General features: G+C 58.0%; 52 protein-coding genes. 13 read left to right on the top strand and 39 right to left on the bottom strand.

The window, feature by feature from the left end; genetic code table 11:
* Positions 1-253 precede the first annotated feature (253 nt).
* From argH to argC, 8 genes are all read right to left on the bottom strand, one after another.
* A complete protein-coding gene (gene argH, locus QMG40_RS10810; RefSeq protein WP_283531060.1) occupies positions 254-1,678 on the bottom strand; it encodes an argininosuccinate lyase in 1,425 nt (474 codons plus the stop codon).
* A gap of 3 nt (positions 1,679-1,681) precedes the next feature.
* Positions 1,682-2,887: an argininosuccinate synthase gene (locus QMG40_RS10815; protein WP_283531061.1), complete on the bottom strand. Its 1,206-nt coding sequence runs from the start codon at positions 2,885-2,887 to the stop codon at positions 1,682-1,684.
* A gap of 176 nt (positions 2,888-3,063) precedes the next feature.
* Positions 3,064-3,615, bottom strand: a complete 552-nt coding sequence (locus QMG40_RS10820; RefSeq protein ID WP_283531062.1) for an arginine repressor — start codon at positions 3,613-3,615, stop codon at positions 3,064-3,066.
* On the bottom strand, positions 3,615-4,592 hold the full coding sequence (gene argF, locus QMG40_RS10825) for an ornithine carbamoyltransferase (RefSeq protein WP_283531063.1): 978 nt from the start codon (positions 4,590-4,592) through the stop codon (positions 3,615-3,617). Before argF ends, QMG40_RS10820 begins: the two co-directional genes overlap by 1 nt.
* A complete protein-coding gene (locus QMG40_RS10830) occupies positions 4,592-5,902 on the bottom strand; it encodes an acetylornithine transaminase (protein ID WP_283531064.1) in 1,311 nt (436 codons plus the stop codon). Before QMG40_RS10830 ends, argF begins: the two co-directional genes overlap by 1 nt.
* Positions 5,902-6,798, bottom strand: a complete 897-nt coding sequence (argB, locus tag QMG40_RS10835) for an acetylglutamate kinase (protein WP_283531198.1) — start codon at positions 6,796-6,798, stop codon at positions 5,902-5,904. The genes QMG40_RS10830 and argB overlap by 1 nt, the downstream gene beginning before the upstream one ends.
* Before the next feature lie 94 nt (positions 6,799-6,892).
* A complete protein-coding gene (argJ, locus tag QMG40_RS10840) occupies positions 6,893-8,062 on the bottom strand; it encodes a bifunctional glutamate N-acetyltransferase/amino-acid acetyltransferase ArgJ (protein WP_283531065.1) in 1,170 nt (389 codons plus the stop codon).
* Complete coding sequence (gene argC / locus QMG40_RS10845) at positions 8,059-9,105, bottom strand: N-acetyl-gamma-glutamyl-phosphate reductase (protein WP_283531066.1); 1,047 nt, start codon at positions 9,103-9,105, stop codon at positions 8,059-8,061. Before argC ends, argJ begins: the two co-directional genes overlap by 4 nt.
* A gap of 139 nt (positions 9,106-9,244) precedes the next feature.
* Here argC and QMG40_RS10850 point away from each other — a divergent pair, with 139 nt between their 5' ends.
* From QMG40_RS10850 to QMG40_RS10860, 3 genes are all read left to right on the top strand, one after another.
* Complete coding sequence (locus tag QMG40_RS10850) at positions 9,245-10,219, top strand: quinone oxidoreductase family protein (protein WP_283531067.1); 975 nt, start codon at positions 9,245-9,247, stop codon at positions 10,217-10,219.
* Positions 10,220-10,581: 362 nt separating this feature from the next.
* Complete coding sequence (locus tag QMG40_RS10855; protein ID WP_283531199.1) at positions 10,582-14,469, top strand: Pls/PosA family non-ribosomal peptide synthetase; 3,888 nt, start codon at positions 10,582-10,584, stop codon at positions 14,467-14,469.
* A gap of 32 nt (positions 14,470-14,501) precedes the next feature.
* Positions 14,502-15,962: a M1 family metallopeptidase gene (locus QMG40_RS10860; protein ID WP_283531068.1), complete on the top strand. Its 1,461-nt coding sequence runs from the start codon at positions 14,502-14,504 to the stop codon at positions 15,960-15,962.
* Between the two features lie 9 nt (positions 15,963-15,971).
* Here the strand turns inward: QMG40_RS10860 and QMG40_RS10865 are convergent, their stop codons facing one another.
* Positions 15,972-16,748: a 4'-phosphopantetheinyl transferase family protein gene (locus QMG40_RS10865; RefSeq protein WP_283531069.1), complete on the bottom strand. Its 777-nt coding sequence runs from the start codon at positions 16,746-16,748 to the stop codon at positions 15,972-15,974.
* 55 nt (positions 16,749-16,803) lie between these two features.
* Between QMG40_RS10865 and ppk2 the strand changes: the two genes are divergently transcribed.
* Entirely contained in the window at positions 16,804-17,688 is an 885-nt protein-coding gene (ppk2, locus tag QMG40_RS10870) for a polyphosphate kinase 2 (protein WP_283531070.1), read from the top strand.
* Positions 17,689-17,937: 249 nt separating this feature from the next.
* On the opposite strand, the gene QMG40_RS10875 is transcribed toward ppk2, so the two are convergent.
* The 4 genes from QMG40_RS10875 to pheS all read right to left on the bottom strand — a co-directional run bounded on the left by QMG40_RS10875 (position 17,938) and on the right by pheS (position 23,452).
* Positions 17,938-18,885 (bottom strand): alpha/beta fold hydrolase, encoded by a 948-nt coding sequence (locus QMG40_RS10875; protein ID WP_283531071.1) that lies wholly within the window; start codon positions 18,883-18,885, stop codon positions 17,938-17,940.
* A gap of 67 nt (positions 18,886-18,952) precedes the next feature.
* Complete coding sequence (locus tag QMG40_RS10880; protein WP_283531072.1) at positions 18,953-19,315, bottom strand: hypothetical protein; 363 nt, start codon at positions 19,313-19,315, stop codon at positions 18,953-18,955.
* 495 nt (positions 19,316-19,810) lie between these two features.
* Positions 19,811-22,354, bottom strand: a complete 2,544-nt coding sequence (pheT, locus tag QMG40_RS10885) for a phenylalanine--tRNA ligase subunit beta (protein ID WP_283531073.1) — start codon at positions 22,352-22,354, stop codon at positions 19,811-19,813.
* Positions 22,355-22,357: 3 nt separating this feature from the next.
* A complete protein-coding gene (gene pheS, locus QMG40_RS10890) occupies positions 22,358-23,452 on the bottom strand; it encodes a phenylalanine--tRNA ligase subunit alpha (protein WP_459252989.1) in 1,095 nt (364 codons plus the stop codon).
* Positions 23,453-23,633: 181 nt separating this feature from the next.
* Here pheS and QMG40_RS10895 point away from each other — a divergent pair, with 181 nt between their 5' ends.
* Genes QMG40_RS10895 through QMG40_RS10910 form a run of 4 tightly spaced genes read left to right on the top strand, consistent with a single transcriptional unit; the run spans position 23,634 to position 26,020 of the window.
* Entirely contained in the window at positions 23,634-24,239 is a 606-nt protein-coding gene (locus QMG40_RS10895) for a hypothetical protein (protein ID WP_283531074.1), read from the top strand.
* Between the two features lie 13 nt (positions 24,240-24,252).
* Positions 24,253-24,828 (top strand): hypothetical protein, encoded by a 576-nt coding sequence (locus QMG40_RS10900; RefSeq protein ID WP_283531075.1) that lies wholly within the window; start codon positions 24,253-24,255, stop codon positions 24,826-24,828.
* Positions 24,825-25,325, top strand: a complete 501-nt coding sequence (locus QMG40_RS10905) for a hypothetical protein (protein ID WP_283531076.1) — start codon at positions 24,825-24,827, stop codon at positions 25,323-25,325. The genes QMG40_RS10900 and QMG40_RS10905 overlap by 4 nt, the downstream gene beginning before the upstream one ends.
* Positions 25,322-26,020 carry an SIMPL domain-containing protein gene (locus QMG40_RS10910; protein ID WP_283531077.1) on the top strand — a complete coding sequence of 233 codons (699 nt, stop codon included), beginning with the start codon at positions 25,322-25,324 and terminating at the stop codon, positions 26,018-26,020. The genes QMG40_RS10905 and QMG40_RS10910 overlap by 4 nt, the downstream gene beginning before the upstream one ends.
* 165 nt (positions 26,021-26,185) lie before the next feature.
* On the opposite strand, the gene QMG40_RS10915 is transcribed toward QMG40_RS10910, so the two are convergent.
* Positions 26,186-27,685, bottom strand: coding sequence for a long-chain-fatty-acid--CoA ligase (locus QMG40_RS10915; RefSeq protein ID WP_283531078.1), 1,500 nt, complete (start codon positions 27,683-27,685; stop codon positions 26,186-26,188).
* Between the two features lie 205 nt (positions 27,686-27,890).
* Here QMG40_RS10915 and QMG40_RS10920 point away from each other — a divergent pair, with 205 nt between their 5' ends.
* Positions 27,891-29,072: an Rv2578c family radical SAM protein gene (locus tag QMG40_RS10920; RefSeq protein ID WP_283531079.1), complete on the top strand. Its 1,182-nt coding sequence runs from the start codon at positions 27,891-27,893 to the stop codon at positions 29,070-29,072.
* Positions 29,073-29,139: 67 nt separating this feature from the next.
* Here the strand turns inward: QMG40_RS10920 and QMG40_RS10925 are convergent, their stop codons facing one another.
* Together QMG40_RS10925 and QMG40_RS10930 are read right to left on the bottom strand one after the other, a co-directional pair.
* The gene (locus QMG40_RS10925) at positions 29,140-29,331 is read right to left on the bottom strand and encodes a DUF5302 domain-containing protein (RefSeq protein ID WP_283531080.1); all 192 of its coding nucleotides are present in this window, start codon (positions 29,329-29,331) and stop codon (positions 29,140-29,142) included.
* A 184-nt stretch (positions 29,332-29,515) separates the two neighbouring features.
* Positions 29,516-29,956 carry a (deoxy)nucleoside triphosphate pyrophosphohydrolase gene (locus QMG40_RS10930; protein ID WP_283531081.1) on the bottom strand — a complete coding sequence of 147 codons (441 nt, stop codon included), beginning with the start codon at positions 29,954-29,956 and terminating at the stop codon, positions 29,516-29,518.
* A gap of 138 nt (positions 29,957-30,094) precedes the next feature.
* On the opposite strand from QMG40_RS10930, the gene QMG40_RS10935 reads away from it, so the two are divergent.
* On the top strand, positions 30,095-31,327 hold the full coding sequence (locus QMG40_RS10935) for an MFS transporter (RefSeq protein ID WP_283531082.1): 1,233 nt from the start codon (positions 30,095-30,097) through the stop codon (positions 31,325-31,327).
* An 85-nt stretch (positions 31,328-31,412) separates the two neighbouring features.
* Here the strand turns inward: QMG40_RS10935 and QMG40_RS10940 are convergent, their stop codons facing one another.
* The 5 genes from QMG40_RS10940 to infC all read right to left on the bottom strand — a co-directional run bounded on the left by QMG40_RS10940 (position 31,413) and on the right by infC (position 35,543).
* The gene (locus tag QMG40_RS10940) at positions 31,413-32,351 is read right to left on the bottom strand and encodes a cation diffusion facilitator family transporter (RefSeq protein WP_283531083.1); all 939 of its coding nucleotides are present in this window, start codon (positions 32,349-32,351) and stop codon (positions 31,413-31,415) included.
* A gap of 228 nt (positions 32,352-32,579) precedes the next feature.
* Positions 32,580-33,491 (bottom strand): TrmH family RNA methyltransferase, encoded by a 912-nt coding sequence (locus tag QMG40_RS10945; protein WP_283531084.1) that lies wholly within the window; start codon positions 33,489-33,491, stop codon positions 32,580-32,582.
* A gap of 66 nt (positions 33,492-33,557) precedes the next feature.
* Complete coding sequence (rplT, locus tag QMG40_RS10950) at positions 33,558-33,941, bottom strand: 50S ribosomal protein L20 (protein ID WP_283531085.1); 384 nt, start codon at positions 33,939-33,941, stop codon at positions 33,558-33,560.
* Between the two features lie 109 nt (positions 33,942-34,050).
* Positions 34,051-34,245, bottom strand: coding sequence for a 50S ribosomal protein L35 (gene rpmI / locus QMG40_RS10955; protein ID WP_038467906.1), 195 nt, complete (start codon positions 34,243-34,245; stop codon positions 34,051-34,053).
* Positions 34,246-34,349: 104 nt separating this feature from the next.
* Positions 34,350-35,543, bottom strand: coding sequence for a translation initiation factor IF-3 (infC, locus tag QMG40_RS10960; protein WP_283531086.1), 1,194 nt, complete (start codon positions 35,541-35,543; stop codon positions 34,350-34,352).
* Between the two features lie 279 nt (positions 35,544-35,822).
* Between infC and QMG40_RS10965 the strand changes: the two genes are divergently transcribed.
* Positions 35,823-36,230 (top strand): DUF1844 domain-containing protein, encoded by a 408-nt coding sequence (locus QMG40_RS10965; RefSeq protein ID WP_283531087.1) that lies wholly within the window; start codon positions 35,823-35,825, stop codon positions 36,228-36,230.
* Positions 36,231-36,341: 111 nt separating this feature from the next.
* On the opposite strand, the gene QMG40_RS10970 is transcribed toward QMG40_RS10965, so the two are convergent.
* The 8 genes from QMG40_RS10970 to QMG40_RS11005 all read right to left on the bottom strand — a co-directional run bounded on the left by QMG40_RS10970 (position 36,342) and on the right by QMG40_RS11005 (position 43,222).
* Positions 36,342-37,856, bottom strand: a complete 1,515-nt coding sequence (locus QMG40_RS10970) for an MFS transporter (protein WP_349361618.1) — start codon at positions 37,854-37,856, stop codon at positions 36,342-36,344.
* Between the two features lie 61 nt (positions 37,857-37,917).
* Positions 37,918-38,808 (bottom strand): SseB family protein, encoded by an 891-nt coding sequence (locus QMG40_RS10975; protein ID WP_283531088.1) that lies wholly within the window; start codon positions 38,806-38,808, stop codon positions 37,918-37,920.
* Between the two features lie 3 nt (positions 38,809-38,811).
* Positions 38,812-39,546 carry a bifunctional 1-(5-phosphoribosyl)-5-((5-phosphoribosylamino)methylideneamino)imidazole-4-carboxamide isomerase/phosphoribosylanthranilate isomerase PriA gene (gene priA / locus QMG40_RS10980; RefSeq protein ID WP_283531089.1) on the bottom strand — a complete coding sequence of 245 codons (735 nt, stop codon included), beginning with the start codon at positions 39,544-39,546 and terminating at the stop codon, positions 38,812-38,814.
* A 78-nt stretch (positions 39,547-39,624) separates the two neighbouring features.
* Positions 39,625-39,774: a hypothetical protein gene (locus QMG40_RS10985; protein ID WP_283531090.1), complete on the bottom strand. Its 150-nt coding sequence runs from the start codon at positions 39,772-39,774 to the stop codon at positions 39,625-39,627.
* Positions 39,774-40,454 carry an imidazole glycerol phosphate synthase subunit HisH gene (gene hisH, locus QMG40_RS10990; protein ID WP_283531091.1) on the bottom strand — a complete coding sequence of 227 codons (681 nt, stop codon included), beginning with the start codon at positions 40,452-40,454 and terminating at the stop codon, positions 39,774-39,776. The genes QMG40_RS10985 and hisH overlap by 1 nt, the downstream gene beginning before the upstream one ends.
* Complete coding sequence (gene hisB / locus QMG40_RS10995) at positions 40,451-41,071, bottom strand: imidazoleglycerol-phosphate dehydratase HisB (RefSeq protein WP_283531092.1); 621 nt, start codon at positions 41,069-41,071, stop codon at positions 40,451-40,453. Before hisB ends, hisH begins: the two co-directional genes overlap by 4 nt.
* 158 nt (positions 41,072-41,229) lie before the next feature.
* The gene (locus QMG40_RS11000; protein ID WP_283531093.1) at positions 41,230-42,327 is read right to left on the bottom strand and encodes a histidinol-phosphate transaminase; all 1,098 of its coding nucleotides are present in this window, start codon (positions 42,325-42,327) and stop codon (positions 41,230-41,232) included.
* Between the two features lie 343 nt (positions 42,328-42,670).
* On the bottom strand, positions 42,671-43,222 hold the full coding sequence (locus QMG40_RS11005) for a LysM peptidoglycan-binding domain-containing protein (protein WP_283531094.1): 552 nt from the start codon (positions 43,220-43,222) through the stop codon (positions 42,671-42,673).
* Positions 43,223-43,498: 276 nt separating this feature from the next.
* Here QMG40_RS11005 and lexA point away from each other — a divergent pair, with 276 nt between their 5' ends.
* A complete protein-coding gene (gene lexA, locus QMG40_RS11010; protein WP_459252990.1) occupies positions 43,499-44,242 on the top strand; it encodes a transcriptional repressor LexA in 744 nt (247 codons plus the stop codon).
* Between the two features lie 443 nt (positions 44,243-44,685).
* Here lexA and QMG40_RS11015 read toward each other — a convergent pair whose 3' ends face one another.
* Both QMG40_RS11015 and hflX read right to left on the bottom strand, forming a co-directional pair.
* Positions 44,686-46,713: an ATP-dependent DNA helicase gene (locus tag QMG40_RS11015; protein WP_283531095.1), complete on the bottom strand. Its 2,028-nt coding sequence runs from the start codon at positions 46,711-46,713 to the stop codon at positions 44,686-44,688.
* Positions 46,706-48,364: a GTPase HflX gene (gene hflX, locus QMG40_RS11020; protein WP_283531096.1), complete on the bottom strand. Its 1,659-nt coding sequence runs from the start codon at positions 48,362-48,364 to the stop codon at positions 46,706-46,708. Before hflX ends, QMG40_RS11015 begins: the two co-directional genes overlap by 8 nt.
* A 155-nt stretch (positions 48,365-48,519) precedes the next feature.
* Between hflX and QMG40_RS11025 the strand changes: the two genes are divergently transcribed.
* The gene (locus QMG40_RS11025; protein WP_283531097.1) at positions 48,520-49,158 is read left to right on the top strand and encodes a class I SAM-dependent methyltransferase; all 639 of its coding nucleotides are present in this window, start codon (positions 48,520-48,522) and stop codon (positions 49,156-49,158) included.
* Positions 49,159-49,202: 44 nt separating this feature from the next.
* Here the strand turns inward: QMG40_RS11025 and dapF are convergent, their stop codons facing one another.
* The 8 genes from dapF to QMG40_RS11065 form a co-directional block, all read right to left on the bottom strand.
* Positions 49,203-50,135, bottom strand: coding sequence for a diaminopimelate epimerase (gene dapF, locus QMG40_RS11030; RefSeq protein WP_283531098.1), 933 nt, complete (start codon positions 50,133-50,135; stop codon positions 49,203-49,205).
* A 57-nt stretch (positions 50,136-50,192) separates the two neighbouring features.
* Positions 50,193-51,125: a tRNA (adenosine(37)-N6)-dimethylallyltransferase MiaA gene (gene miaA / locus QMG40_RS11035; protein ID WP_283531099.1), complete on the bottom strand. Its 933-nt coding sequence runs from the start codon at positions 51,123-51,125 to the stop codon at positions 50,193-50,195.
* Between the two features lie 11 nt (positions 51,126-51,136).
* Complete coding sequence (gene miaB, locus QMG40_RS11040; protein ID WP_459252991.1) at positions 51,137-52,732, bottom strand: tRNA (N6-isopentenyl adenosine(37)-C2)-methylthiotransferase MiaB; 1,596 nt, start codon at positions 52,730-52,732, stop codon at positions 51,137-51,139.
* A 157-nt stretch (positions 52,733-52,889) separates the two neighbouring features.
* Complete coding sequence (locus tag QMG40_RS11045; protein ID WP_283531100.1) at positions 52,890-54,215, bottom strand: aggregation-promoting factor C-terminal-like domain-containing protein; 1,326 nt, start codon at positions 54,213-54,215, stop codon at positions 52,890-52,892.
* A 60-nt stretch (positions 54,216-54,275) separates the two neighbouring features.
* A complete protein-coding gene (locus tag QMG40_RS11050; RefSeq protein ID WP_283531101.1) occupies positions 54,276-54,803 on the bottom strand; it encodes a regulatory protein RecX in 528 nt (175 codons plus the stop codon).
* Between the two features lie 8 nt (positions 54,804-54,811).
* Entirely contained in the window at positions 54,812-55,864 is a 1,053-nt protein-coding gene (gene recA / locus QMG40_RS11055) for a recombinase RecA (protein ID WP_283531102.1), read from the bottom strand.
* 363 nt (positions 55,865-56,227) lie between these two features.
* Positions 56,228-56,449, bottom strand: a complete 222-nt coding sequence (locus tag QMG40_RS11060; RefSeq protein ID WP_283531103.1) for a DUF3046 domain-containing protein — start codon at positions 56,447-56,449, stop codon at positions 56,228-56,230.
* 493 nt (positions 56,450-56,942) lie between these two features.
* On the bottom strand, positions 56,943-57,383 hold the full coding sequence (locus QMG40_RS11065; RefSeq protein WP_283531104.1) for a helix-turn-helix domain-containing protein: 441 nt from the start codon (positions 57,381-57,383) through the stop codon (positions 56,943-56,945).
* Positions 57,384-57,499: the final 116 nt, after the last annotated feature.

The raw sequence follows: 57,499 nt of genomic DNA on the forward strand, positions 1-57,499 counted from the left end.
GTGGCCGCTAGGCGCTAGACGGCCGAGGGGCCCGGCGCGAGCCTGCCAGTGGTGGGAGGCCGCTAGGCGCTAGACGGCCGAGGGGCCCGGCGCGAGCCTGCCAGTGGTGGGAGGCCGCTAGGCGCTAGACGGCCGAGGGGCCCGGCGCGAGCCTGCCAGTGGTGGGAGGCCGCTAGGCGCTAGAGCAGGAAATGCCCGCATCCACTATGGATACGGGCATTTTCGCTTTGTTACTGGGGAAGTGCGACGCCGGTCAGGCCAGGAAGGCGCGAACCTCCCCGAGCGCCCGCTCAAGGGCCTCGAGCTGTGCCAACACCGCCGACGGTGCCGTGCCACCCTGAGCGTTGCGACTCTCAAGCGAGCCATTCGTGCTTAAAACAGTCCGGACTTCGGGAGTCAGATGAGCCGAAATTCCGGCGTACTCCTCGTCCGTGAGATCCCACAGTTCTACGCCGCGAGCCTCGGCAATTTTTACGGCAGCACCGGATAGTTCGTGGGCGTCGCGGAAGGGTACCCCCTGGCGGACAAGCCATTCGGCAATATCGGTTGCCAACGCAAATCCTTGCGGGGCGAGGGCTTCCATACGTTCGGTGTTGAAAACCAGTGTGGCCATCATCCCGGAAACGGCTGGCAGCAGCAGCTCAAGGGTGTCAGCGGCGTCGAACACCGGCTCCTTGTCCTCCTGCAGATCCCTGTTGTAAGCCAACGGTAGGCCCTTAAGCGTTGCCAGCAGGCCTGTCAAATCACCAATCAGGCGGCCCGCTTTTCCACGAGCAAGCTCAGCCACATCGGGGTTTTTCTTCTGTGGCATGATCGAGGACCCAGTGGAGTAAGAGTCATGCAGCTTCACAAAGGAGAACTCTTTGGTGGCCCACAGGATGACTTCCTCGGAGATCCTGGAGAGATCAACGCCGATCATGGCACCAACCCAGGCGAACTCTGCGAAAACATCACGCGAGGCCGTGCCGTCGATCGAATTCCACACAGCTGAATTAAACCCGAGCTCCGCCGCAACAGCATTGGGATCCAAGCCCAAGGACGAGCCAGCTAAAGCTCCCGAGCCATAGGGCGAAACAGCCGCACGTTTGTCCCAGTCCACCAAACGCTGAACATCACGCAACAGTGCCCACGCGTGGGCCAGAAGGTGATGGCTGAGGAGGACAGGCTGGGCATGCTGCAAGTGGGTACGTCCCGGCATGGCAACACCATGATGCGCCTTAGACTGCGCCACCAAAGCGTCAACAACCGAGAGAACCCCTGCGGCAATGATCTTTGCGTGATCGCGCAAATACATCCGCCCCAACGTGGCGACCTGGTCATTGCGCGAACGGCCAGCACGAAGCTTTCCGCCCAACGCCGTGCCAGCTCGCTCAATGAGCCCACGCTCAAGAGAACCATGCACATCTTCATCCGACTCGGATGGGGCGTAAGCCCCGGACTTTACATCGGCTTCCAACTGGTCCAAAGCCTTTAACATGCCTTCGAGCTCGGCTGAATCAAGGAGGCCCGCCGTGTTCAAAACGCGGGCATGCGCCTTAGAACCGGCAATGTCATAGAGTGCCAGCCGCCAGTCAAAGTGAGTTGATTTGCTCAGTGCCGCGAGAGCATCTGCGGGGCCGCCCTGAAAACGGCCACCCCACAGTGCACCTTCGTTGGTTCCGTGAACCACATCTGCCATGGTTTACAGACCCAGAGCGCGCTGGTCACGAGTCGAGGCAACCTTCGAGGACATCCCCCAGAGCTCGATGAAGCCCTTCGCCTGCGACTGATCGAAGGTATCTCCGGTGTCGTAAGTGGCAAGGTCAAAGTCGTAGAGGGAGGTTTCTGAACGACGACCGTTGACGATTGCCTGGCCGCCGTGCATGGTCATGCGGATATCACCGTTGACGTGCTGCTGAGTGTCTTGGATGAAGGCGTCCAAGGAGCGCTTCAGCGGGGAGAACCACTGGCCATCATAGACAAGCTCTGCCCAGCGCTGGCTAACAGTGGCCTTGAAGCGAGCCTGCTCGCGCTCAATCGTGATGTCTTCAAGGTGCTTGTGGGCAGTCATCAGGGCCATGGCGCCGGGTGCTTCATAGATCTCACGGCTCTTGATGCCAACAAGTCGATCCTCAACAACGTCGATACGGCCCACTCCTTGAGCGCCCGCACGGCGATTCAATTCCTGGATCGCTTGCAGGGGTGAGACTTTCACCCCGTCAATGGCGACAGGGATGCCGCGGCTGAAGGAAATAATAACTTCATCAGGTGCCGGAGGGAATTCCGGGGTGGCCGTGTAGTCGTAAATGTCCTTTGTAGGTGCATTCCAGATGTCTTCGAGGTAGCCGGTTTCAACAGCGCGACCCCAGACGTTCTGGTCAATCGAGTACGGGTTTTTCTTCGTTGTCTCGATGGGCAGGTTGTGGGACTCGGCGTAAATAATCGCTTTATCGCGGGTCAGGGCCAAGTCGCGAACTGGTGCAATGCACTTCAGGTCCGGGCCGAGGGTCTGGATGCCAACTTCAAAACGAACCTGGTCGTTACCTTTTCCTGTGCATCCGTGGGCAACAGTGGTAGCCCCAAATTCCCTGGCAGCTTTGACCAAGTGCTTGACGATCACGGGCCGCGAGATGGCCGAAACCAGCGGGTAGTGGCCCTGGTACAGCGCATTGGCCTGCAGCGTGGGCATGGCGTACTCGTTAGCGAACTCGTCACGTGCATCCGCAACGTAAGCCTCCACCGCCCCACAGCCAAGGGCGCGCTGGCGGATGTCTTCAAGTGATTCCCCACCCTGTCCTACATCAACAGCCACTGCGATAACTTCGGCACCGGTAGCTTCACCGATCCAGCCAATGGCAACCGAGGTGTCCAGGCCACCGGAGTAAGCCAATACAATGCGTTCAGTCACGTTCGCTCTCCCTAATTCATTAAAAAGTTCTTGAGAATTTGTTGCTACTCGTTGAGGTTTTTACAAAAACGACTCCGAGCGTCCTTCGCGTTACTAACAAGCATAATGCATGGTTATGCATTCTTACTAAAATATATTCAATATAGTTTAGGAGGTCAGGTGCAATGCTTCCCCGGCTAGGCTCCAGCGCTTGATTCGGCCGCAAATTGCAGGAACCGCTCGGCAACATCCGCACCGCCCAATGGGTCCCGAGTGATAACCATGACAGTGTCATCTCCGGCAAGCGTGCCCAGAATGGAGGGCATCACCGAGTGGTCAATAGCCAAGGCCAGAAAGTTTGCAGCACCCGGAGGCGTTCGCAAAACTGCAATGTTTGCCGAGGCCTCGGCCGTCACCAGCAACTCACCGCACAGGCGGACCAAACGCGTGTCAAGAAGCTCTTGGGAGGAAACGGAATGCACGCTGCGGTCCCCTCCTTCACGCGGTAACGCATAGATTAACCCACCGTCCTTGCCCCGCACCCGCACCGCTCGCAGTTCCACCAGATCTCGCGATAACGTCGCCTGACCAACCACTAACCCGTCGTCGGCCAATAACGTGGCCAGCTCAGCCTGAGATCTAACAGCACGGCTGGTGAGCAGCGCGGAGACGCGTGCCTGCCGTGCAGTTTTAGTTGCCGGCATTGCGCCCCCGACACCGCTGGCAGTACCGAGTTTGGTCACTGTCATCACCCAACCGCCGGGGTGTTGCGAGCCAGCGCAGCATCAGAGGCAGTTTTTTCAACAAGCCACACCATGAGGGCCTTCTGGGCGTGCAAACGGTTTTCTGCCTCATCCCACACCACCGACTGCGGGCCATCAATCACGGAAGCGGAAATCTCATAGCCGCGGTAGGCCGGGAGGCAGTGCAGCACTATTGCATCTGGCGCAGCCTGGGCCAGAGCCGCGTCGTCCAGCGCGTATTCCGTGAAGAGCTCCAGGCGCTGCGCCTTCTCTTCCTCCTGCCCCATGGAAACCCATGTGTCTGTCACTAGGACGTCAGCTCCGGCCACGGCTTCACAAACGTCAGTGGTTATCAGCACCGATCCGCCCGTTTGTGCAGCTCGTTCTTTGGCTGCAAGTACGACGGCGTCTGGCGGGAGATGCCCTGCCGGTCCGGTAATGCGGACGTGCATGCCGGCTGTGACTCCGGCCAACAGATAGGAATTAGCCATATTGTTAGCGGAATCCCCCATGTAGGTCATTGTTAGCCCGGACAGCTCACCCTTGTGCTCCTTGATGGTGAGCAGGTCTGCAAGCAGCTGGCAGGGGTGGTAATCGTCTGAAAGCGCGTTAATGACAGGAACTTTGGAATGGGTGGCCATTTCTTCCAGGCCTGCTTGAGCGTAGGTGCGCCACACGATGGTGGAGACCATCCGCTCGAGGACCCTGGCGGTGTCGGCAACGGATTCCTTGTGGCCAATCTGGGCCTCACCCGGATTGATGATCAGCGGGTTTCCACCCAAGGCCGCAATCCCGGTAGCAAAGGAAACACGTGTACGCGTTGAAGTCTTATCAAAGATCACTGCCACAGTTTGAGCACCGGAGCCTTGACCTGCGAAGGTCTGCATCGAGTAGGGCTTTGCCTTTAGTGCTGCGGCAAGCTCCAGCACCTCGGCTTGTTCAGCAGGACTAAGATCTGTGTCTACGAGAAAGTGGCGTGTCATCAAGAGCTCTTTTCCAACTTGTGGGCAGCCACAGCGGTGGCGATCAATGCGGGCAATGCAGAAATAAAGGAACCAGCCTGCTCGGGCGTCAGGTTCAGCGGTGGGGCCAGGCGGACAGTGTTGGGGCCGGGGGCGTTGACGATGAAGCCTGCCTCAAGTCCCGCCTGGACCACCCCTGCCGCCACCGGTTCCGCCAGATCAAAACCAATCAACAGGCCATAGGCACGTACCTCGGTTACTTCCTTGATATTTGTCAGACCTTGGCGAAACACTTCACTGACCGCCCGTACGTTGGCGAGGATGTTCTGGGATTCCAGCACGTGCAAAGTGGCAAGGGCTGCCGCCGTGGCAACGGGATTCCCGCCAAAGGTGGTGCCGTGTTGACCGGCACTGAGAAGTTCTGATGGGCCCGGACCAAAAGTGACAATGGCTCCGATCGGAAAACCGCCACCTAAGCCCTTGGCTAAGGTCATGGCGTCCGGGGTGATCCCCGCGTTCAAACCAACAAACCAGCACCCTGTTCGGCCAACGCCTGTCTGAACCTCATCCAGGATCAGCAGGACGCCGTGTTCGCGGGTCAGCTCTCTGGCAGCCTGCAGGTACTCAACCGAAAGTGGGCGCACCCCAGCCTCACCCTGAATGGGTTCAATGACGAGCGCTGCAACTGTGTTGTCCACGGCTTCCCGGAGAGCGGCAATGTCATTGAAGGGAATGTGGCGTACACCCGCGGGCATGGGCTCAAACGGTTCGCGGTAGGCCGCCTTGGCTGTCATGGCCAAAGCACCCATGGTGCGTCCGTGGAAGCCGCCTTCGAGGGCGAGGATAGTGGGCCGTTGCATCCCACCATGGGCGCGGGCCAGCTTGAAAGCCGCTTCATTAGCTTCCGTGCCTGAGTTGGCGAAGAAGACCTTGGAGCCCTCTGGCGCGTGGCTCAAGTCAAGTAGTCTCTCCGCCAAAGCGATCTGTGTGGGACTGGTAAAGAAGTTCGAAACATGCCCCAACGTTGAGAGCTGGCTGGCCACCACTGAGGAGACGAAGGGGTGCGCGTGGCCTAGGGCGTTGACCGCAATACCGCCAAGCAGGTCAAGATACTCTTTCCCGTCTGCGTCCCACACAACAGCGCCGGCACCCCGAACCAGCACACGTTGCGGACTGCCAAAGACTCCCATGAGGGAATCCTGGTAACGGGCCAGCCATTGGGCGCTGGTGCCGGTACCAGAGACGGCTGCGGCGTTTGCGCTACCCAGCCCAGTCACAGCGCCCAGCCCAGTCACAGCGCCCTCTTTTTCTGGGGTGTTTTCTTCAGTCATCAGTGGCCGTCCTTGTCCGGGAAAATTTGCGTTCCGTTGCCCTCAAAAGTCATCAATTCCAACAACATTGAATGGGCGCTGCGCCCGTCGACAACAGCGGCACGGGCCACACCGCCGTCGACCGCGGCCAAAGCCGCCCCCATCTTGGGGATCATGCCAGATTCCAGTGACGGCAACATTGCACGCAATGCCTCCGATCCAATCTCGCTAAGCAGTGAGGACTTATCGGGCCAATTCGAATAGAGGCCCTCGACGTCGGTCAGGATCACCAACCGCGAGGCCTGCAGAGCCACCGCCAACGCTGCGGCTGCGGTATCAGCATTGACATTCAACACCGTTGAGGCATCCCCAACTTCGGGAGCCACGGTGGAGATCACCGGGATCCGGCCGGCCTCCAAGAGGTCAAGAATGGCCCCGGGATTCACACCCACCACCTCGCCAACAAGCCCCAGATCTACGGCAAGGCCATCAACAATGGTCCCCGTGCGTTCGGCCTGCAGTAGGGCGCCATCCTCACCAGAAAGTCCGACGGCATAGGGTCCGTGCTCGTTGATCAGGCCCACCAGCTCGCGGCCAACCTGACCGGTAAGGACCATCCTGACAACATCCATTGCCTCGGGTGTGGTGACGCGCAGGCCTCCCTTGAATTCGCTTTGGATGTCCAAGCGCTTGAGCATGGCATTGATTTGCGGCCCACCGCCATGCACAACTACCGCCTTGATGCCGACGTGGTGCATAAAGACAATATCCTGCGCAAACGCACGGCGCAGTTCATCATTGACCATGGCGTTGCCACCGTACTTGACCACCACCACGGTGCCGGCAAATTGCTGAATCCAAGGCAGCGCCTCAATCAGCGTGCCAGCCTTATCCTGCGCGGTTTCCACCGAAGTCATCATGAAAGTCCTTCTTCTGTGTTCGTATACATCAAGGCGGGCCCCGTCCTGGAGTTGGACAGCCACCAAAGCCAACCACAATCAACCGGCGGCGTTACGAGGAGTAAGCGCTGTTTTCTTCGACGTAGGCGTGCGTTAAGTCGTTGGTCCAGATGGTGGCTTCGGCGATGCCGGCGTTGAGATCGATTTCAACGCTGACTTCGCGCGGAGCCAGATCAACCAGGTCCCGGGAGTCCCCAATGCAACCGTTGCGGGCGATCTGAACACCATTGATGCTGACGTTGATCTTATCGGGATCAAAAACGGCGTCAGTGGTGCCAACGGCGGCAAGCACGCGACCCCAGTTGGGGTCGTTGCCAAAGATCGCGGCCTTAAACAGGTTGGATCGGGCCACGGAACGGGAAACGGTTTCGGCGTCGCGCTCGCTGTCCGCGTGCCTGGTGGTGATGGCAATGTCGTGGCTGGCACCTTCGGCATCGGCAATCAGTGCTCTGGCCAGGGATGCGCAAACATGGGTTAGTCCGGCCGTGAATTCCTCCATGTCAGGGAAAGCAGTTGAGGAGCCCGAGGCCATGAGGAGCACTGTGTCATTGGTGGACATGCAGCCGTCGGAGTCGGCACGGTTAAAGGTGAGGCGAACGGCGTCGCGCAGGGCAACGTCCAGGCCTTCGGTTTCAACTCCTGCATCCGTGGTGATAACCACCAACATAGTGGCCAGACCGGGTGCCAACATACCTGCACCCTTAGCCATGCCACCGATGGTGTACGTGACGCCGTCGGCATTGGCCGGCGAAGTCCAGAGCGCCTCTTTGGAGACGCTATCGGTGGTCATGATGGCGGTGGCGGCGGCAGCTCCGCCGTCGTCCGTCAAGGCGGTGGCGGCAGCTTCCACGCCGGCCAGGATCTTATCCATCGGCAGCTGTTCACCAATGAGGCCAGTGGAGCATACGGCAATATCCGTTGCTGAAAGGCCCAAAAGTTCGGCAACTTTTTCGGCAGTGGCGTGGGTGTTTTGGAAACCTTCGGGACCGGTGCAGGCATTGGCCCCGCCAGAATTCAGCACGACGGCGTCAACCCTTCCGTCGCCGAGCACCTGCCGCGACCAATGGATGGGTGCCGCCGCCACGCGGTTGGAAGTAAAGACTGCGGCGGCGCTGCGATGTGGCCCCTCGTTAACAACGAGGGCCATGTCAGGGCTACCTGAGGTTTTCAATCCAGCTGTTACGCCGGAGGCCCGAAAGCCCAGTGCTGAGGTCACGCTCATGGTGCTACTCCTTGGAAGGTCAGACCTGTTGTTTCAGGCAGGCCGAGGGCAATATTCATTGACTGCACTGCCCCGCCGGCAGTGCCCTTGGTGAGATTATCAATGGCACAGCAAACAATCACTCGGTTAACGTGGGCGTCATAGGCAATTTGGATAGCTGCATAGTTGGACCCTTGCACAGACTTTGTTGCAGGCCACTGGCCCTCCTCAAGCACATGCACAAAAGGCTCCTCGTCATAGGCATCCACCCAGATTTCACGTAAAGCCGCTGCGGGATCAGCCAATGCCGCGAACTCAGCCGAGACCTTGGCCGTGGCAGTTGTGAGGATACCGCGGCTCATAGGGGCCAAAGTAGGTGTGAATGAAACAGTTACTTCCTTGCCGGAAGCGTTGGAGAGCCCCTGTTCAATCTCCGGGGTGTGGCGGTGCCCGCCTCCCACGCCGTAGGGGCTCATTGAGCCAATAACTTCGGAACCTATCAGGTTGATTTTGGCGGCTTTGCCAGCCCCGGAGGTCCCGGACGCTGCGACGATGACTACGTCATCGGGCAGCAGTGCGTTAGCTGCGAAACCCGGCAGGAGGGCCAGCAGGGAGCTTGTTGGGTAGCAGCCGGGAACGGCGATTCGTTTGGCGCCACGAATTTTTTCGCGGTGGCCGGGCAGTTCGGGCAGGCCATAGGGCCAGGTGCCTGCGTGCTCAGAACCGTAGAATTTTTCCCAAGCCGCTGCATCTTCCAGACGGTGATCGGCACCGGCGTCGATTACGAGCGTGTCAGCTGGCAACAGCGCGGCAATGGCAGCAGAGGCCCCATGCGGCAAGGCCAGAAAGACGACGTCGTGCCCGGAAAGGTTATCAACTGTGGTCTCGACCAGGACCCGGTCTGCCAGCGCGTGCAGATTCGGCACGAGGGAGCCTAATCGAGCTCCGGCGTTGCTGTGGGCCGTGATGGCACCGATGCTTACGTTGGGATGGCTGGCCAGCAGACGCAGCACTTCTCCCCCGGCATATCCGCTGGCTCCGGAGACAGCTACTGAAATTGTCATAAGTCGACTATACAGCAGAACTATTCATCCTCACCGATATTTATCCATATTGCTCGGTTTAATGTTGCTTTGGGGTCCTATGATTAACATCAGGAGTCCGCTCCGACCGCAGCCGACCACCACCGATTTGGAGTCCATCATGACCGAGTACGCCAACGCCATCCTCGCCCAGGCCCCGGGCGGCCCGGAGGTTTTGAAGCTCACCCAGGTTCCTATGCCGGTCCCTGGGCCCGGTGAATTGCTTGTCAAAATCGCCGCCGTGGGTGTGAACTTCATTGAGAGCTACCAGCGTGAGGGTATTTATCCTGTGGATTTCCCGTTCATTCCCGGTGCGGAGGCGGCCGGAAAAGTTGTTGCTGTGGGCTCCGGAGTGAGCTCCTATGCCGTAGGAGATCGCGTGGCCACGGCCGAGGGCGTGGCCTGCTATGCCGAGTACGCTATTTTCCCTGCCGATAAGGCACTGCCCGTCCCTTCCAGTGTGCCGCTGGACGTGGCGGCAGCTCTCCCGCTTCAGGGCATGACGGCGCACTACCTGATGAATTCCACCTACCATGTTGAGCCCGGGCAGACAATCCTGCTACACGCCGGCGCTGGTGGTGTGGGCCTGCTGCTGACCCAGATGCTCAAGGAACGCGGGGCCCGAGTCTTCACAACAGTGTCAACCGAAGAAAAGGAAGAGCTCTCCCGAGTTGCCGGTGCCGATGAGGTGTTGCGTTACGAGGACTTTGCCGAGCAGGCCCGTGAGCTCACGGATGGCGAAGGTGTGGATGTGGTGTTCGACGGCGTTGGTAAGGACACTTTCGATGGTTCGCTTGCGTCGCTGCGCACCCGAGGGACCCTTGTACTCTTTGGGGGCGCCTCCGGGCAAGCGCCTCCCTTTGATTTGCAGAGGCTCAATGCTGGCGGCTCGCTAACAGTAGTCAGACCCAAGCTCGGAGACTATCTTCGTAACGGCAAGGAACGCTTGTGGCGCTCAACCGAAGTGTTCGACGCAGCAGCCTCCGGCCGGCTAATCGCTCGGCTTGGTGCCCGCTTCCCGCTCTCCGAGGCCGGCGCGGCGCACACTGCGCTGCAAGGCAGAAACACCACTGGCAAAGTTATTTTGGAGCCCTAGACGGCGGCTCCAATACGGGAGATGGAAGGATAGGCCACCTGGTAGGCAGGTGGTTTCGGCGGACAGGTTGCCGGAGGGTGAATTTTTCGCTGGAGACCCCAGGCCAAGCCGCACTAGGGTGTGCGGTAGTCAGGGGCGCAGCCGGCCATCCGGGGTTCCCCGCCTGGGTTGTGCGTGAGCGGGGCAAGCCTGAACTTGGCTGTGTATGAACTTACTTGTTGCCCGCTATTCAACTGCTGTTCATCTTGACCGTGCAAGGTGGGCAGGTGAACCCCGCCCCTTTGAGTGACCCCTTGCCCCAGGCTGCCGTGTCAGCCGAACCGGCAGCAGCGAAACCGGCAGCAGCCAAATTCGCCGCACAAATGCCTGGCAGCGAGCTTGCGCCAGATCCCCGAACCCTGTGGGAGGTACTGCAAGCCACGGCCGAGCTGCACCCTGACGCCACAGCACTGGACGATGGCGTGAAAGCGCTTAGCTACGAAGACCTCTTGAAAGCAGTGCACGGCAAGGCTCAGGAATTGACTCAAGCCGGTCTAGGCGCTGGCGACAGAATAGGTGTGCGGATACCCTCAGGCACGTCCGGGCTTTACCTTGCCATTCTGGCAATCCTCTCCATTGGGGCCGCCTACGTGCCAGTGGACGCTGACGATCCCGCCGAACGTGCTTCGCTGGTCTTTACTGAAGCCGGCGTGGCTGCCGTCCTTGGAGATGAACTAACAGGAGAGGCGATAACGCTAACACTTGACAGGGCATGCCCAGGTCCCTTCCCTGAGCCCAGGGCACCGCTTCCCAGCGACGATGCCTGGATTATTTTCACCTCCGGCTCAACCGGTACCCCGAAAGGTGTGGCTGTCAGCAACCGTTCCGCTGCTGCCTTTGTTGATGCTGAAGCCCGCATTTTTTTGCAGTCAGATCCGCTCGGCCCGGAGGATAGAGTTCTGGCCGGATTGTCTGTAGCTTTCGATGCTTCCTGCGAGGAAATGTGGCTGGCCTGGCGCTACGGAGCCGCTTTGGTTCCAGCACCCCGCTCATTAGTCCGATCCGGCATGGATTTGGGCCCGTGGCTGATCTCGCACGGTATAACGGTGGTCTCAACCGTGCCAACGCTGGCGGCGCTGTGGCCCGCCGAGGCACTGGAATCGGTGCGCCTGCTGATCTTTGGTGGAGAGGCCTGCCCGCCAGAACTCGCCACTCGATTGGCAGTTCCCGGTAGGGAAGTCTGGAACACCTATGGCCCCACAGAGGCAACCGTAGTGGCATGTGCTGCGCCGTTGGGCGGGCCAGGCCCTGTGCGTATCGGGCTGCCGCTAAACGGTTGGGACCTGGCAGTTGTTGATGGGGCTGGAAGGCCCGTAACTGAGGGCGAAGTGGGCGAGTTAATCATTGCCGGTGTGGGCTTGGCACGCTATCTTGACCCGACCAAGGATGCCGAGAAATACGCTCCCCTGCCTGAATTCGGTTGGGAGCGTGCCTACCGAAGTGGCGATCTTGTGCGTCTTGAGAGCGTAGGCCTTGTGTTCATGGGCCGGGCGGATGATCAGATAAAACTGGGCGGGCGGCGCATTGAACTCGGCGAAATCGACGCGGCTTTGCAGGGCCTGCCGGATATCTCTGGTGCCGCTGCTGCAGTGCAGGAAACGGCTGGTGGCAACCAGCTCCTGGTCGGCTACCTGGTACCGGCTCCGGGCACCAGCCCGGATCCCGGCGCGCTGCGGGAACTACTGGCCGAGTCGCTTCCAGCACCCATGATTCCGCTTCTGACTTTCACGGATTCACTGCCCACCAAAACAAGCGGCAAAGTGGATCGCACCGCTCTGCCCTGGCCGTTGGATCAGGACATGGACGAGGGCGTCTCGCTCGCGGGCACACTGGGCCCGGATGCCGAGTGGGTGCTGGAACAATGGCATAGCGTTTTGGGTGGTACCCCCGCTTCGCTCGACACAGATTTCTTCGCCAGCGGCGGCGGCAGTCTGGCCGCAGCTCAGCTGGTTTCTGCGCTACGACAGCGCTACCCGCGAATAACGGTTGCAGAGGTCTATTCCCACCCCAGGATCGGAGCCCTGCTGGAATTGGCCGTGGGCTCCAATCCTGCCGGCGATCCTCTGAAAATAGTCGATCGCACAGTGGGGCGCACGCGGCGAAAATCCCAGGTGTTCCAAACGCTCATGGGTGTGCCACTGCACCTCCTTGTGGGAATGCGCTGGCTCACATACCTTATGGCCTTGAACAATGTGGCAGCGTGGCAGGGCATCCTGCCCGGCGCCCCCACCATTTCCTGGTGGTGGGTAGGGGCCTCCTGGCTTGTTTTTGTCTCACCGTGGGGTCGCATGGCGATCTCGGTAGTGTGCGCGCGTCTGCTCCTCCACGGCGTTCAGCCGGGCAGTTATCCCCGCTCCGGTAAAGTGCACCTGCGGTTGTGGCTCGCAGAACAAATTGCGGACATGGCCAGCGCTGTCAGCCTGGCCAGTGCCCCCTGGGTACCGTATTACGCCCGAGCTTTGGGCGTAAAGATGGGCCGCAATGTGGATCTCCACTCAGTGCCGCCTGTGACTGGATTGCTTCGCTTGGCCGAAGGTTGCTCGATCGAACCCGAGGTGGATCTCTCCGGCTGGTGGATCGACGGAGACTGGGTGCACATAGGCGAGATTTCCATTGGTAGCGGCGCTGTCGTAGGAGCCCGCAGCACTCTGATGCCGGGAGCACGCGTTGGCGCCGGTGCTCATGTGGCACCAGGTTCCGCGGTGCGCGGCAAGGTCAAACCCGGGGTGACGGTTTCCGGCTCCCCGGCAGAAAGGACTGGGAAGGCTAAACACTCCTGGCCGGATCTGCGTACGCCCACCAACGGGTGGCATGAACTACCCTTTGCAAGCGCAGCCGCATTGCTATCCCTGCTTCCTTTCATGGCGGCGGCTGTGGCCGTTGGCGCAGTGTTGCTGAGCGTCAATGGACAGAGTTCATTATCTGCCTCAATTCCTACCCTGTTGTGGTCTGTTCCCGTGGCAGCACTGGCATGGTTCCTCACCTTGGTTGGGCTGATCCTGCTCACGGTTCGGTTGCTGGGCATAGGCCTCCGCGAGGGGCACTACCCGGTGCGTAGCCGGATTGGATGGCAGGTTTGGGCCACCGAACGCGTGCTGGATATGGCTCGGGATCTCTTGTTCCCGATCTACTCCAGCCTGTTCACACCCATCTGGTTGCGTCTTTTGGGGGCCAAGGTCGGCAAGAACGTGGAGGCTTCAACGGTGTTGCTGCTGCCCAAAATGACAACTATCGGTTCCGGCGCTTTCTTGGCCGATGACACCATGATCGCCTCCTATGAGCTGGGTGGCGGATACATCCACATCGCACCCGCAAAAGTGGGTAAGCGTTCATTCCTTGGCAACTCCGGCATGGCAGCGGCAGGGCGCACAATGCCACGGAATTCTTTGGTGGCGGTCCTCTCGGCAGCCCCTGCCAAGGCAAAGGCTGGTACGTCGTGGCTAGGCAGTCCGCCTGTGCGCTTGCGCCGCACCAATCTCAACACCGATGAGTCGCTCACTTTCGCCCCACCCTTGCGGCTCAAGCTGGCTCGAGCCCTCTGGGAAAGCTGCCGGCTGGTACCAACGGTTCTTTCTGTGGCCGTGGCCGCAGCAGTGCTGGTTACCTTTGACGGCGTCGCACTTGCCGGCAATTACTGGTTGGCTGCACTCTTCAGCGGCATCGTCATGATGGCCGCCGGTGCGTTTGGCGCTGGCAGCTCAGTGGCCGCCAAGTGGGTCCTGGTGGGCCGCATCAAACCCGGGGAGCATCCGCTGTGGAGCTCGTTCATTTGGCGTAACGAAGTGGTCGATACATTTATTGAAATGGTCAGTGCCCCTTGGTTTGCCCGCGCGGCTGTGGGCACCCCGGCCATGGTCTGGTGGTTGCGTGCTCTCGGAGCGAAAATCGGGCACGGAGCCTGGTGCGAAAGCTATTGGCTCCCCGAAGCCGACCTTGTCACGCTGGGTGAAAGTTCCACTGTCAACCGAGGGTGCGTAATCCAAACGCACCTCTTCCATGACAGGGTCATGGCCATTGATTCGGTTACGCTTGAAGAGGGTGCCACCATGGGTCCGCATGGTGTGATCCTGCCCGCGGCACGGATTGCTCGCAGCGGCACTGTGGGCCCGGCCTCCCTTGTCATGCGCGGAGAAACAGTACCTGCCAGCAGCTATTGGATGGGAAACCCAATCAGCCCCTGGAAGGGTCCCGAGTTTGCCGACCGCGCTTAGAATCCCAGACTGATTTGGATACCATCCCAAGCATGAATTTTCTTCACCGCACCCGGCACTCCGCCTTGGCGGCCAGCACCTCGGGGCCCAACGCCTCAGCCTCAGCCCCTGAGTCCGCTGAGGTCACTGAGTCCGCTGAAGTCACTGATTTACAGGCCACGGTGGTTCCAGCACGTCCGGATCCTTATATTCCACTGCACGGGAACACCAGCTACTCGATGGTGCATTACGAGCTTGATTTGGAAGCCCGGCTTGCCGGCAACCAGCTCACGGGCCGTGCCATTATGACTGCACGAGCACTCGTGGCTTTGACACACGTTGAACTTGATCTCACAGGCTTGGGCATGGACAAAGCAACTGTGGACGGAGCCCGGGTGGTTAAACATTCCCACCGCAACGGGAAACTGCAGTTACTCCTGCCTGTTCCTGTGCAGGCGGGGGCGGAATTCACTATGGACATCCGCTATAGCGGGATCCCATCACCTGATAACGATCAATGGGGCGATGTTGGTTGGGAAGAACTGGACGACGGCGTGTTGGTCGCCGGCCAGCCTACAGGGGCGCCCACGTGGTTCCCTTGCAACGATAGGGCCGATAACAAGGCTTCGTACCGCTTTACCATCACCACCGACGCCGACTACACGGCTGTGTGTAATGGGACGCTTGTGTCCCACACAAGGAAATCCAGTCGGGAAACATGGGTGTACGAACAGCTGGCACCCATGGCCCCCTACTTGGCCACGCTGCAGATCGGCCGCTACAAACTATTGAGGCTGCCTGAGAGTAAAAACGGAACAAAGCTACCCATTACAGTGGCTGTGCCCAAAAAATTGCAAGCTCAGGCTGCGGTTGCTTTGGCCAGGCAGCGAGAGATGGTGGATGTTTTCGCAGCGAACTTTGGCCCGTACCCGTTTGAGACGTATACGGTGGTGGTGACCGAGGACGAACTGGAGATTCCCTTGGAGGCGCAGTCCCTATCCATTATCGGCAGCAACCACCTGGACACCGGCTGGGAGTCCCAGCGGCTGATTGCCCACGAACTCTCACATCAGTGGTTTGGCAACTCATTAACCCTGACATCGTGGTGTGACATCTGGCTGCACGAAGGTTTTGCCTGCTACGCCGAATGGCTGTGGTCCGAAGACAGCGGGTCAATGAGTGTTGCCGAACGTGCAACCGCTGCGCATGAAAAACTACAATCAGAGCGCAACAACCTGGCAATCGGCGATCCTGGTCCGAGGGACATGTTCGATGACGCCGTTTACAAGCGCGGAGCCTTGGCCCTGGAAGCCCTCCGCACTACCGTCGGCGACACCCATTTCTTCGCTCTACTGCAGCGTTGGGTGGCGGAAAACCGCCACGGATCGGTCACCACGGCGGGATTCATAGCGCTAGCTGACCGAGTATGTGCCACTGTGCAGGGATTCTCGGCCGCTGACGTTTTAGCACCGTGGCTATACCAACAGCCACTGCCACCATTGGCACACCACTAAACGCCCCAGCTAAATTTTACCGCTGACGCGCAAAGCGACAGCTCCGGCAAAGTCCTTGGGTAGGCCGCACTCCCCCGGAGCAAGATCCCACACATCGGTTTTAGCATCTGCGCCTGTTACTGCCTCTTCTAATTCTGGGTAGGCCATGATGTCACGCGGATCGGTGCGCAGACCCAAACCCGTGACTTTAGCCAACGCTTCTTTCCGGGCCCACGTTCTGGCCCGCCACTGATCCTGCGTCGCTGGCTCCAGCTGAGCGAGAGAGAACTTTTCGGCGGCGCTCAGCGCCACGTCGTCGTACCCGGCAAAGACCACCGCGGGGATGTGTTGAACATCGATGCCGAGGCCGATCCCGGCTCTAGGAATCATGGCTCTAGGAATCATGGCTATAGGAATCAAGGCTGTAGGAATCATGGCTGTAGGGATCATGGCTGCCAGTGCCCAACCGTGACTGCGGGAGAAACTAATTGACACGGGCGCAGGTACGCCCCCGAGCTGGTAGCCGGGGCGGCCATGGGAAGAGAGCGGACTCGCAGAACAATCGGGGCAGTTATAGTCTGCCACGAGTGCACGCGGGTCAACCTGAAGCAATTGCGCAGCCATTAGGCGTTGCACCACGCGTCCGGCAATGAAGTCATGACGCGTTGCAGCATTGACAATGGAAGCGGCGCGGAAATGTTCAGCAGGGTCCAAGAGTGTGGCCAAATTTTTATCCACCTGTGCCAAGTCAAAGGCCTCCACGGCAACGTGCTCGCGCGCAAGTACGTCAAACCCTATTCCGTTCATCCCCGCTCCACCTTCCGTTCATACAGAGTTTTTTCTTTGCCACTACGCTCAGGCCATGACTGAACCACACCCGGAATTCACCGGTTTTAGTGTTATTGACAGCGACGACGACGATCCCATCCTGTTGGCGCCGGACGGCTCCCAAGTTGACACGTGGCGCCACGGCTACCCGTATGACGCCCGTCTGGAGAGGGAGGTTTACGACGTTGAAAAGCGGTTGCTGCAAATTGAACTTTTAAAGCTTCAGCAATGGATCAAGGCTACCGGGCGGCGCGTAATAATCTTATTTGAGGGCCGTGATGCCGCAGGTAAGGGCGGTACCATCAAACGCTTCACCGAGCATTTGAATCCTCGCGGCACACGCGTGGTTGCATTGGAAAAGCCCAGTAAGCGTGAGTCTACTCAATGGCATTTCCAGCGTTATGTGGCACACCTGCCAAGCTCTGGTGAAATGGTGTTATTCGATAGGTCTTGGTATAACCGCACGGGCGTTGAACGGGTCATGGGTTTTTGCACCAAGGAGCAGTATGAGGAATTCATCCGCCAGGCCCCAGCGTTTGAGCGCATGCTTGTCAATGACGGAATGACTGTGGTGAAGTTCTGGTTTTCCGTCACCCAAGCCGAGCAACGCACCCGTTTCATCATTCGCCAGGTGGACCCCGTACGGCAGTGGAAGCTCTCCCCCATGGATGTGGCCTCGCTGGATAAGTGGGATGCTTACACCTCTGCCAAGGAACGCATGTTTAAAAAAACTGACACACGACATGCACCGTGGACCGTGGTGAAGTCCAATGACAAGAAGCGGGCCCGGTTGGAAGCGATGCGGCATGTGCTCAACCTGTTTGACTACACAGGTAAGGACCATGCGCTGGTAGGGATACCTGATCCACTGATCGTTGGCCCCGCCTCCGCAGTGGTGGGCGAGGGTGAAGAGTTTTAGTTTATTGCACGGGTTGGGCCCGGACGCTGCGCCCACGTTGGGTCCATAGTTGAGCCAACCCCGTCAGAGCAGAATCAGCCGGTACTGCCTGCCTTGAACCGTGTTATGGGTACATTATTGCGCGTCTGGGCAGACTTGCTACCCACTACCCAAACTGGTGGCAGCAAGGAGAGTACAGAGCCACACCGAAAGGTTCAGGCATGATTTCAGGATCGCCTCCATGGGTGCGGCACTCTTACCGTCACAATTTCAAAGCCCGGCCTTGATCTCCTCCACGGCTGCCGTGAGTGCAGCAATAGAGGCAGTGCCCCCGTGCCCTTCGTCCTCAATGATGCGCAATGTGCTCCCCTCCCACTGCTGATGCAATCTCCACGGCGTAATGAGGGGCCCGCTGACATCTAGGCGGCCATGAATGAGGTGACCGGCAATACCGGCAAGTTCATGTACCCGCCGGAGAATTTCCGTTTCACCGCCAAGGAAGCCGTCGTGAGAGAAATAGTGTGTCACAAGCGTGGTAAATGTTAGGCGCTGGCGCTCATCAGCGATCATGGGACCGGGCTGCCGCGGGGCACCAAAGGATATGTGCCAGGCTTCCCACCGGTCCCAAGCCGCAGAAGCCAAGAGCGCATCGCTTCGATCCGGGCCAGCCAATCTCCGGGCGTACGCTTCAACTATTCGTTCCCCCGGCATTTGCCCTGACGCCGCAGCAAACTCATGCCAGGCTTCCGGAAAGATGCGTCCCACACCTTCGGTGATCCAGTTGACTTCTTCGCGGCTTGTTGTTGTCACTGCCATCAGCGCAATTCCCATAACTCGTTCCGGGTGCGCCAATGCGTAGGCCAGCACAAGAGTACTGCCCCAAGAAATACCCGTGACGATCCATTTCTGGATCTCTAAATGTTCACGAACCACCTCAATGTCGGCAAGTAATTGTTGGGTGTTGTTTTTAGAGAGGTTCTCTAAATCATCTTGGACCGCCGGTGTGCTTTTACCGCAGCCACGCTGGTCAATACCAACAGTCCAAAATTCCTCTGGATCGTGTCTTTTACGGTAGCCGCCCGCGCCAAGCGAACTCCCAGGGCCACCGTGAAGATACAAGACGGGAACACCCTCCGGATTGCCTGTTGCTTCCCAATAAATCTCTGCGTTGGGAACGGCAACCCAACCGCTTTGAAAATCTGTGCGCTGATACGTCATCAACCAACTTTAGATCCTCCAACCCTATGATGGGACTCGTCTACCCCCTTGCGCGCTCCCCCATGCCCTAACGCGGTAGCCCCAGCCACCCCAATCCGTCGGCTTCAGCTCGGTAGCCTCCACGTCCGCAATGTCCAGCAAGCACTATGTCTGCAATCCCCAAAACCGATGCACCTCCGTTCCCCCTCGCTTCTTCTGGCACGTAGATAAAAACACCCAAAAGCAGGATCCTGAGCGGGAGCAGCTGCAGAACTTTCGAAGTGACGGTCTTGGACCAGGCGCCCGCCTCCACCAAGGACACCATTAGGACGATCGCCCACCAGCCACGTACCGCGGCACCCATCCCACACCGGAAGACAACCACAAGAGCGGCGACGGCCGGAACTCCCGTCAGGGCAAGCGAGAGTGCCCGCAGTGTGCCCGTTTTCATGGATTCATCTGCTGGTCCATTGCCTGACCAGTGTGAGGCCAGCTCGGCCGGCAATGCGCCCGGGCCGAGCTGGCCACGAAACCACCACGGCCAGCACCGGCAGCAGCACCGTTAGTGCGGCCAAAAGCCGTTGGACCACGTCAGAAGTATTGTCTTTTCCGTGTCATTCGTTTTTAAATCCCCCAATTAGTCGCACAATTTCCTGCTGAGACATCCCCAACTTGCGCGCTTCTGCCATTATTTGTCCTGCCAATTCCGTGACGCCAATGAGCCTTGGACCCCCGTCTTGGTGAACAAACGCACCGGTGCGGATTTAGACCGCTATTTGATCAGCCAGTGACAGTTTTGATCAGCCAGTGAAAGTGCCGAAAAGGCGGCCCCCTTGGCAAGGGAAGCCGCCTCTTCTGTTGTTCCTGGCGCACGTATTTCTAGCACTTATGTTTCCATCCCAGTTACCACGGGTGGATCAGTTGTTAGCACTGCGTGGCGCAGTCATCAGCGCTGGGTGGCGCCGAACCTCTCAACAGCCAGTTCCACCGCTGCGGCGCGGGCGCCTGAGGCTTCATCGGCTGTCAATGTGCGGTCAGCAGCACGGAAACGCAGCCCAAATGCCAGCGACTTGCGTCCCTCGGGAATGCCCGTGCCCTGATAATCATCAAACAAGGCAACATCTTCAAGGAGCACACCGGCGCCCTCGCGCAGGGTTTCCAACACACGCTGTGCCGGAATTTCTACCGGAACCACAAGGGCAACATCCTGAGTAGCAACCGGGAAGGTTGAGATCGGCTTAGCAACAATGACATCTGGTGCCGCAGCAAAGACCTTCTCGGCATTGATTTCCATGGCCACCGAGCGGGCAGGCATGTGCAGGTCCGCAAGCAGCTTAGGATGAAGCTCGCCAGCGTAGCCAACAACCTCTCCGCTGCGTAGCGCAAGCTGTGCAGTGCGGCCCGGATGGAATGCCTGGTGCTCTCCTTGTGAGATCACCAGTTCAACACCCACTACATCGGCCACCAGCACGGCAGCGTCAATGGCATCCGCCCAGTCCCAGGCGCGTGGGGTATGGGCGACAGCCGCGGGTGAATCTTTTCCTGTGAAGAGCGCGCCCATGGTCAATGGCTGGTACGGAATGCCCTCATCCAAGGCATCCAGAACCTCATCTGTTGGCTTGACACCCAGAGGTGGGATCGAAGGTGAACCCATCACACCCGAGGGCAAAAATACAAGACCTGATTCAAATAATGCAAGATCATGGAATCCGCGCGAGTGATTACGCTTTGCAATCTCAATCAGCCCAGGCAGTACCGAGGTCCGCAAGTACCCAAATTCCTCACTCAACGGGTTGGCAAGCTTCACCGCTGCGCGTGCTTCCCCTGCCTTCGCCACACCAAAGGTCTCATTGGAGGTCTTTGATACGAACGGGTAAGCCAGAACTTCTGTCAGGCCTGAGTGGGCTAATGCTTGCACAGTGCCGCGGCGCTGCTGCTGGGTGCGGGAGTAGCCCCGGCCCGGAGGTGCAGTGGGCAGTGTGGAAGGGATCTGCTCGTAGCCCACCAGGCGGACTACTTCCTCCGTCAGGTCTTCCTTGGTGACAAGGTCGTATCGCCAGCTCGGGGCTGTGACGGAATATCCGCCGTCGACCTTTTCCACTGCGGCACCTAGATCCGTCAGCGAACCGATGATCTGCTCCTGTGAGAAGTCGATCCCGATCCGTGCCGAAGTGAAGCCCAAAGGCAGGAACACGGGACCTGCGACGGCGGGCGTACCAACATCTGTGACAGTGGTCTCCTCGGTACCTCCGGCGAGTTCAACCAGCAGGTTCACGGCACGCTGAGCGCCCACGTGGGCCACAGCAGGATCCACGCCACGTTCAAACCGCTTAGACGCCTCGGAGGGCAACTTGTGACGGCGACGCGAACGGGAAATGGAAACTTCTTCAAAGCGCGCTGCTTCAATAAGGACGTTTATTGTCCCGGCAGTGACCTCGGTGGAAGCGCCCCCCATAACACCGGCAACGCCAAGGGCTCCATTGTCATCGGTGATCAGCAGGTCTTCTGGATTGAGCTTGCGGACCTTGCCGTCAAGGGTTTTTAGCGTTTCTCCGGCCACTGCCCGGCGGACCACAATCTCTCCGGCCAACTTGTCGGCGTCGTAGAAGTGCAGCGGCTGTCCCAGTTCCAACATGACGTAGTTGGAGATGTCCACAAGCAGCGAAATCGAGCGAATGCCCGCTAAACGCAAGCGCGAGGACATCCAGGTGGGAGTCGGCGCGCCAGCATTGACCCCACTGACTGTCCGGGCTACAAAACGATCGCAGCCCTCCTTCCCGTAAATGGGGGCATCGTCAGCTAGCCGCACCCCATATCCGGGTCCGGTAGTTTCCGTGAGCGAAACCAGCGATGCCGGATCGGTGAAGACACTGTCGGTGGCGTGCGCGTATTCGCGGGCTGCGCCACGGATGCTGAACACGTAGCCGCGGTCCGGGGTGACGTTGATTTCCGCAGCTTCATCATCCAGGCCCAGCAACGCTAGCGCGTCGGAGCCCACTTCCGGGTCAAGGCCCAGGGTTGAAAGCACCAGGATGCCATCATGATCCTCGCCAATGCCAAGCTCACGGACGGAGGCGATCATGCCGGCGGAGACATGACCATAGGTCTTACGCGGGGTGATGCGGAAGTCTCCTGGCAGCACGGATCCGGGCAGGGTGACAACAACCTTGTCCCCCACCTCAAAGTTGTGCGCACCGCACACAATGCCCTGTATGCCGGAAGGGTCAATGCCCTCTATGTCCAGGGTCTGCTGCGTGCCTTCGGGCACCACACGAACGGAGCACCAGTTGATGGTTTTGCCGTTGGACTGCGCTTCTGGCTCCTTGGACAACACCTGGCCCACCACAATGGGGCCGCTGAGCTCATCCATGGGACGGTGAACAGCTTCTTCTTCAAAACCAACCTTAACAAGATCGGTCATAACGTCTTCGGCAGTTGCTCCTGCCGGTACCTGCGCATACTCGCGCAGCCAAGTCAGTGGAATACGCACGGACTAAATCTCCATCCCAAAGTGTTCGCTGAAACGTACATCGCCTTCGATCATGTCGTGCATGTCGGCCACTTCGTTGCGGAACATCAAAGCCCGCTCGATGCCCATGCCAAAAGCAAATCCTGAGTAGATATCCGGGTCAATGCCGGCTGCGCGCAGAACATTCGGGTTGACCATGCCGCAGCCACCCCACTCGATCCAACGCGCACCGCCCTTTGCTCCCGGGTGCCAAATATCCAGCTCGGCGGAGGGCTCAGTGAACGGGAAGAAGTTCGGTCGAATCCGAACACGGGCTTCTTCGCCAAACATCTGCCGGGTGAAGTGCTCCAACGTGCCAACAAGATCCGCCATGGACAAGTCCTTATCGATCGCCAGACCTTCGAACTGGTGGAAGACGGGAGTGTGCGTGGCGTCCAGCTCATCGGTGCGGAACACCTTGCCCGGACACAGCACATACACAGGCAGCTCACGTTCCAACAGCGCACGGACCTGCACCGGAGAGGTGTGAGTTCGCATCACCAAATGAGCTTCGGGAGGTTCCACGAAGAAAGTGTCCTGCATTTCCCGTGCTGGGTGGTCCGGGGCGAAGTTCAGTGCGTCAAAGTTAAACCACTCCGATTCCAGCTCGGGACCCTCGGCGATTTCCCAACCCATGCCCACGAAGATATCGCTGACACGATCTTGCAAGGTGGACAACGGATGACGGGCGCCGGCCCGGCGGCGCCGCGGTGCTGCGGTGACATCCACTGTTTCCTCGAGGAGGATACGGGCCGCATCCTCTGCTTCCAGCACTACTGTGCGGGCTGCGAGCGCTTTGGCAACACGGCCGCGTGAGGCGCCCATGATTTTGCCTGCGGCGGCCTTGAACTCTTTGGCGAGTCCACCGATCTCACGGTTGGCCAGGCTCAGCGGCGATTTTTCGCCGGTGTGTGCCAGCCGCGCGGTCTTAAGCCCATCGAGCGTAGCCGCAGCAGCGATGGCTGCGAGCGCGTTCGCAACGGCGGTGCCAATGGCGCCTTCGTCAAGCGGATCCGGGATTACTGCGGTTTCGGTGGTTGATTCGGGCATCTCTGCCGTCTGGTGGGGCATCTCTGACATCTACAGTTTTTACCTAAGCTCGTGTGCGAGTAAGCGGCGGGGTAGCTCCTCCCGCCGCAACCAGTCTAGTTGACTGTGCCTGCGTGTTTTCAATCCTGGGCCGCTCCCTGAGGCAAACTGCGGCCTACTCTTTACCAGCGTCACGTCTCAGGCGTGCCTTTGCCTTGCTACGCTGTGGTTCATGACCACCTCTGCCGCCTCCCACCGTGGAGGTACGACGCCGGTCACTCACCGTGCGCGCTCCACGCACCTTGCCTCATTGTCCCGGTTGGCCGGGCGGAGGCTGGGTTCTGCACGCGTCGGTTCTCTGGCGCTGGGATCTGTAGTGCAGGGATCTGTAGTGCAGGGATCTGTAGTGCAGGGATCTCTAGTGCAGGGATCTCTAGTGGTCGGTTCGCTGGCAGGGTGCTCGCTGATTCCCGGCGGTGTCAGCCACTACGTTCCTGAACCGGCGGTTGTCCTTGACGGCTTTGACTGCCAGGTGGCGGTACCCCGTATGCCAGAAGCACAACAGAAGGATCCGGCGTCGCTCGCTAGAGTGAGTGTTCCCGAGGGCTTCGCGACCTCGCGCGTGGTGCTGGGCAGTCTTGACCTGTATCTGCCAACGGGACCACCGTCAACGGATCCGCCTCTCACGGATCCGCCTTCAACGGTTGCTCCAGAGTCCGTTTACACCGTGGTGGAGGAGCACCTGGACGGGGACTTCCCTGCCTTGTTAGCCGCCTTGGCTGGACTGGCTCTCACTTCAAGCACCAGCCTCTCTTTCCTTCGAGGCCCATCACAGTGAAAGACTTCACACAGTGAGGGTCATCAAGAGCGGGGCAACTGGCTCCGTCACAGCGGCATTGGCTGCCACAGCGCTGCTGCTGGCCGGATGCAGTTCATCGTCCCCCTACCTGCTGGAACACTACTTGCCGGAACCAGCAGCCATCCAGAGCACAGTGGATTGTTCCCTGCCTACAGGGACGGGCACTGATTCCACGGATCCCTCAACGAAACTGATGGGGCGAGTTCCTGAGCAATTTCTCCCAGTAGATGTGGTGCGCTGCACCTTTGAGCGCCAGTTTCCTTCTGCTGATTCAACAACGTCACCGGCTCCGGCAAAGAGCACAGTGCTCCAAGAGCATCTCACTGGCGACTATAGCGCCTTGTTGGCAGCCCTTGCCGAACCCAGTGACAAGGGCGGTGTTGCCAACTGTCTGGACTATGGGGAGCGCTTGCCGGAGCTCTGGCTGGTGAACGGAACAGGCGATGCAGTCCATATTCAGTGGCCGCTGGATAACTGCGGGAAGTCCAAACCGGCAACCGCGAACGCACTCGCGGCACTGGCCATTGCCGACAGCCATACCCTGGAGCCACAGGAGATTAGTTCATGAAAACCTCCCTCCACATCCGTTGCATTGCCAACACCCTTAACTTTTCTACCGGTGCGGGACTGCTCCTGGCCGCGTTAACCCGGACAAGGGTTGAAAAGGGTCCGCAGGGATTGATCTTTGGGACGAATTACCGGCCCAAGCTTCCGTTGGCAGGAGCGTTTACTGTAGGCAACGTGATTTTCTATCGAGCTGACCGGAGGTTCATTGACTCCCGTCCGGATCTGTTGGAGCACGAAGCCGGCCACGCAACACAGTATGCCTGGTGCCTGGGCCTGCCATTCTTACCTTTGTACGCGGCGTGTGCGGTGTACTCCTTGTGGCGTACGGGTGATCCCGGAAGCCGAAACTTCTTCGAACAAAATGCCGGTTTGGCCTTGGGCGGTTACCGTGAGCTACCCACGATCGCTCGGTTGCCGGCGCTACGAAACTATTTCTGCCGCTTCACCTCTTTGAAAACAACTCACCCCAGAGCACCATGGAAAGGGACGCCGTCATGACTGCACTCAACACTTCTGCACACAACACTTCTGCACTGACCTCTTCTGCACTGACATCTTCTGCACTGACCAACACCGTTACCGTCACGGGTCAAGGCACTGTGCAGACGACCCCCGACTATTTCAATATCAACATTGGCATCGAGGCTGCCGCGCCAACTGTGCGCGAGGCGTACGCAAACGCCAGCGAAGCCCTGAATGCAGTCAATGCCGCGCTGCTTGCTCGTGAGGTGTCACGGGATGCGCTTGGCTCGTCGTCACTGGACGTGCGGGCAGATACCAGGTGGCAGGAAGGCACAGGGTCGGTGGTGACTGGTTATACGGTCTCCAGCACGCTGACGGTGGCCCTGCGCTACGACCAAGGCGGCGAAGACATCATTGCCGCCGTTGTAGACACGGGAAATAACAACGTTCGCTTGAATGGGATGAGCGCCATGGTCTCGGACCTCACCGCTGCATATGACGGCGCCCGAACTCAAGCCTGGGCCGATGCTACGCGGGCAGCCGAACTATATGCGCAATTGGCCGGACGTTCGTTGGGTGCCGTGAGCAATATTTGTGAGGGCACCGTTCCTGAGGTGCCACAGCGGTCAACAATGGTGCGCACTGCTTTATCTTCAGATAGTTCAATGACCATAGAACCTGGGCAAAGCAGCGTCTCTATGGCCGTCCAGGTCACCTGGTTGCTGATCTAGTTTCGATCCATTGGTGCCAACCCACATTCAAGAGGAGTATGCAATAGGGGTTATTGGGATGGCGCCTGCGCGGCCCGGGTGATTTACTCACCGGGCCGCGCAGGCGCCATCTATGCCCTGTACTCTGTGCTCTGAGTGGACTACTCACAGCCCAAACTACTGCGCCTAGGAAGCGTCGATCTCGCGCTTGAGAATCTTTCCGGTAGGTCCCTTGGGGAGGGCATCCATGATCATGATCTTGCGTGGATATTTGTAGGCGGCAACGCGGGCCTTGACGAACTCCTTGATGTCGGCGGCGAGCGCTTCCAGATCCTCGGAACCCGCAGCACCTTCCTTCAACGCAACCGCAGCGCAGATCTCTTCGCCGTGGGCGGCGTCGGGCCTGCCCAACACGGCAGCCTCAGCAACGGCAGGGTGCTCGTACAGGACTTCCTCAATCTCGCGCGGGTAAATGTTGTAACCGCCACGCAGGATCATGTCCTTCTTCCTGTCCACGATGAAGTACACACCATCTTCATCCTTACGACCCAAGTCTCCTGTGCGGAACCAACCATCGGGGATCGCAGCAGCAGTTGCTTCCGGATTGTTCCAGTACCCCTTCATCACAAAGGGCCCAGCCACAGCGATCTCGCCCACAGCACCAGGTTCAACGTCGGCACCAGCTTCATCAACAATCCGCAGCTGTGCGCCAGTCACCATAGTGCCAATAGAGCCGGCCTTGCGGATTCCGTCGGTCTGATTGAAGGTGATCACAGGCGAGGTTTCTGAGAGTCCGTAGCCCTCCAACAGCGTGGCCTGGAACGTTGATTCAAATTCACGCAGAATTTCTACCGGCAGCGCTGAGCCGCCTGAGGCCGCCAAGCGCAAACTGCTCAGGTCGTAGTTTTCCCGCCCGGGGGCGCGCAGCAAAGCCACATACATGCTCGGAACGCCTTCAAAGATGGTGACCTTATCGCGCTGAATGATCTCCAAGGCTTTGACCGGATCAAATCTGGGCAGCAGCGTCACTGTTGCTCCGGCCATCACGGATGAGTTCAGTGCGCAGGTCTGGCCAAAGATGTGGAAGAAGGGTAGTCCACCGAATATCACGTCTCCGTCGCTGCTGCCGAAGAGCTTAACCGAGACTTCAGCGTTGCTGCGCAAGTTCTCATGGGTAAGTTCGGCGCCCTTAGGCTTGCCCGTGGTTCCTGAAGTGTAAAGAATGACTGCAGTGTCGTTCTTTTCAGCCTCAGCAACCCCGGCTAACGGCTCAAGCGGCGCCAACAACGTCATGAACGCAGCGTCGATGGAAATGATCGAGGTACCTGTATCTGCAGCTCCAGCTTCAACTTCCCCAATGACGCCTTCCCAAGCGAAAGCCAGCTTGGCTCCTGAATCCTTGAGGTGGTAGGCAACTTCGCGAGACTTTAGCAACGGGTTTAACGGCACGACGATGGCACCATAACGCAGGATTCCATAGTAGATGGGCGGCATTTGAGGCAGGTTCGGTGAAATTAAGGCCACCCTGTCTCCTGGCTCAACACCGCGCTGCGCCAACAGTGCCGCCACCTTGGAGCTAAGCACCTCCAGCGCACCAAAGGAGAGCTCAATGTCATCCAGCTTGATGGCAATCCCGCCGGGATTTCGTGCCGCCGATGCGGGGACGATAGTGGCCAAGTTCGTCATGATTGCTCCTTTGTGCTGAGGGTTCTCCGGCGGCGGGGAAACGATCACTTCTGATCAGGGACCACACCGGCAGTGGGGACTTCAATGTCCCTATGCCTCCACCATATTGCCAATAAGCGTGATTCAGCGCACGGTGCTACTGGCGAGTAGTAAACATTTATATTCCGGTTCTTGATGTAAAATAGAATATATGTTCTAATAAATTATGCGGTGGACAAACCAGGAACTCAATCAGCCACTCTTCCCCGAGCAAACCAGCAGTGCCGTGGACGTTGCTGCAATGTGCTTACCCGGGGCACAGCCGCTGCTGCCGTTGGCCGGACTTCTCAAAAGCGTGCAGACACCAGAGTTTGCCGGAATTACTTTTCATGAAGTGCTTTCAAAGTCGGCCCTGAACAAGGTGCCGCCCAGTTCGGCCATGCCTTTTACTTGGACAGTAAACCCATACCGCGGCTGCTCCCATGCGTGCGTCTACTGCTTCGCCCGCAAAAGCCACACATATTTAGATTTTGACCCTGGAGTTGATTTTGATTCCCAGGTTGTTGTCAAAGCTAACGTGGCAGAAGTGTTGCGCAAAGAACTATTCAAGGCCTCATGGAAGCACGAGCATGTGGCGTTGGGAACCAACACGGATCCCTACCAACGCGCTGAAGGCCGCTATAAGCTCATGCCTGGAATCATCAGCGCCCTCGCTGACTCAGGGACACCATTCTCCATCTTGACGAAAGGCACCTTACTGGCCAGAGATATCCCCTTGCTCCGTCAGGCCGGAGAACAGGTCAGCATTGGCATGGGTATCTCGCTGGCGCTTGTGGACCAGGAGTTGGCTCATACGCTGGAGCCTGGCACTCCCACACCCAAGGCTCGGCTGGGCCTGATCACCAGATTGCGAGACGCCGGGCTTCCCTGCGGTGTCATGGCGATGCCTATTCTGCCGTGGTTGACCGATTCTGAGCAGGCTCTGGATTCGCTGCTGGCGGCGTTAGCTGCTGCCGGAGCCACGGGAGTAAGCGCTGGCGCCCTCTATTTGCGGGCAGGGACCAGAGAGTGGTTCATGCAATGGTTGGCTCGGGAACATCCCGCATTGGTGGGACGTTATCAGCATCTCTACGGATCAGGCGCGTATGCCTCTAAGGAATACCGCCAGTGGCTTGCCCTTCGTGTGAAAAAAGCCAAGCTCAGGCATGGCTTCATATCTCAGGGATTTGTTCATGACCCACGGCAGGAAGAGGCACAATATCCCCCAGGCAGCCTGCCTGAAATGAGCTCCCAGGCCACCGCACCTGCCAGCACAACTTTAAGGGAGCAGTCCAGTACCGGTAGCAAAAAAGCGGGACCCTCCGTGGAGAGTCCCGCCTCAATCAGTCTTGCCCCCACATTGTTCTAAACACACATCTAGGCTCGCTGCTGCAGAAACTCAGTTGTGGTCAGCCCCTGTGGGGTGCAACCGCGGGTTATCCGCTCTTGCGGCGGAACTCACGTTTGTGACTGGCTGCACCGTGTGATGCGTTGATTTTTGCATCGCTAGCGGCGCCAACACTGCCATGCTGCTTGTTCTTCTTGTTTTCCAGCGCCTGTCGAAACTTTTCTTTGGTTTCCTCACTGGCACCGTTGGGGGCTTGTTCGTCGTGGTTTTCACTCGTCATGGCACAACCTCCTTGGGGTCTTCTGCACTTAGTCTGGCACAGGGCACGCAATATTCAACACCTGTGCAGCCATTTATTCTCCACGTGCACCCCCTGGCAAGCACTTGCCAACAACTCGCTGCGGCTCCCTGCGGCCATACGCTGGCCGTTCAACGACGCCTGCCAAACAGCCGGAAGAAAACTATCAGTGCGTCGTTTGCGCTCGGGAGGTGAAACTCACCAACGCGTGCACAATAGGGCGATCTGCCGGAATCCAGTCCAAGTCAAAGATCTGTTGTCCCGCCAGCTCAACCCATTGCAACATGTCGTGATCCTCCAACGGTTCTGGTGTGCCGTCGATCACGGTGGCCAGCCACACGCGCATGGAGGCATGAGCATTCAACGGCCAGCCCTCGGCGGTTGGGCAGCACAGTTCAGCACCCAAAACAGACTTGACCCCCAGCTCCTCCAACAACTCCCTGTGTAGGGCTTCCTGCGGGGCTTCACCGGGCTCAATTTTCCCTCCTGGAAACTCCCACAACCCGGCCAACTCAGGTGGGGCACTGCGTCTTGCAGCTAAAAGCATCGAAGGTTTTTCCAAAGAATCCACGAGGGCCGCGCCCACTATCTGTTTCTGCGTAGTCACAGCTTTAGTCTATGGCGAACTAGACTGGAGCTGGCATCTAGATGTCTTGCACCGCATGGCCCCGACAAATCGGCGCCGGCACCGCCCGCCCAGCACAGAGCGGATGCGGAGGAAATCCACCCTGCGAAAGTATTATTCATGACCCTGGTTAAAAACCTGCGCGACACCACGCCCGCATCACCAAAGGTTGTGGCCTGGGCAATCTTGTCTCTGGCCATCGGCGGGTTTGGGATCGGCACCACCGAATTTGCCATGATGGGTCTTCTGCCCAACGTCGCTGAAGGTGTGGGCGTCAGCGTCCCAACGGCCGGACACGTGATCTCTGCCTACGCGCTGGGTGTTGTCATTGGTGCGCCACTGTTGATCGCCGTCAGCGCCAAAATGCCACGCAAGGCATTGGCGCTAAGTTTGATGGCCCTTTTTACTGTAGGCAACCTGCTCTCGGTTTTCGCCAATGACTACACAACGCTTTTGATCACTCGTTTCATTGCCGGGCTGCCCCACGGTGCATTCTTTGGTGTTGCTGCAGTGCTGGCTGCATCGATGGTTGCGCCAACAAAGCGCGGCAGGGCAATTTCCATGGTCATGATGGGCTTGTCCGTAGCCAATGTCCTTGGTGTACCACTGGCGACCTTTGTAGGTCAGCAGTTCGGGTGGCGCTGGCTGTTCGTTTTGGTCGCCCTCATTGGTGTGATCACCATGGTGTGCATGTCCATCTTCGTTCCCGCACAGAAAGCACACCCGGACGCTAGCCTGCGCAACGAGCTGAGCGCCCTTCGCCGCGGGCAGATGTGGCTGACGCTCCTGATCGGGGTAGTCGGTTTTGGCGGCTTCTTTGCCGTCTACACTTACGTTGCCAACACCATGACCGATGTTGCCGGCTTCGCCTCCGACTTCCTGCCGATCATTGTTGGTCTGTACGGGGTGGGCATGGTGGTTGGAAACTATGTGGGCGGGCGGATTGCCGACTGGTCCGTCATGGGCAGCATCTACCTTGTCATGGGCTTTATTGCAGCGATGCTTGTCATTTATGCGCTCTCAGTTCACATTCAATGGATGGCCCTGCTCATGATCTTTGTCATTGGCGCCTCAGGCGCCATGCTCATTCCCTCGCTGCAAACAAGACTGCTGGATGTTTCCCCGGGGGCGCCAACGTTGGCGTCCTCGTTAAACCACTCTGCACTAAACCTGGCTAATGCGCTTGGCGCCTTTCTCGGTGGGCTGGTCATCACCTGGGGATGGGGCTACACGGCTCCAGCCTTGGTGGGTGCGGTTCTAGCCGTATTGGGACTTGGCATTGCCTTGTTCAGTGGGTTCCTGGACAAACGTGGCCAGAAAAAAGCCCAGCTGAGCCCATCCCCCACCAGCTGACGCTCGCTCACTTAACGTCGGTTTCCGCTCAACGCTCGCTCACTTAACGTCGGTTTCTGCTCAACGCTCGCTCACTTAACGTCGGTTAGGGCAGAGCTTCAGGCTCATGAGTGGCAGTGTAAATATCTGGCTCTAGGTAGATGACCTTGGCAATCGGAACAGCTGCCCGAACACGTTTCTCGGCAGCGTTAATGGCTTCGGCAATCTGCAATCCAGTTTCGCAGGCATCAACAGCGATCTTGGCTGCCACCAGCAGTTCCTCAGGACCAAGGTGCAGGGTTTTTAGGTGGATAATCCTGCTCACTCCCTCGCCAACGAGGGCGGCTTCAACAGCCTGTATGTCACCAGCGTTTGCAGACTCTCCCAAGAGCAACGACTTCGTCTCCAAGGCCAGAATGACAGCCACACACACCAGAAGCACACCAATTAATGCTGTACCTGCTGCATCCCACAAACCGTTGCCGGTGGCTATAGTCATGGATACGCCAAAGAGTGCGAAGACCAAACCCACAAGTGCCGCCGAATCCTCCAGCAGCACCACAGGAAGTTCCGGGGCCTTTGCCGTTTTAATGAATTGCGCCCAGCTGCGCTTGCCTCGCGTTACGTTGGATTCTTTGACAGCTACATAGAATGAGCGGCCCTCCAACGCGATCGCCCCCAGCAACACCACAACGGGTACCCACGCCCACTGCGGTTCCATACCGTGGGGATGCTGCCATTTCTGGAATGCCTCATAGAGGGCGAACAGTCCACCAACACTGAACAACACAATGGAGACAATGAAAGCGTAGATGTAGCGTTCGCGGCCGTAGCCAAAGGGATGTTCAGCACTCGCTTGGCGTTTGGACTTTTTGCCGCCAATCAGCAATAACAGCTGGTTTCCCGAGTCGGCTACGGAGTGAATGCCCTCCGCCAGCATCGATGAAGAAAGCGTCAAAAAATACGCTAGGAACTTCATCACGGCAATGGACAGATTCGCAATTAGCGCGGCAACTATCGCCTTGCTTCCACCTTCGTGAGACACAGGTACTTCCCCTCAACTCTTAGCAGAGTCGAAACCGACCTGCCTGGACGCGCTGTCCACAAAAAAGAGTTTACAGTCGCCCCGGCACTCAAGCACCCATTCGTAACGGTGGCTGCACCAGTACTTCAGCGCTGGTGGGCCTCACTGCCTGGCGCAGCTCCCGCCGTCGTACGCGGTAAAAGAGTTGAGCTCTCACCCGGTCCACAAAAAGGCGATCAGAAAAAGAATCTAGGCACCGCGGCGCTGGGCCCTCGCACTGGCGTAGAGGCACACGGTAGCGGCTGTGCCGAGGTTCAAGGACTCTGCCGCACCGTATACGGGCACTGCCACTCGGTGGTCAGCCAACGCCTTCTCCTCCCCCGCCAATCCTTGGGCTTCATTGCCAAAGAGCCACACTGTGGGATCTTCCAGATCGTAAGTGGAGTCGGGGATTTGTTGGTCAAAGGACCGAGCGGCACTTTCGTCCTGCAGCAAGTCCAAATTCAATTGGCCATAGCCATCAGCGGCCAGGACGCCCACACCGGCCGCCTTCGCAGCGGCCACGACCTCGGTGAGGTCTGCACCCAGCACAACCGGCAGATGAAACAACGAGCCGGCAGTTGCACGGACTGCCTTCGGATTGTAAATATCTACACTTGACTGGGAGAAAATGACGGCGTCAGCGCCGGCAGCATCGGCTGCCCGCAGGACAGTTCCGGCATTGCCTGGATCCTGCACACGGCACAACATGGCGATCAGCTTGGGTTTGGAGGCCATCACCTGCGCCAAAGGGACATCCACGAAGTTGCACACGGCCACCATACCTTGCGGAGTGAGAGTGTCTGTCATGGCCGCCAGCACAAGCTCGCTGGCGATCCGCACCTGCAAACGTGCGATGGGAGCGGAGGCCGCCTCAAGCAGTTCGGGGTATTTCCGCAAGCTCTCCACAGTTGCGTAAAGTGCCTCAACCACTGCGGTGCCTCCTGCTGCAAGACATTCGCGGTGGGCACGCAGAGCCTCCCGCACGGCTTGCGGGCCCTCAGCTAAAAACTGTCGTCGCTTTAAACGGCTCGAGCGCCCAACCAGCTTGGCAACATCCCTCACTCGATCTGCTCGAGGATTGGTCATTGCTTCTGCTGGTGGGCGCCCGGGTGCATTCATGCTTAGGACTTTAGCAGTCACACGGCAAGAACTTGGAACCGCTAAGTTCCTAGGACAAAACTGGAATTACTTCGCTGCAGGTGCTGACGTGTCAGCAGGCAGTGCAGCCTTTGCGATGTTCACCAAAGCGGCGAAAGCACCGGCGTCGTTCACAGCCAGATCGGCCAGCATGCGACGGTCAACCTCGATCTGCGCAGCCTTCAGGCCCTGGATCAAACGGTTGTAGGTCAGGCCGTTGGCGCGTGATGCAGCGTTGATACGCTGGATCCAGAGGCGACGGAAGTCACCCTTGCGCTTGCGGCGGTCGCCATAGCTGTACACAAACGAGTGCAGCAGCTGCTCTTTGGCCTTACGGTAAAGGCGTGAACGCTGTCCGCGGTAACCCTTTGCGCGCTCAAGAACAACCCGACGCTTTTTGTGGGCGTTTACGGCCCTCTTCACACGTGCCACGTGCGTACTCCTTCAATTTTAAAGATCCCAAGCCAATCATGCCGGGGAAGGCTTTGTTTGGATTGGTGTCAGTCCCGGAACTGGGAAGGACACCGATTGACTTGCGAAATTAGATGCCGAGCATCTTTTTGATGTTGCGCACATCAGCCTTGGCGACCAACAGGTCACCCTTCAGGCGACGCTTCAAGCTGGAAGGCTTGTGCTCCAGGTAGTGGCGGCGGTTGGCCTGCTGGCGACGCAGCTTACCGGAACCGGTCAGCTTGAATCGCTTCTTCGCACCACTATGTGTCTTCATTTTAGGCATGAGGACCTGTCTCCTTACGTATCCACCGGCGCTGCCTGTGGTTCTCTTGCAGCGACCGGTTGGGTCACTGTGTGGGTGTATTCACTGCTGAAAAGGTGAAGACCTTATTCAGCCGAGTTGGGGGTTTCGGCCGCCGGTGCACTCTTTTCAGAGGCGGGCTTGGCGGCCGGTTTTGCTGCTGCTTTGGCTGCAGGCTTGCTTGCAGGCTTTGCAGCTGCAGGCTTTGCCATGGGCTTCGGCATGGGGATGGGCTTTGCGGTAACAGGCTTTGGCGCGGGAACAGGCTTGGGAGCTACGGCCGGCTTGGCTGCTGCAGCTTTCGCCACGGGAGCCTTGGCGGTGGGCGCCTTTGCCGCAGTAGCAGCCTTGGGAGCAGCAGCTTTCGCTGCCGGCGCCTTCGTGGGAGCCTTGGCAGGTGCGACGGCGGGAGCGGCCTTTTCTGCCGGAGCACTTGCCGCAGGTGCCGCAACAGTTGCGGAAGCATCCGTAGTAGGAGCTTCGGTAGCAGTTGTCTTTGTAGCTGTCGATGCAACAGTCGTGGCTTCCTGCGTTAGAGGAGCCGACTCTTTTTGTGCATCGCTGCTGGCCAGTGCCGGGACGTCCTCATTCAGGTGCAAACCTTCGGGAAGTAGTTCCGCCAAAGACTGGGTCATGGACGTTTTATTGTCCCTGTCCACATCGACACGAGCGGTGCCATTGGCAACTGCCTCGTTGTGAGCCTTTGCATCCGCACGCTGCTGGTTGCGCCGCGCCTCAGCCTTGGCCTCAGCCTTGTTCTTCAACGGGCCGATAACCATGACCATGTTGCGGCCGTCAATACGGGGGCTTGATTCGATAACGCCAACCTCGGCCACCTCTGCAGCGAACTTCTGCAGGAGACGAATGCCCATTTCAGGGCGCTGCTGCTCACGGCCACGGAACTGAATCATGGCCTTGACCTTGTCACCGGCGCCGAGGAAGCGAAGAGCATGACCGCGCTTGGTCTCGTAATCGTGTTTGTCGATTTTGAGGCGGAAACGAATTTCCTTCAAAACGGTGTTGGTCTGGTTCTTGCGGGCTTCACGAGCCTTGACGGCGGCTTCGTACTTGTACTTGCCGAAGTCCATCAGTTTGCACACCGGCGGCTTTGCCGTCGGCGCTACCTCAACCAGATCCAAGTCGGACTCGGCTGCTAAACGGAGGGCGTCCTCAATGCGGACAACTCCCACTTGTTCGCCTGCCGGCCCAACCAACCGCACCTCGGGGACGCGGATTCGATCATTGATGCGTGGCTCGCTAATGTGTAGCTCCTGTTGCATAAGAAAGGGTGAGTACCACCAGCAACGAAGAAGGCCTCCAATTTGCTGATGCAATGGAGGCCTCGAATGATCGGCGCGGAACCCCCGTCAAAGGGATTACCTGCCTTTCACAAAGGAAAGGCGCCAACCTGAACCAGACAACGCCAATATTGGGTCGAAAGGTGGGAGAGGACTCCACTTGCAAACTCTCTGCTGCAGAGGTTATGGCCCAAATGACTTTCATCTTTTGAACACACGATAAATAACAGCATCGAGTCGGTCTATGACAAGCTTAGCAGCATGAGTACCCCAGATAATAATTCGGACACCCGCAACACGTTTCAGAGCGCCCCCGAAGAGGCCCTGACGGACACAGAGGCAGCTTCGGTGGTGCGTGATATCGCTGAAGTTCCGGCCATTGAAGTCATTACGACGGCGGCCGTTCACCTCATGAGCGCCGCTGCAGTTAAGTGCGGACTGGCTGCAGGTCCTGGCGCAGAAGAGCTAAAGGATTTGGATGAAGCCCGCAAGCTCATCACAGCTCTGGCCGGCTTCGTGACCGCCGCATCGCCTGAAATTGGCAGCCAGCACGCCGGACCATTGCGCGATGGTTTACGCTCACTCCAGCTCGCATTCCGCGAGGCCTCGGAATTCCCAGACGCCCCCGGCAAGGGCCCGGGCGAGAAGTTCACAGGCGCAGTCAACTAATTCCGCTTAGTAGTCCCCCACTTGCCGCCGTTGCGGTTGCACATTCCGCCGTTGTAGCGGTGGCGTGCAAACGAAACGGCGGCATATGTTTTCTTGGGGTCTGTTTGTCACTCACACGGGTTCGCTTTCACGCTCTAGACTTTCATGGTTCTTATGGCCTTCAAGAGCGTCCTGAGGAATATTGTGGTCTTGTGCATTGGCCATACTTCCAGGGCCAGCAAGGGTAGTTACCGCGCCAATGCTGCTGATCTCTACCAGACCGGGCAATTCACCGGGTGCACGCATATCCGCAAGAACGTCAGGGCTCGGGTGGCCTTGCAATGTTGCTGCGCTCAACACTGCTGGTGTTGCCCCGCTTACGCTCTTTGTGCGGCGCCGCCAAAGTGCCATGGCAACCAGGCCTATTATGGCTAGTACCCCGCAGATCAGCCCAACGATCACAAAGCCTGCCCACGGTGCGATCTTATCGATCACGGCGCCGGCAAAAGGTGCACCCATGGCGCTGCCAAGGGTCATGGATGAGCCATACCACCCCATAGCCTCGCCACGGCGTTTTTCGGACACCAGATCGGCAATGTGCTCAGCACTTGATGTCAGGACAGGTGCGCAGAGCAATCCTGGCAGGATGCAGAGCAGACCCAGTGTCCACGCGGTAGTGGCAAATCCCATCGGAATAATCAAAATAGCCATCGCCATCAACAGCCACAACGGATTGATGGATCGCTTCAAAGCCCCGTAAATAATGGCACCAATGATGGATGAACCACACCAGAAGAAGAAGACAATCCCAAGGTCACCCACCCGATCGTTGTACCGCATAGTGGCTACCATTCCCACGTTTGTCCCGGCCAGGACCAGCCCTGCTCCCAGTGACGTCCCGAGGATGGCGAGTACCGCAATATTAAGCCAGCCCAGACTGTGTCTGGACCTGAGCCACAACCGTTTCAGGAAATGCTTTCCATCCAGCTCCGGCGCGCTTGGTTCTGCCCGGTCTTGAACTGGCTGGCCGTGAGCACCGTCCAGGGCCACATAGGCTCCACTTTGACCGGTGCGGGTGGGCGGATTGAACCACATCAGGAAAACCCCTGCAAGAGAGGCACTCACGCCAATGATGACAAGTCCAACAACAGTGTGAGTAGTGGTTGCCAGCATGACACCAGCTGCTGGACCGATCATGAAAGTGATTTCCCCACCCATCGAGTCCAACGCATACGCGGTTCTGCGCTGTTCAGCAGGAACCATAACACCCAGGGCTTGGCGCACCACCGAGAAGATGGGCACAGCGAAAAGCCCGCCTATCACTGCGGCAATGATGAGCAGTTGGAAATTCAAGAAGGGTGCAACGCTCCACACAGTAATTTCAGCAATGACTGAAGGCATGAGGGCTCGACGCAAACCGTAAATGTCCACAAGCCGCCCTCGCCAGGGAGCCCCGAACGCCATACCTATGGTGATGGCCGCTGCCACCAAACCGGCGGAGGCATAACTAAGTTTCATGCTTTCCACCACATGCAGGGTCAGCAAGACTCCGGCTGCGGCATGTGGAATGCGTGCGATCATGGCAACTATCAGCAGCCTGCGCACTTGCCCGATGGCGAGAACTTTTCGGTAAGCAATAAAATTCACGGCAAAGCAACTCTTTCTTGTGCACCATCACAAAAAAGCAGCTGCGCTTCGTAGCGATGTATTAGTTTTGCGGGTTGGAGCTGAGTAACCGAATTTGTACCGAATCAACGGCTAAGACAAAATCTTCATTTGCTGCCCAACATCCTTGCAGGTTGGCCAACACATCGTCTACTTCTGAGCGATCAAGTCCCGGTCGCAGTGTTAAGGTCACACTCAGCTCCGGGCCGGTACCTCCACCTAAAACCAACTGTCCAGCCGGTTTAGTCAAAGTGTCCCACTGGGATCCTATGCCCTCACCGGCGGTTGCTGAAATGCTTACCACGAGGGGATGTCCCAGCGCATCAACGGAGGCTTGAAGCACCTTATCAACAACAGGGTCGGCGTAACTGGGCAGCCAGTCTTTTTGTTGGGCTAGCGCCCACACCGCCGGCCGCCTGATAACAAAGGGCCGCTGTGAACCCGGATCCAGCACCAACAATTGAGCCTCTTCAGCAACAGCAGACAAGGCAGCACGGGCTGCGTAGACGGCAACGGGCCGCGCATCGCAATGCCAGCGCGTCAAAGCCGCCGCGTGTGAGAACACTGGAAGTGCTAAGCGGCCATCCGGACCCTGCACAGTTACCAGCGCCATGTCAGACTCTTTGTCTGAGACCAGGCCGTTCGCGCCAACCGTTTGCTCCGCCAGCTTGGCCACTATTGGAATAAACACACGCATTGTGGACAGCGAAGCCACAACTTCGGCTTCGCTGCCATGGCCTGTTGCCAGTGCTTCAAGGGCGGCGGCATAGCTGGGGTCTATAGCGCCGTCGTCGTTGTCAAAATTGTGGTACTTCTGTTCCCCAGCCAACTCACGGCCCTGCCAAGGCTGGCCGGCCGAATCCCGGCTACCACCGGCACCAGCCAAAGCCGCGGCAATATGCCCCGGGAGAACCTTCTTCGGCATCGCGGTCATGACCTACCGGCGGCCTGCAACATCAAGTGCCTGCGGCAGCGTGAACGCTCCGGAGTACAGCGCCTTGCCAATGATGGCTCCTTCAACACCGTCGCCAACCAGTCCGCGCAACACACGCAGGTCCTCCAAGCTGGAAATTCCACCCGATGCTACAACGGGCTTTGACGTACGGGCGCACATTTCACGCAACAGTTCCACATTAGGTCCGCGTAACGTGCCATCTTTAGTAACGTCGGTAACAACATAGCGGGCACAGCCGGCATCCTCCAGGCGTGCTAGAACTTCCCAGATATCGCCGCCTTCTCTCGTCCAGCCACGACCTGCCAAAGTGGTACCACGCACATCTAGTCCCACAGCAATCTTGTCCCCAAAGCGTTCAATAACCTTGGCAGTCCATTCGGGGTTCTCCAGTGCAGCAGTACCCAAGTTGACCCGGCCAACACCCAATTCAAGTGCGCCTTCCAAAGAAGCATCATCCCGGATGCCACCAGACAGCTCCACCTTAACAGTCAGAGCACCCACCATTTCCCGCAACAATTGAACGTTGGAGCCGCGTCCGAATGCGGCGTCGAGGTCAACAAGGTGAACCCATTCTGCGCCGTCGTTCTGCCAGTTCAGCGCCGCTTCCAGGGGCGAACCGTAACCGGTTTCCGAGCCAGCCTCGCCCTGCACCAGGCGCACCGCCTGACCGTCCGCCACGTCTACTGCGGGCAACAATTCCAAAATGGGAGTAGTCATGGGTTCCTCAACGTCATTTGATCTGTATATGTGAAGTGACAGCGACAAAGCTGCCTGCGGAGAACTTACCCCGCAAACTTAGAGCGTGAACATATAAGCTGCCACCAGCGACATGACAGCGAGCAAAGCGAAACTGATTGGTATCCACCGAGGCGTTTTCTGCTGATAGAACGTGTAAGCGCCGCCTATCAGCAAGCCAGCCAAGCCCATCAGCAGCAGCGACCACATTATTTGGCCACCTTGGTCAGCGAGAGCACCCAATTGCGCAGGAGGCGTGCACCGGCGTCACCCGATTTTTCCGGATGGAACTGAGTTGCACACAAAGGGCCATTTTCAATGGCAGCAATAAATGGTGCGCCATGCTCGGACCAGGTCACCAGCGGTGGACGCATCTTTGGTTGCAAAACCTCGAAGTCCCACTGCTGAACACCATAGGAATGCACAAAGTAGAAGCGTTCGCTTTCAACACCGTCAAACAACATTGAGCCTTCAGCGGCCTTGACCGTATTCCAGCCCATGTGCGGAACCACTTCGGCGGGAAGTAACTCAACCGTCCCTGGCCACTCCCCCATCCCTTCCGCATGAAGTCCGTGTTCAACACCGGCGTCAAAAAGGACCTGCATACCTACGCAAACACCCAGAACAGCACGGCCTCCAGCAACTCGACGGCCAATCATTCTCAACGCATCAACGTTTTTCAGCTCGGTCATGACTGACCCAAAAGCGCCTACGCCTGGTACCAGAAGCCCGTCTGCGTTAAGCACATCATCAGGCTTGGCACTGAGCGTCACAGTAGCGCCCGCACGTTCTAGAGCCCTTACTGCTGAGCGCACATTGCCGGAACCGTAGTCCAGAACCGTTACTGTTGGCTGGTGCGCAGCTGCTATGCCTGTTGCTCCAGAGCTCACAAAAGACCCTTCGTGGATGGAATCCCTGTCACCCGGGGATCAGGTTCAACAGCTGCACGCAACGCGCGGGCGAAGGCCTTGAACTGCGCTTCGACGATGTGGTGGGGATCCCTCCCTGCGATGAGAGTCATGTGCAGGCATATTTGCGCGTGCAAGGTAATGGCTTCAAAAACGTGACGGGTCAGGGAACCTGTGAAGTGACCACCAATCAAGTGATATTCCTGCCCGGCCGGTTCCCCTCCGTGGACCAGGTAGGGGCGCCCCGAAAGGTCAACAACGGCGTTGGCAAGCGCTTCATCCAACGGCACAGTTGCCTCGCCAAAGCGGCGAATCCCTGCCTTGTTGCCCAGTGCTTCTTTCAAGACTTCACCCAAGGAGATGGCAACATCTTCGACCGTGTGGTGCGCATCGATGTGAGTATCGCCCGTAGCCTTGATGTTCATGTCGATCAGCGAGTGCTTCGAAAGCGCCGTCAGCATGTGGTCATAAAACGGGACGGACGTGTCGATGGTTGACACCCCTGTACCGTCCAGGTTGATCTCAACCATGACGCTGGACTCACTCGTGGCTCGCTCCAAACGGGCCGTACGTCCCTGGCTGGGCGTGGTCTCAGTCATTGCAGCAGTCCTTTGATTTGTGCGCTCGTTCCCCCGCTGTTTGCAGGCAGCATGGGGCTCGAACGATCCTCAGTGATTCATACCAGTTTAGAAGACAAGACGTGGGAAAGCCCAACCAGTGCCGTTCCACACTTACGACGGCGTGAAATTGCCCCGTATTAGTCGGCAAGAATGCCGCGGAGCCCGTCAAGGAACGCAGTTGTCTCGGCTTCCGTGCCCGCTGTAACGCGGAGGTGTCCGGGGATCCCAACGTCACGTATCAAAACACCCTGAGCCAAGAGGGCTTCCCAAACCTCATGAGGTTTTTCAAGTCCGCCAAAGAAGACAAAGTTTGAATCCGACGGTGCTGGGGAGAGTCCCAACAGTGTTAGTCCTTCAACGATCCGATCCCGCTGGATCTTGATCCGCTCCACGTTGGCCAGCAATGACGTTGCATTCCGTAGGGCGGCAACCGCTGTAGCCTGTGTGATGGCCGAGAGGTGGTAGGGCAGCCGGACTAAACGCAGTGCGTCAGTGACTTCCGCAGCTGCGGCCATGTAACCCAACCGGGCACCGGCTAATGCGAATGCCTTGCTCATAGTGCGCGAAACCAGTAGGCGTGGACGACCAGGCAAGAGGCTGAGGGCGCTGGGCGTCCCGTCATGGGCAAACTCTGCATAGGCCTCATCGACGACGACCATGGTTTGCGTTGCCTCGCCCGCGTCATAAACGGCTTTAACAACATCTAAGCCCAAGGCGGTGCCCGTTGGGTTATTGGGTGAGCACAAGAAAACTATGTTGGGGCCATGGTGGCGCACCTGTGCGGCAGCTGATTCCGCGCTCAAAGCATAGTCAGCGGCTCGGTTCCCAGCCAAATAGGCTGTGCCGGTTCCGCTGGCCAAAAGTGGGTACATCGAGTACGTCGGAGGAAATCCCATAACACTGCGGCCAGGACCACCAAAAGCCTGCAGCACCTGCTGCAGGACTTCGTTGGATCCATTGGCCGCCCACAAGTTCTCTTTGACCAGCCCATGGCCTAGGTATGCTGCCAGTTCTTGGCGCAAAGTAGTGAATTCTCTGTCAGGGTAGCGGTTAAGGCCTTCCAGCTCGCTTGCCACCGCACTAAGAATGGCTTCTCTGGCGTCCGCAGGAACACCGAAAGTATTCTCATTGACATTCAAAAGTATTGGTACATCAAGCTGGGGTGCACCATAGGGAAGCTGTCCACGCAGATCGTCACGGAGCGGCAGTTGGCTTAGGCGTTCAAACTGATCCATGGACCAAGCTTATTTGCTGAGAGCTGGAAAGTTCGAAACGGTGACGCCATGCGGACGCTATATCAGCCTCATGCTGGCATCTGTCCTCATCCAGGCTCAGCTATCCTCATCCAGGCTCTCGCATTCAGATTGCCTCCTGCAAGCGCCCTCCTGCAAACGGGAGGCTAGTCAAGCAACGTACGAATGCAACCCGCCGCCTTATTCGAACAATGAACGAATGAAATCAGCGACGTCACTCGAACGGTTGCCGAGGCGGCCGCACCTGCTAAGCAGCCAGGCCTCCAAGACTCCAAGACTCGAGCCTTGGTCCTGCTGTGGAGCCACAAGTGCTGTGAATTGCTTCTTATCTGGAAATTGGTACGTACAGGTGCTGTCCGGCCTGCAGAACTCCGCTGCCTAACTCGTTCAGGGCTACGATCTCTCGAACTACATCACGGACGTCGCCGTTTGGATTCGATGCGCGGGCGATACTCCACAGGCTATCTCCCTGCAGAACCGTCACGGACACGGCGTAATCAGCCATGTCAACGGCTGGATACTTGGCGGAGGCCTGTGCCGGAGTCGCTATCGAGCCAAGGATGATGGCCAAGGATACAAAAACCATCACCGCAGCGACTGCTATAGCTGGGATACCAAAGAGTACAAACCTGCCACGACGAGTCAACTGCACTCGCATCTGCGCGCCTTGACTCTGCACGAGCCCGTCCTTCACGAGCCCGTCCTTCACGACTCCGCCCTGCAAGGCTCCGCTCTGCACGTCTCCGCTCTGCACGTCTCCTACCTGTGGAGCGCTGCTCGCTCGCCCCTTGAGCCTGCTGGGGACAAAACCGCCCACCGGGAAGAAGCTTGTGTACTTGTTACTGCTTGTTGTTGCGGTGATAACCATTGCATTCATGATTTCTGGTCCTTTCGCCGTGGATCAAGATCCCTGGCCACCAACATCCATCGGATCAAATTTCCATGCTCTAAATCTTCGATAGAACGTATGTTCTAATTAGCTACTAGTACAGTTTTAGCATCTATAGACGACACTTGCCAAGGGCTGCTAGAACAAATGTTTGAAATTGCTTGGTTTGTGGCTTAAACTTGTTAGACAAGGATTGGCCGCTATATGCAGTCCACCAGCAGGCACTGACATTGTTCAGGGCAGCCACGAAAGGACCCCGGAACCATGGCGCTTCCAGAACCTCCGCACCGCATCCCTCAGGCACCTAGTCGCGCCGGAATGAAGGGGCTGACAGTCCGGCAGAAGAAGATCCTGGAGTGCATACAGCGCTCCATCGCAGACAAGGGCTACCCACCCTCCATGCGTGAGATCGGCGACTCCGTGGGGCTGGCGAGCCTGTCCAGCGTCACACACCAGTTGACCCAGCTTGAACGCCACGGCTATTTACGTCGCGACCCCAAGCGCCCACGCGCAATGGAAGTCCTCATACCGCTGGTACTGGACATTGGGGAGGTAGAAATCGAGGGGGTTAGCTCTCCGTCCAAGTTACGCAGTTCAAACGGGCTGAACTTTTCCGAACTCAGCAGTTCCTCTGACACGGCATTTGTGCCACTTGTGGGACGCATCGCAGCTGGTGGACCCATCCTGGCCGATCAATCCGTGGATGACATCATGCCTCTGCCTCGGCAGATCGTGGGCAGCGGGGAACTCTTCATGCTCAGAGTCCAGGGTGATTCCATGATCGACGCCGCCATCTGTGACGGCGATTGGGTTGTTATACGCCAGCAAAAAACAGCCAACAATGGGGACATTGTGGCTGCGCTACTGGAGGATGAGGCCACCGTGAAGACATTCCGGCAACGCGATGGCCATACCTGGTTATTACCCCAGAACACCCGCTACGAACCCATCCTGGGAGATCACGCGACCATTATGGGCAAAGTGGTTTCTGTCCTTCGCAGTCTCTAGCGCCGCACAGTCTCTAGTGCCGCACGGTCTCTAGCCAGGCGCTTCGAGACTCGGCAAAGCCAGGGCTCACCAACTAGGGAACGCACCAACAAAGAGCCCTCCAATAAACAGCGCACCAATGAACAGCGCTCCGACAGACAGTGAGCGAACGGATAGTGAGCCTCAAGGGGAAACGGTCCTCATAACCACGCGCCTGCAGGCCTTGGCGCCTGAATCTCCTAACCTGAGCCGATGGTGGCCTTGATAAAGCCGCCATCAGTTCCGGTGCCGAAAGAGTGGGGCCGAAAGAGTGGGGCCGAAAGAGTGTAGCCAAGGAATATGCGCCGGACACAATGCCCGGCCCCGCCTTGTGGGTTTTTGTTGGTGGCTGCCCGCCACGGCTGCCTAGCACTCACTGGAGGTTGTTCGCCAATTACTGGCGCCCGGCGGCTACCGGCTGCTTACTACTTCCCTGAGAGCCGTTGCAACGCTGAAAGTGCCACGGCCCTGTCCTTTGTCGCCCAGAACGGTGGCAGGGCTGCCCGCAAGAATCCTCCATAGCTAGCGTTGGCTAGGCGGGAGTCCAGGACTGCCACAACACCCCTGTCTTCACTTGAACGAATCAAACGCCCCACACCCTGCGCTAAGCGGACAGCCGCATGAGTGGCCGAGATGGCGATAAAGCCGTCTCCACCACTTTGGGCCACCGCTCTTGCCCTGGCAGTAACCAGTGGATCATCGGGACGGGGGAAGGGAATCCTGTCTATGACAACGAGTCTGCAGGAGGCACCCTGAACATCTACTCCCTGCCAAAGCGACATCGTCCCGAAAAGGCAGGTGTCTGATTCCTCGGCAAATTCTCTAATAAGTCCTGACATCGAGGAATCACCCTGGCAAAGGATCTTTACTTTGAGCTTCTTTCGTAACTTCTCAGCCGCATCTTCTGCCGCGCGTCGCGAGGAGAATAGTGCAAGTGTTCCGCCGCCTGCAGCAGTGATGAGGGCCTCCAGTTCATCAAGCTGTTCGCCAGACATTCCAAATCCTGGTTTTTGCAGGTGAGCTGCAACATACAACATGCCCTGTTTCTGGTAGTCAAACGGAGAGCCAACGTCTGCACCAGTCCAGCTGGGGGCGCTGGGACCCAGAAGCCCCAGACCTCCAGCGGTGGCCTGAAATGATTCACCTATCGCCAGGGTGGCGGAGGTCAGCACCACTGTTCTATCTGCGAATAGGCCCTCACGTAGCTTCATGGCAACGCTCAACGGTGCAATATTGATGACTGCTGGCTCGCCTGCGTCCGCTTTTTGGTAGCCCTTTCCGGGTACGAACGTGCCAGGGCGGGAGGTCCACACCACTTCTCGAGCCTCATTGGCCGAAAGCAGGCGTTCACACAGGTCAAAGATCAAGTTCAACCGTGACCGGGCAATGGAGCGTCCACCGTCCGCTGCCGAATTACCTTCAGGCTTTGAATCCGACAACGCCGCTCGTACGGCATCACGCACTTGCTCAATCACTTGGCTTTGCTCATCATTGAGCCCGTTGGGCAGGAGCCCTTCAGCTGCGCCTGCAAAAACCATGTCCAAAGCCGTTGCGCTGGCATGAAGGGCTTCAACCGAAACGCCGGTGTGCTTGCGGGTGCTCGAGGCCGCGGCCTGCACCATCTGCACAGAGAGTTGACCGGTCACAGCGCCGGTCACTCGATCGTGGAGTTCATGTGCCTCATCTACCACCACGAGATCGTAATCAGGCAGCACAGCTATACCCTCAAAAGCGCTGATGGCAAGCATGGCGTGGTTGGTCACTACTATGTCGGCTTCCGCGCCGCGCGTACGAGCCAGTTCAGAAAAGCACTCTGTGGCGAGCGGACACTTCTGCGCGCCCAAACACTCCATAGAGGTGACCGAGACCTGCCGCCAAGCCCTGTCAGTCACACCCGGAACAAGTTCATCCCGGTCTCCCGTTTCGGTGTCCTCTGCCCATTCACGCAACCTCACCACTTCTTTGCCCAGTTGCGAGGTGGGCCCCGAGCTCGCCCCTGGAAGGTGAGCAACACTGGTGTCCTCACCCAGGCTGAACAGCGCCCCTTCACCTGTGTCTTCAGTGGGGAATCCGCCGCCTAGTTTATGTTTGCAGACATAATTACTGCGCCCCTTTACCAGAGCCACATCCACGGGCCTCGGCAACGCCGGGGCCAAGGCAGCCAAGAGCCGTGGTACATCGCGGCCCACAATCTGAGACTGTAAGGCCAGCGTTGCCGTGGCCACAACTGCCGGCTTGTCACTGCTGAAGGCATTGACGATGAGCGGTATTAGATAGGCGAGAGACTTACCCGTGCCAGTGCCCGCCTGCACCAACAAGTGATCACCGCTTTCAATGGCGCTAACCACCCTCCGGACCATTTCGTGCTGCCCGTCGCGGCGTTGACCACCCATGGATTCAACTGCTCTGTCCAATAGTTCCAGGGCCTGCTGTGACAATTTGCTTTCAGGCATGCTGGACAAAAGGTTCAACCTCGGCAGCCAAGTCTTCGCGAACCCTCACGTTGGCCAGCGTGCCGAGCTCACCATGTTCTAAACTGATGATTTCAGCATCACTGCGATGGAGCTTGTTCAGAACATCCCCGCGTTCATAGGGGATCAACAATGTCAGCGTCACGCTTGGGTGCGGAATCGCTTCGCTAATAGCCTCAAGTAATTCCTCAATGCCCTGGCCGGTCCGCGCGGAGATCACTACTGTCCGCGGCTCATGCTGGCGCAGTCGTTCAACAACAAACGGATCAGCAATATCAGCCTTGTTCAGGATGATAATTTCAGGGATTTGCAGTGCCCCAACCTCAGCGAAGACTGCCCGAACTGCTGAGATTTGCCCCTCAGGGTCAGGGTGAGAAGCATCCACAATATGGAGTATCAGATCTGCGTCCGCTACTTCTTCAAGTGTGGATCTAAATGCTTCAACCAATTGGGTTGGTAGCGATCGGACAAATCCAACGGTGTCAACCAACGTGTAACCCAAACCATCTGAGGTCTCGGTTTTACGCACAGTGGGGTCCAGCGTGGCGAACAACGCGTTCTCCACCAACACCCCGGCATTGGTCAGCCGGTTCAGCAGAGATGACTTACCCGCGTTGGTGTACCCGGCAATCGCAACCGACGGGACACTGTTGCGCTTACGATTGGCTCGTTTGGTCTCCCGTGCTGGACGCATTGCCGCGATCTCACGACGCAGTTTGGCCATCCTCGTACGGATTTTGCGTCGGTCCAGTTCCATCTTGGTCTCACCGGGGCCACGGGATCCAATTCCACCGCCTGCAGCACCCACCCGGCCGCCGGCCTGGCGGGACATCGACTCACCCCAACCGCGGAGTCGTGGCAGCAGGTATTCCATTTGTGCCAGCTCCACTTGCGCCCGCCCTTCGCGGGACTGCGCGTGTTGGGCAAAAATATCCAGGATCAGCGCCGTCCGGTCAATGACCTTAACCTTGACGACTTCCTCCAAGGTGCGTCGCTGAGACGGTGCCAAGTCACCGTCAATGATGACTGTGTCAGCTCCCGTTGCGTAAACAATCTCCTTGAGCTCCTGCGCCTTTCCCTGGCCCAGGAATGTTGCGGGGTCCGGCTTGGCACGGCGCTGAACAAGCCCATCGAGGACTTCTGAGCCGGCCGTTTCAGCAAGTGCAGCCAGTTCCCGCAGAGAGTTTTCGGCATCTGCCATGGTCCCTTGGGACCATAGTCCTGCCAGCACGACCCGTTCTAGCCGGAGTTGGCGGTATTCAACTTCGGAGACATCTTCTAGTTCCGTGGACAAACTTGCCCGGCGGCGCAACGCATTGCGTTCGGCTAGTTCGGACTGGTCGCCGTCAAAATTACTGTGCTGGAAATCCAGCGACGATACGGCTTGTGCCCGCTTTGATAAGGGGCGGGCAGAAGGGGAACCCTCGTAGGGGTCTTGAGCCTCAGACTCTTCGTCGGCACGCACAGCACGGCCAGCGGCCGCATCCTTTGCGAGGATCCGGTCAATGACGGCCTCGATCTCGGTCACGGACAAGTCCTTATCGGGCTGATCGGAGCCCGCCGTTGACGCACTCCTGTCAGACTCGGGCAGTTTGCTGTCTTCGAAACCATTGTGTGCAGATGAGTTGGACATGTTCTCCTTATAGGGGCTTATCTACGATCTTAGTCCGGTCCGCCCACACTCACACCTTGAGGATATTTTTTGTGTGGATAACGTGCCGTGCTCCCGGTGCGCTTAGGTGGGCCTAGATACACAATCTGCGTTTTTCGCACTAATCTGGCATCACTATGGGTACTCAGGGTGCAGAGCACTATTTCAGTTCACAACCGTCAACTCCGATGAAGCGCCGTCCACTGAGCGTGGTTTTGGTTGGTGAGGTACGTGCGCTTCAGACGGCAGGGGGCATCTTTAGTCCTGACGGTGTCGATAAGGGCACTACTATCCTGCTCTCAGAAGCGCCGCCGCCGTCGTCGGCAGGGAATCTCCTGGATATAGGCTGTGGTTGGGGGCCCATTGCTCTCAGTTTGGCACTGCGCTCCCCCGAAGCAACGGTGTATGCCGTGGACGTTAACGAACGCTCCATTGAGCTGACCACGGATAACGCCAAAGCGCTGGGGCTTGAGAATGTTCGTGCATCAACACCTGACGCCGTTGATCCGCATATCCGTTTCAACACCATCTGGTCTAATCCACCGATCCGAGTAGGCAAGTCGGAGCTGCATTCAATCCTGTTGATGTGGCTGCCCCGCCTTGCCCACAATGGCAACGCCTATTTGGTGGTTCAAAAGAACCTCGGTTCAGATTCTCTCCAGCGCTGGTTGATAGCAGAGCTTGCCGAACGCTTCCCCGAGGCCGGGCTCAAAGTTTCCCGCGACTCCACCAATAAGGCCTTCAGGATTCTGAAGGTCACGCGGAGCAAACCTTAGGTGCCGTGGGCTCCGGCCGGAGTCGCTGTTCACTACGGGCAGTTTTAGCCCAACTCATCTAAAAGCACACCTTCAGCAACGATCACGGCCGGACCGCTGAGTTCAACATGCTCACGCCCGTCTGGATTCGTGAAGAACCGCACTCCCACCACACCGCCGGGAACCGCCACGGCCCAATCGTCCGGGGCCTCGTCACCAGCCCAGAAACGCAGTGCGGCAGCGGCCGCACAGGCCCCGGTTCCGCAGGAGAGCGTCTCCCCCACACCGCGTTCATGGACGCGCATGCTAATGTGTCCGATCCCGCCAACCACCAAGGGCTCCGCAGGCACAGCAAACTCAACGTTGCTTCCATGCGGTGGAACTGGGTTTATTGCCGGTGCTGCGGTGAGCTTTGTGCCGGCCAGTTCGCTCAGATCGGCAAGTGCCACGACCGTGTGAGGGTTGCCCATGCTGATCGACAGGGCAGGGCGCTCCACTGGCAGTCCGGCGGCGTCAACCAGCGAATCCATGCCACGTTCCGCGGCAAGCACAGGGTGGATAAAATCCCAGGGGCCCATGTCCACCCGGTATCCACCGTCGGTGCGTGTCACACTTTTGATACCTGCACGGGTGCCAATGTTTAGCGTTGCGCCACTTGCCAGCGTGACAAGTCCTTCGGTCACAAGGAAGTGTACGAATACCCTGACCCCGTTGCCACACATTTCGGAGGCTGAGCCATCTGCGTTGCTATAGTCCATGAACCATTCGGCGTCGGGCTGCTCAGTCAGCAGGGCCACACCTTCAAGAAGGTACCGCGAGCGGACGGCACGGATCAGCCCGTCCCCGCCAATGCCGCGGTTTCGATCACACAGCAGGACGATCTGCTCCGGAGTGAGGCTGCGCACGCCGTCGGGATCGGCAACCAGGACAAAGTCGTTACCGGTGCCGTGGCCTTTGGCAAAGCGCGTGCCTGTTAATTGTGTCGGGGACTCAGTCATGCATTAAGCCTAGGGCACGCAGACCAAGGCGTTGAATGCGCGACGTCGGAACGCCGATTATGTGCTCTGGTCAGCTTGCCTAGCACTCACCAGGGCGGCTGCCGCTGACGCCAAGTCCGGCTGGGACCAGTCAAGCCACTGCACCCTTGGATCTGCACGGAACCAGGTGAGTTGACGGCGGGCAAACTGCCGTGTGGCAACAATGGTTTCCTGGGCTGCCTGGGCAGGTGTGGACTCACCATCAATAACACGTAGGAACTGCTGATATCCCAAGGCCTTCTGTGCTGTCCGGCCGTCCCTAAGTCCTTCAGGAATCAGAGCTTGAACTTCGTCTTGCAGACCTGAGCGGACCATGGAGTGGACGCGGGACGCCAACCGATCATGAAGTTCCGCGCGGTCACCGTTAAGACCAATTTGGATGGTGGGATTGGCATACTCGCGGGTGGGCATAAACGAGCTAAAGGGTCGCGCCGTTAGTTCGAACACCTCAAGTGCCCGGATCACTCGTTTGGCATCGTTTATCCTTTCCGCTGATATGGGATCCACACTCTTGAGCCGGGCAGCCAGGACGGCAAGCCCCGCACTTTCCAACTCGCTCTCGAGTGTTGCACGAATCGCCGGATCGGTACCTGGGAACTCAAGTACGTCAAGGCCTGCCCTGACGTACAGTCCCGAGCCGCCCACCAGGATGGGCAATTTTCCTCGCGAGCAGATATCGGCAATAGCGCTTCTGACCAACTGCTGATAGAGCGCCACCGTGGTGTCTTCACGAACAGAAAGAAAGTCCATCAGATGATGTGGGATGCCACGGCGTTCAATCTCTGCCAACTTGGCTGTGCCAATGTCCATACCGCGGTAAAACTGCATCGAGTCAGCGTTGATGGCCTCACCGTCAAAGCGCTCAGCCAGCTGCAGGGCAAGCTCTGATTTTCCAGAACCAGTGGGCCCAACAACTGCTACAACAGCCAATTCATTCGCCGAACCTGCCATGACTTTCCTATTCACGCAGTGCGCAGCGGCAGGGACGGCATACCCAAACTGACCTTGGGACGCGTCCCATCAGAGCCTGTCGCTGAGGGTACCCCGCAGGAATCCGCTTGCGCAAGATCCCAGGCGTCACCGGCTCGGGAGCGGCGCAATCCGTAGGCAGTTGCATTCGCTGGGTCAGCTACCAGGTGGAACGCAGCGGCAGATGTGATCGTGACGGTGACAAGATCACCGGGGCGCGGAGTTTCTCCACCGTCGGGGACACTGAAATGCACCAGCCGTTGATCGTGGGTTCGGCCGGAGAGTCTATTTGTCTGTGCGGCCTTGCGCCCTGATCCTGCAGTGACCATAACCTCAACTTCGCGGCCCACCTGCTTGGCGTTTTCCTCCATGGAAATTCTGTCCTGCAGGGCTGTAAGGCGCAAGAATCGTTCCTGCACTACTTCTTTGGGCAGTTGGTCGGGTAAATCCGCGGCCGGCGTCCCAGGACGTTTGGAGTACTGGTAGGTGAAGGCAGTAGCAAAACGTGCCTTTTCAACAACGTCAAGAGTGGCCTGAAAATCTTCTTCACTTTCGCCAGGAAATCCCACGATGATGTCAGTTGAGATAGCGGCATGTGGTATTTGCTCACGAACTTTGTCAAGTATTCCCAAGAATTTACTTGACCGGTAGGACCGACGCATGTCCTTGAGCACCTTATCCGAGCCCGATTGCAGTGGCATGTGTAGCTGGGGCATGACGTTGGGTGTCTCTGCCATGGCGGCAATGACATCGTCAGTAAAAGCTGCGGGGTGTGGGCTTGTGAAGCGGACGCGTTCAAGGCCCTTGATCCCGCCGCAGGCCCGCAACAATTTACCAAAAGCAAGCCGGTCACCAAACTCGACACCATAGGAGTTCACGTTCTGACCCAACAGCGTCACCTCGATGGCGCCGTCGTCCACCAAAGCCTGGATTTCGGCAAGGATTTCGCCGGGACGCCTGTCCCTTTCTTTACCTCGCAGTGAGGGCACAATGCAGAACGTACACGTGTTGTTGCAGCCCACTGAGATACTGACCCATCCTGAGTACACAGCGTCGCGGCGGGTGGGAAGTGTCGATGGGAACACTTCCAATGACTCGAGAATCTCCATTTGCGCGTCGGCGTTGTGCCTGGCACGCTCCAGCAGCACAGGCAGTGCACCGACGTTGTGAGTTCCAAAGACAACGTCAACCCATGGTGCACGCTTTTGGATCGTGTCGCGGTCCTTTTGCGCCAAGCAACCACCAACGGCGATCTGCATACCGGGGTTGAGTTCCTTGATGTGGGCCAGCATGCCCAGGTTGCCATAGAGCTTGTTGTCCGCATTCTCACGCACAGCGCACGTGTTAAAGACAACCACGTCAGGAACGGCGTCACCGTTGGCATCAAGAACCCGGGCGGGGCCGGCTTCCTCAACGGCCACCATGCCCGCTGTCTCCAGCAATCCAGCCATCCTTTCGGAGTCATGGACGTTCATCTGGCAACCATAGGTCCGCACTTGGTACGTGCGGGGGTTTGTTTGCAGGATGGCTGTGTTGCTGGTTCTGGTTGGGCTTGCGGACGAATCAACGCTGTCTTGGATCAGGCTCACCACCCAAGCTTAAGACCTTCGGGGACGTATCCGCTAAACCGGGAGCGTATTGGAGCTACCCAGTGCGCTTGAGCCAGCGCCTGGGCGTGTCTAACAGGGCGTGTCTAACAGGGCGTGTCTAACAGGGCGTGTCTAACAGGCCCGCGGCTCCAGTGAGTCAGTACCAGCCCACGGACTGCGAATGGCCCCAAGCACCACAGGGTGAACCATAGCGGTTTTTGATGTAGCCCAAGCCCCAGTTGACCTGGGTGCGGTAGTTCGTCAGCCAGTCGGCACCTGCTGTGCCGTATTTCCCCGGTGGCAAAGCTTGGGCGATGCCATAAGCCCCGCTATATGGGTTGGTTGCATTGGTTCGCCAATTGGATTCGCGTTCCCACAATTGGGCTAAGCACTGGAACTGGTCCTGCGCCCACCCATATCCACCCAGCTGGGCAGCAGCATACGCTTGCGCACCGGCAGGGTTGTTAACTGCCCCGCCAGGGATGTTCGGAAGCAGCACCTCAACCGGGATGAAGCCGCCGTTTGGATTTGGATCGGCGGGCGGTGGTGGTGCAACCGGGCCGGGGTTGGGTACCGGATTTCCTGGAAGTGGATTTGGGGCAGGATTGTGGGGTGCCGGGTTGCGGGGTGGGGGGTGCTGCTTTTGAGTCTCGGCACGGCGGGCGGCTTCCTCTGCGGCAGCCTGGCGTTTGGCAGCTTGCGCCTGATTGTAGGCTGCCAGAGCCACTTGCCCCTGCCGGAATTCTTGCTCCTTGGCCACGGAGGTGTTGTTTAGCGAGGCCAATTGCGCCACAAGCGTGCCGCTCTGGGCTTTTTTACTCTCGAGTTGTTCGGTTACTGCTTTCTGTGCAGCAACGGCGGAGTCCCTAGCGCCTAAAGCCGCGGAGGTGAGTCGTTGTTGTGCCAACTCTGCGCTTTTGCGAGTCTTCTCTAAAGAGGCGGCGGTTGCCAGGGCTGCATTGGCCCGCGCTTGTTTGATGGCTGCGCGTTCACCTACTTGATGGAGCATGTCGGCACCGTTGAGGCTGTCAGGGGACTCCAAAACTGAGATTGTGGCAAACAAGCCCAGGCCGGCCCCACCGCTTTTGTAGCTTTGCACTGCAACAGCAACAGCTTCTTTTTTGAACTTAGAGGCTTGTTCGGCTGCACGAGCAGTCTGCGCGTTCAGTAGAGACACCTCAGCCGTGGCCGCATCGAGCTTGCCTTGGGTGAGAGCAAAATCCGCCCCGGCTTGGACAGCTGCATCGCCCAACTCCCCGGACTTTTGGTCCAGAGAGTCAAGTATTAAAGATACTTTAGAAACTTCATTGGCTGTTGCTGCGGCGTCGCCTTTCGCCTGCTGTACATCAGCCCAACTGGGGAAGCCCGCAGGGGGTGCATCCTCAGCCTGGGCTGGGACTGCTGTCATAGTGCCGACGAGAAAAAAACCGACCGCAATGGGGACGGCAAACAATCGATGAAGTTTAGGCAGGCGGTTACTCATATGTGGTTAGCATAGCCGCTTCCAGGAAGCGGCCGTTGACATTGCATTCTCTGGCCACCGTTAGCTCTCCTCCAGGTGCTCGTCAATGACTTCGCCGACTAGTTGGAAAGCCAAGGAAGGGTTGTAACCCTTCCTTGCCAACATGGCCACCCAGCGGCGGGTGTACTTATCGCGTTCTTCCCGGTCGGCCAGTGCCATTGAGCCACGGACTCTACGACGGATAAGTTCTTTGCCCTGGCCCCGCTCTGTGTCATCATCAATCTGCTCCAGCGCCTCCAACGCCAGTTCAGGGTCAATGCCCTTCTCCGCCAGTTCTCGTTGCAAGGCACCCCGAGCCAACGACTTGTGCATAGATCTGCTGCGTACCCACATCTGGGCAAATTCACTGTCGTCGATCAGTTTTACAGCCACAAATCGATCAAGCACGGCTTCGGCCACATCCTCCGGGATATCCCGTTCGGCGAGTTTTTGGCTGAGCTGGAACCTGCTCTTGGCCGAATGAGTTAATTGGCGCAGAACTATGGCTCTGGCCGCGGATGCCGGGTTGGCACCCGGGTCCAGTTTGCGTTCCGGTCGTGCGTTGCTCATGGACGCGCCTAGAAGCCCTCGACTGTTTTGAGTTTCGGTTCAGCTTCGGGTTCACTTTCGGTCAGGACACCTACACCCAATTTTGCCTTGATGAGCCGTTCAAGCTCATCTGCAAGCTCGGGATTATCCTTCAAGAAACGCCTGGAGTTTTCCATGCCCTGCCCCAACTGGTCACCGTCGTAGGTGTACCAGGAACCGGATTTGCGGATAATTCCGTGCTCAACACCCATGTCAATGATTCCGCCTTCACGCGAGATGCCCACACCATAGATGATGTCGAACTCGGCGATCTTGAACGGTGGAGCCATCTTGTTTTTGACAACTTTGGCTTTGGTGCGGTTACCGACGGCATCCGCACCTTCCTTCAAAGTTTGGATCCGGCGAACGTCGATGCGGATTGACGCATAGAACTTCAGCGCTTTTCCACCTGTTGTGGTTTCTGGGCTACCAAAGAAGACACCAATTTTTTCACGCAGCTGGTTAATGAAGATCGCAGTGGTTTTGGTTTGGCTCAGACGTCCGGTGATCTTACGTAACGCCTGGCTCATCAGTCGGGCTTGGAGACCCACATGGCTATCGCCCATGTCGCCTTCGATTTCGGCACGGGGCACCAGAGCCGCAACGGAGTCAATGACAATGACATCCAGCGAGCCTGACCCGATCAGCATGTCCATGATCTCCAGCGCCTGCTCACCGGTGTCAGGCTGAGAAACCAGCAATGCATCAACATCCACGCCCAGCTTTCCGGCGTAGTCGGGATCGAGCGCGTGTTCGGCATCAATGAAGGCAGCAATGCCTCCAAGCTTCTGTGCACTAGCCACTGCGTGCAGAGCCAGCGTGGTTTTACCAGAGGACTCTGGTCCGTAGATTTCTACAACACGCCCACGTGGCAGTCCGCCAATCCCCAGCGCCACATCCAAAGCGATCGACCCGGTAGGGATCACCTCAATGGGCGCGCGGATATCGTCACCCAAGCGCATGATTGAGCCTTTGCCATATTGCTTGTCAATCTGAGCCAGTGCTGCTGCCAGCGCTTTTTCACGGTCTGCGGGAGCGGCCATGATTCACCTCGGTCTTTCTTTTGCGCCGTTTCCGGCCCTGTGCCGCTGCGCTAGTGGCGCAACGCACGGTTAGTGGTTTGATGCATTGCTGATGCACGCTAATGTTCTTCACCGATTTTCCGGCTCCCGCTAACTACACGGGCCTGCAATTTCTACTTCTACCTAAAACGCTAGTTCAAGGGTCTGACATTGTCTGTGGCTACCGAACCTCAACTGCGAAATTGTGGAGAACTTTATGGTTCACACAGCACAGCACACTGTATATTGTACTTTCGATCGAATAGATATTCGAACATTTCAGTCTATCTGCACGGCGTGTCGGAACTGCATGCTGCACGCTGCACAGTCTGACCCTTGCTCCCCTTAGTTCTTGGGGGCAATGTCCCGGCCCAACCACCGCTCTTGCGGGACATCCTGAGTTTTGCAGACCTCAAGCCATATCTCTTTAGGCTCAAAGCCAGCACGAAGGGCCTCACTTGCGGTATTCCCGCCCACACCACTGAGCACCAGGTCTCGGGCCAGTACCCGGGAATAGGAGGGGCTAAATTCGTCATCCATCAATCGCCAAAATTCACTTACTCGCACTCCACCATTCTCGCATGCCCGTCGTCTTGATAATCGCGTTGATAAAATCCATAGTCAGTTGTTTTCGAGACCTCGAATGTCCCCCCGATATCTCCTGGCACCCTTCCGCAGGCAGCTGAGATCGTGGGACACCTTGCAGCATTGGAAGAAATTATGCTCAATGGACGCGGAGGATGGAGGTGCCCAACTCATTGAGCTCAGTGCTGTTGCGGTTTTGAGCGAGAAAACAGACGCCGCTTTTATCCTCCCGACGTTCACAAAACCTGCACAGTTATAGATAAGCGGCACGCCACATCGGGTTTCTCGAGGTGCTGCATCGATGTCGCTGGGTCCGTACTGGCAGCCGTCCCTGATAGTGGCCATGATTCCTTGACCCGGACGGACAGAGGAACAGCCTCAGCACAAACCTCATAGACGAAAAAACTGGACCTCTCCCGAAGGATAAGGTCCAGTCTAGTTTTGGGGGTTGTCCTTGGTCACAGGCCAGCCGGGATCAGAAAGCGTTGGACATTAAGCCCTTGCTTAGTTCATCGGAGAGTTCCTCATTCAAGTCCCTGCCATAGCGGGCAGCGAATTCTTGGGGAACAGTGTCCGGGACAGCCACGCCTTCGGCGATGGCCAAACGATCGCTTACTTCGCGAAGCATAAGCGAGAGAGGCACTTCAAGTGCGGAACAAATTGAGGCCAACAGTTCTGAGGAGGCTTCTTTTTGTCCGCGCTCCACTTCACTTAGATAACCCAGTGAGACACGTGCATTGTGCGAAACTTCGCGGAGGGTGCGGCCTTGACGTTGACGCACATCTCGAAGAACATCACCAATCTCGTGGCGTAATACCACCATTTTGCGCTCCTTCTGCTGATGCGGTTTTTCGTCTGTCAAACCCACATCCCGCCAGCGCACTACGCCGTTTACGGATACGGGTTGTTTCACCATCGGTATCGCCTTACTCCTAGATCAGTTAACACACTTCATTGAATAGCACCTTCCGAAAGTTACCGGACGGTACTTAGAGACGCTTCGTGTTCCTATCCTAAAGGGGAAGGAACCAT

This window comes from Arthrobacter antibioticus, from assembly GCF_030063205.1.
Taxonomy (GTDB): domain Bacteria; phylum Actinomycetota; class Actinomycetes; order Actinomycetales; family Micrococcaceae; genus Specibacter.

What these genes read in the sequence shown, in the direction of transcription:
- argH (WP_283531060.1), bottom strand. Translation starts at nt 1,678, where the DNA reads ATGGCAGATGTGGTTCACGGAACCAACGAAGGTGCACTGTGGGGTGGC.
- QMG40_RS10820 (WP_283531062.1), bottom strand. Translation starts at nt 3,615, where the DNA reads ATGACAGTGACCAAACTCGGTACTGCCAGCGGTGTCGGGGGCGCAATG.
- argF (WP_283531063.1), bottom strand. Translation starts at nt 4,592, where the DNA reads ATGACACGCCACTTTCTCGTAGACACAGATCTTAGTCCTGCTGAACAA.
- QMG40_RS10830 (WP_283531064.1), bottom strand. Translation starts at nt 5,902, where the DNA reads ATGACTGAAGAAAACACCCCAGAAAAAGAGGGCGCTGTGACTGGGCTG.
- argB (WP_283531198.1), bottom strand. Translation starts at nt 6,798, where the DNA reads ATGACTTCGGTGGAAACCGCGCAGGATAAGGCTGGCACGCTGATTGAG.
- argJ (WP_283531065.1), bottom strand. Translation starts at nt 8,062, where the DNA reads ATGAGCGTGACCTCAGCACTGGGCTTTCGGGCCTCCGGCGTAACAGCT.
- argC (WP_283531066.1), bottom strand. Translation starts at nt 9,105, where the DNA reads ATGACAATTTCAGTAGCTGTCTCCGGAGCCAGCGGATATGCCGGGGGA.
- QMG40_RS10850 (WP_283531067.1), top strand. Translation starts at nt 9,245, where the DNA reads ATGACCGAGTACGCCAACGCCATCCTCGCCCAGGCCCCGGGCGGCCCG.
- QMG40_RS10855 (WP_283531199.1), top strand. Translation starts at nt 10,582, where the DNA reads ATGCCTGGCAGCGAGCTTGCGCCAGATCCCCGAACCCTGTGGGAGGTA.
- QMG40_RS10860 (WP_283531068.1), top strand. Translation starts at nt 14,502, where the DNA reads ATGAATTTTCTTCACCGCACCCGGCACTCCGCCTTGGCGGCCAGCACC.
- QMG40_RS10865 (WP_283531069.1), bottom strand. Translation starts at nt 16,748, where the DNA reads ATGAACGGAATAGGGTTTGACGTACTTGCGCGCGAGCACGTTGCCGTG.
- ppk2 (WP_283531070.1), top strand. Translation starts at nt 16,804, where the DNA reads ATGACTGAACCACACCCGGAATTCACCGGTTTTAGTGTTATTGACAGC.
- QMG40_RS10875 (WP_283531071.1), bottom strand. Translation starts at nt 18,885, where the DNA reads ATGACGTATCAGCGCACAGATTTTCAAAGCGGTTGGGTTGCCGTTCCC.
- QMG40_RS10880 (WP_283531072.1), bottom strand. Translation starts at nt 19,315, where the DNA reads ATGAAAACGGGCACACTGCGGGCACTCTCGCTTGCCCTGACGGGAGTT.
- pheS (WP_459252989.1), bottom strand. Translation starts at nt 23,452, where the DNA reads ATGTCAGAGATGCCCCACCAGACGGCAGAGATGCCCGAATCAACCACC.
- QMG40_RS10895 (WP_283531074.1), top strand. Translation starts at nt 23,634, where the DNA reads ATGACCACCTCTGCCGCCTCCCACCGTGGAGGTACGACGCCGGTCACT.
- QMG40_RS10905 (WP_283531076.1), top strand. Translation starts at nt 24,825, where the DNA reads ATGAAAACCTCCCTCCACATCCGTTGCATTGCCAACACCCTTAACTTT.
- QMG40_RS10910 (WP_283531077.1), top strand. Translation starts at nt 25,322, where the DNA reads ATGACTGCACTCAACACTTCTGCACACAACACTTCTGCACTGACCTCT.
- QMG40_RS10915 (WP_283531078.1), bottom strand. Translation starts at nt 27,685, where the DNA reads ATGACGAACTTGGCCACTATCGTCCCCGCATCGGCGGCACGAAATCCC.
- QMG40_RS10920 (WP_283531079.1), top strand. Translation starts at nt 27,891, where the DNA reads ATGCGGTGGACAAACCAGGAACTCAATCAGCCACTCTTCCCCGAGCAA.
- QMG40_RS10925 (WP_283531080.1), bottom strand. Translation starts at nt 29,331, where the DNA reads ATGACGAGTGAAAACCACGACGAACAAGCCCCCAACGGTGCCAGTGAG.
- QMG40_RS10935 (WP_283531082.1), top strand. Translation starts at nt 30,095, where the DNA reads ATGACCCTGGTTAAAAACCTGCGCGACACCACGCCCGCATCACCAAAG.
- QMG40_RS10945 (WP_283531084.1), bottom strand. Translation starts at nt 33,491, where the DNA reads ATGAATGCACCCGGGCGCCCACCAGCAGAAGCAATGACCAATCCTCGA.
- rpmI (WP_038467906.1), bottom strand. Translation starts at nt 34,245, where the DNA reads ATGCCTAAAATGAAGACACATAGTGGTGCGAAGAAGCGATTCAAGCTG.
- infC (WP_283531086.1), bottom strand. Translation starts at nt 35,543, where the DNA reads ATGCAACAGGAGCTACACATTAGCGAGCCACGCATCAATGATCGAATC.
- QMG40_RS10965 (WP_283531087.1), top strand. Translation starts at nt 35,823, where the DNA reads ATGAGTACCCCAGATAATAATTCGGACACCCGCAACACGTTTCAGAGC.
- QMG40_RS10975 (WP_283531088.1), bottom strand. Translation starts at nt 38,808, where the DNA reads ATGACCGCGATGCCGAAGAAGGTTCTCCCGGGGCATATTGCCGCGGCT.
- priA (WP_283531089.1), bottom strand. Translation starts at nt 39,546, where the DNA reads ATGACTACTCCCATTTTGGAATTGTTGCCCGCAGTAGACGTGGCGGAC.
- QMG40_RS10985 (WP_283531090.1), bottom strand. Translation starts at nt 39,774, where the DNA reads ATGTGGTCGCTGCTGCTGATGGGCTTGGCTGGCTTGCTGATAGGCGGC.
- hisB (WP_283531092.1), bottom strand. Translation starts at nt 41,071, where the DNA reads ATGACTGAGACCACGCCCAGCCAGGGACGTACGGCCCGTTTGGAGCGA.
- QMG40_RS11000 (WP_283531093.1), bottom strand. Translation starts at nt 42,327, where the DNA reads ATGGATCAGTTTGAACGCCTAAGCCAACTGCCGCTCCGTGACGATCTG.
- QMG40_RS11005 (WP_283531094.1), bottom strand. Translation starts at nt 43,222, where the DNA reads ATGAATGCAATGGTTATCACCGCAACAACAAGCAGTAACAAGTACACA.
- lexA (WP_459252990.1), top strand. Translation starts at nt 43,499, where the DNA reads ATGGCGCTTCCAGAACCTCCGCACCGCATCCCTCAGGCACCTAGTCGC.
- QMG40_RS11015 (WP_283531095.1), bottom strand. Translation starts at nt 46,713, where the DNA reads ATGCCTGAAAGCAAATTGTCACAGCAGGCCCTGGAACTATTGGACAGA.
- hflX (WP_283531096.1), bottom strand. Translation starts at nt 48,364, where the DNA reads ATGTCCAACTCATCTGCACACAATGGTTTCGAAGACAGCAAACTGCCC.
- QMG40_RS11025 (WP_283531097.1), top strand. Translation starts at nt 48,520, where the DNA reads ATGGGTACTCAGGGTGCAGAGCACTATTTCAGTTCACAACCGTCAACT.
- dapF (WP_283531098.1), bottom strand. Translation starts at nt 50,135, where the DNA reads ATGACTGAGTCCCCGACACAATTAACAGGCACGCGCTTTGCCAAAGGC.
- miaA (WP_283531099.1), bottom strand. Translation starts at nt 51,125, where the DNA reads ATGGCAGGTTCGGCGAATGAATTGGCTGTTGTAGCAGTTGTTGGGCCC.
- QMG40_RS11045 (WP_283531100.1), bottom strand. Translation starts at nt 54,215, where the DNA reads ATGAGTAACCGCCTGCCTAAACTTCATCGATTGTTTGCCGTCCCCATT.
- QMG40_RS11050 (WP_283531101.1), bottom strand. Translation starts at nt 54,803, where the DNA reads ATGAGCAACGCACGACCGGAACGCAAACTGGACCCGGGTGCCAACCCG.
- recA (WP_283531102.1), bottom strand. Translation starts at nt 55,864, where the DNA reads ATGGCCGCTCCCGCAGACCGTGAAAAAGCGCTGGCAGCAGCACTGGCT.
- QMG40_RS11065 (WP_283531104.1), bottom strand. Translation starts at nt 57,383, where the DNA reads ATGGTGAAACAACCCGTATCCGTAAACGGCGTAGTGCGCTGGCGGGAT.